57 protein-coding genes, 1 other RNA gene and 1 pseudogene (1 of these 59 only partly in view) are annotated in these 54,417 nt (G+C 69.9%); 33 read left to right on the forward strand and 26 right to left on the reverse strand.

Annotated elements, in window-relative coordinates:
- Positions 1–115: 115 nt before the first annotated feature.
- Complete coding sequence (locus MKK67_RS09905) at positions 116–1,285, reverse strand: SMP-30/gluconolactonase/LRE family protein (RefSeq protein ID WP_243963765.1); 1,170 nt, start codon at positions 1,283–1,285, stop codon at positions 116–118.
- 666 nt (positions 1,286–1,951) lie between these two features.
- On the opposite strand from MKK67_RS09905, the gene MKK67_RS09910 reads away from it, so the two are divergent.
- Positions 1,952–2,656: a ParA family protein gene (locus MKK67_RS09910; RefSeq protein ID WP_243963766.1), complete on the forward strand. Its 705-nt coding sequence runs from the start codon at positions 1,952–1,954 to the stop codon at positions 2,654–2,656.
- Here MKK67_RS09910 and MKK67_RS09915 read toward each other — a convergent pair.
- The gene (locus MKK67_RS09915; RefSeq protein WP_243963767.1) at positions 2,647–4,032 is read right to left on the reverse strand and encodes a M20/M25/M40 family metallo-hydrolase; all 1,386 of its coding nucleotides are present in this window, start codon (positions 4,030–4,032) and stop codon (positions 2,647–2,649) included. The two genes, MKK67_RS09910 and MKK67_RS09915, sit on opposite strands and share 10 nt — an antisense overlap.
- 233 nt (positions 4,033–4,265) lie before the next feature.
- On the opposite strand from MKK67_RS09915, the gene MKK67_RS09920 reads away from it, so the two are divergent.
- The 5 genes from MKK67_RS09920 to MKK67_RS09940 all read left to right on the forward strand — a co-directional run bounded on the left by MKK67_RS09920 (position 4,266) and on the right by MKK67_RS09940 (position 8,846).
- Positions 4,266–4,790, forward strand: coding sequence for a (2Fe-2S)-binding protein (locus MKK67_RS09920; protein ID WP_243963768.1), 525 nt, complete (start codon positions 4,266–4,268; stop codon positions 4,788–4,790).
- Positions 4,787–5,794, forward strand: a complete 1,008-nt coding sequence (locus tag MKK67_RS09925; RefSeq protein ID WP_243963769.1) for an FAD binding domain-containing protein — start codon at positions 4,787–4,789, stop codon at positions 5,792–5,794. The genes MKK67_RS09920 and MKK67_RS09925 overlap by 4 nt, the downstream gene beginning before the upstream one ends.
- A gap of 10 nt (positions 5,795–5,804) precedes the next feature.
- Positions 5,805–8,057, forward strand: a complete 2,253-nt coding sequence (locus MKK67_RS09930; protein ID WP_243963770.1) for a xanthine dehydrogenase family protein molybdopterin-binding subunit — start codon at positions 5,805–5,807, stop codon at positions 8,055–8,057.
- Between the two features lie 112 nt (positions 8,058–8,169).
- A complete protein-coding gene (locus tag MKK67_RS09935; RefSeq protein ID WP_243963771.1) occupies positions 8,170–8,607 on the forward strand; it encodes an EamA family transporter in 438 nt (145 codons plus the stop codon).
- 83 nt (positions 8,608–8,690) lie between these two features.
- Positions 8,691–8,846: a hypothetical protein gene (locus MKK67_RS09940; RefSeq protein WP_243963772.1), complete on the forward strand. Its 156-nt coding sequence runs from the start codon at positions 8,691–8,693 to the stop codon at positions 8,844–8,846.
- 379 nt (positions 8,847–9,225) lie between these two features.
- Here MKK67_RS09940 and MKK67_RS09945 read toward each other — a convergent pair whose 3' ends face one another.
- The 3 genes from MKK67_RS09945 to MKK67_RS09955 form a co-directional block, all read right to left on the reverse strand.
- Positions 9,226–9,906: a glutathione S-transferase family protein gene (locus tag MKK67_RS09945; RefSeq protein WP_243963773.1), complete on the reverse strand. Its 681-nt coding sequence runs from the start codon at positions 9,904–9,906 to the stop codon at positions 9,226–9,228.
- Positions 9,907–9,979: 73 nt separating this feature from the next.
- Positions 9,980–11,467, reverse strand: a complete 1,488-nt coding sequence (locus MKK67_RS09950; protein ID WP_243963774.1) for a M48 family metalloprotease — start codon at positions 11,465–11,467, stop codon at positions 9,980–9,982.
- Between the two features lie 5 nt (positions 11,468–11,472).
- The gene (locus MKK67_RS09955; protein ID WP_243963776.1) at positions 11,473–12,312 is read right to left on the reverse strand and encodes an OB-fold nucleic acid binding domain-containing protein; all 840 of its coding nucleotides are present in this window, start codon (positions 12,310–12,312) and stop codon (positions 11,473–11,475) included.
- A gap of 565 nt (positions 12,313–12,877) precedes the next feature.
- Here MKK67_RS09955 and MKK67_RS09960 point away from each other — a divergent pair.
- The 4 genes from MKK67_RS09960 to MKK67_RS09975 all read left to right on the forward strand — a co-directional run bounded on the left by MKK67_RS09960 (position 12,878) and on the right by MKK67_RS09975 (position 17,421).
- Positions 12,878–13,288, forward strand: a complete 411-nt coding sequence (locus tag MKK67_RS09960) for a helix-turn-helix domain-containing protein (RefSeq protein ID WP_243963868.1) — start codon at positions 12,878–12,880, stop codon at positions 13,286–13,288.
- A 168-nt stretch (positions 13,289–13,456) separates the two neighbouring features.
- Entirely contained in the window at positions 13,457–14,635 is a 1,179-nt protein-coding gene (gene metK, locus MKK67_RS09965; RefSeq protein ID WP_243963778.1) for a methionine adenosyltransferase, read from the forward strand.
- A gap of 193 nt (positions 14,636–14,828) precedes the next feature.
- On the forward strand, positions 14,829–15,563 hold the full coding sequence (locus MKK67_RS09970; protein ID WP_243963780.1) for a tRNA (guanine(46)-N(7))-methyltransferase TrmB: 735 nt from the start codon (positions 14,829–14,831) through the stop codon (positions 15,561–15,563).
- 142 nt (positions 15,564–15,705) lie between these two features.
- A complete protein-coding gene (locus MKK67_RS09975) occupies positions 15,706–17,421 on the forward strand; it encodes an HWE histidine kinase domain-containing protein (protein WP_243963782.1) in 1,716 nt (571 codons plus the stop codon).
- A gap of 13 nt (positions 17,422–17,434) precedes the next feature.
- On the opposite strand, the gene MKK67_RS09980 is transcribed toward MKK67_RS09975, so the two are convergent.
- Positions 17,435–18,280 (reverse strand): hypothetical protein, encoded by an 846-nt coding sequence (locus tag MKK67_RS09980; protein ID WP_243963783.1) that lies wholly within the window; start codon positions 18,278–18,280, stop codon positions 17,435–17,437.
- 390 nt (positions 18,281–18,670) lie between these two features.
- Between MKK67_RS09980 and MKK67_RS09985 the strand changes: the two genes are divergently transcribed.
- The 4 genes from MKK67_RS09985 (at position 18,671) to MKK67_RS10000 (ending at position 22,320) form a co-directional block, all read left to right on the forward strand.
- On the forward strand, positions 18,671–19,270 hold the full coding sequence (locus MKK67_RS09985) for a superoxide dismutase (RefSeq protein ID WP_243963784.1): 600 nt from the start codon (positions 18,671–18,673) through the stop codon (positions 19,268–19,270).
- A gap of 337 nt (positions 19,271–19,607) precedes the next feature.
- Positions 19,608–21,134, forward strand: a complete 1,527-nt coding sequence (gene murJ, locus MKK67_RS09990; RefSeq protein WP_243963785.1) for a murein biosynthesis integral membrane protein MurJ — start codon at positions 19,608–19,610, stop codon at positions 21,132–21,134.
- Positions 21,135–21,214: 80 nt separating this feature from the next.
- Positions 21,215–21,886, forward strand: coding sequence for a haloacid dehalogenase type II (locus tag MKK67_RS09995; protein ID WP_243963786.1), 672 nt, complete (start codon positions 21,215–21,217; stop codon positions 21,884–21,886).
- 77 nt (positions 21,887–21,963) lie between these two features.
- Positions 21,964–22,320, forward strand: coding sequence for a hypothetical protein (locus tag MKK67_RS10000; RefSeq protein ID WP_243963787.1), 357 nt, complete (start codon positions 21,964–21,966; stop codon positions 22,318–22,320).
- Positions 22,321–22,373: 53 nt separating this feature from the next.
- On the opposite strand, the gene MKK67_RS10005 is transcribed toward MKK67_RS10000, so the two are convergent.
- Entirely contained in the window at positions 22,374–24,131 is a 1,758-nt protein-coding gene (locus MKK67_RS10005; protein WP_243963788.1) for a carbamoyltransferase, read from the reverse strand.
- A gap of 46 nt (positions 24,132–24,177) precedes the next feature.
- Positions 24,178–25,383, reverse strand: a complete 1,206-nt coding sequence (nhaA, locus tag MKK67_RS10010; protein ID WP_243963790.1) for a Na+/H+ antiporter NhaA — start codon at positions 25,381–25,383, stop codon at positions 24,178–24,180.
- Between the two features lie 111 nt (positions 25,384–25,494).
- Between nhaA and MKK67_RS10015 the strand changes: the two genes are divergently transcribed.
- A complete protein-coding gene (locus MKK67_RS10015; protein ID WP_243963792.1) occupies positions 25,495–25,806 on the forward strand; it encodes a hypothetical protein in 312 nt (103 codons plus the stop codon).
- Positions 25,807–26,114: 308 nt separating this feature from the next.
- Here the strand turns inward: MKK67_RS10015 and tlpA are convergent, their stop codons facing one another.
- Positions 26,115–26,756 carry a thiol:disulfide interchange protein TlpA gene (tlpA, locus tag MKK67_RS10020; RefSeq protein WP_243963793.1) on the reverse strand — a complete coding sequence of 214 codons (642 nt, stop codon included), beginning with the start codon at positions 26,754–26,756 and terminating at the stop codon, positions 26,115–26,117.
- A gap of 42 nt (positions 26,757–26,798) precedes the next feature.
- On the opposite strand from tlpA, the gene argH reads away from it, so the two are divergent.
- Positions 26,799–28,178, forward strand: coding sequence for an argininosuccinate lyase (argH, locus tag MKK67_RS10025; protein ID WP_243963794.1), 1,380 nt, complete (start codon positions 26,799–26,801; stop codon positions 28,176–28,178).
- A gap of 168 nt (positions 28,179–28,346) precedes the next feature.
- On the opposite strand, the gene MKK67_RS10030 is transcribed toward argH, so the two are convergent.
- A complete protein-coding gene (locus MKK67_RS10030) occupies positions 28,347–28,574 on the reverse strand; it encodes a hypothetical protein (protein ID WP_243963795.1) in 228 nt (75 codons plus the stop codon).
- Positions 28,575–28,752: 178 nt separating this feature from the next.
- Complete coding sequence (locus MKK67_RS10035) at positions 28,753–29,646, reverse strand: hypothetical protein (protein ID WP_243963796.1); 894 nt, start codon at positions 29,644–29,646, stop codon at positions 28,753–28,755.
- 380 nt (positions 29,647–30,026) lie between these two features.
- On the opposite strand from MKK67_RS10035, the gene MKK67_RS10040 reads away from it, so the two are divergent.
- The 3 genes from MKK67_RS10040 to MKK67_RS10050 all read left to right on the forward strand — a co-directional run bounded on the left by MKK67_RS10040 (position 30,027) and on the right by MKK67_RS10050 (position 31,857).
- Positions 30,027–30,518: an AAA family ATPase gene (locus MKK67_RS10040; RefSeq protein ID WP_243963797.1), complete on the forward strand. Its 492-nt coding sequence runs from the start codon at positions 30,027–30,029 to the stop codon at positions 30,516–30,518.
- A gap of 210 nt (positions 30,519–30,728) precedes the next feature.
- Positions 30,729–31,013 carry a hypothetical protein gene (locus MKK67_RS10045; protein WP_243963798.1) on the forward strand — a complete coding sequence of 95 codons (285 nt, stop codon included), beginning with the start codon at positions 30,729–30,731 and terminating at the stop codon, positions 31,011–31,013.
- A gap of 124 nt (positions 31,014–31,137) precedes the next feature.
- Positions 31,138–31,857: an invasion associated locus b family protein gene (locus tag MKK67_RS10050; RefSeq protein ID WP_243963800.1), complete on the forward strand. Its 720-nt coding sequence runs from the start codon at positions 31,138–31,140 to the stop codon at positions 31,855–31,857.
- A gap of 7 nt (positions 31,858–31,864) precedes the next feature.
- Here MKK67_RS10050 and MKK67_RS10055 read toward each other — a convergent pair whose 3' ends face one another.
- On the reverse strand, positions 31,865–32,203 hold the full coding sequence (locus tag MKK67_RS10055) for a hypothetical protein (protein ID WP_243963802.1): 339 nt from the start codon (positions 32,201–32,203) through the stop codon (positions 31,865–31,867).
- A 568-nt stretch (positions 32,204–32,771) separates the two neighbouring features.
- On the reverse strand, positions 32,772–33,449 hold the full coding sequence (locus MKK67_RS10060) for an HAD family hydrolase (protein ID WP_243963804.1): 678 nt from the start codon (positions 33,447–33,449) through the stop codon (positions 32,772–32,774).
- Between the two features lie 151 nt (positions 33,450–33,600).
- Between MKK67_RS10060 and MKK67_RS10065 the strand changes: the two genes are divergently transcribed.
- Both MKK67_RS10065 and MKK67_RS10070 read left to right on the forward strand, forming a co-directional pair.
- On the forward strand, positions 33,601–33,921 hold the full coding sequence (locus MKK67_RS10065) for a PetM family of cytochrome b6f complex subunit 7 (RefSeq protein ID WP_243963806.1): 321 nt from the start codon (positions 33,601–33,603) through the stop codon (positions 33,919–33,921).
- Between the two features lie 147 nt (positions 33,922–34,068).
- A pseudogene (locus MKK67_RS10070) lies at positions 34,069–34,251 on the forward strand (peptide-methionine (S)-S-oxide reductase); the annotation flags it as partial.
- A 4-nt stretch (positions 34,252–34,255) separates the two neighbouring features.
- Here the strand turns inward: MKK67_RS10070 and MKK67_RS10075 are convergent.
- Genes MKK67_RS10075 through mepA form a run of 3 tightly spaced genes read right to left on the reverse strand, consistent with a single transcriptional unit; the run spans position 34,256 to position 35,768 of the window.
- Positions 34,256–34,417: a hypothetical protein gene (locus MKK67_RS10075; RefSeq protein WP_243963807.1), complete on the reverse strand. Its 162-nt coding sequence runs from the start codon at positions 34,415–34,417 to the stop codon at positions 34,256–34,258.
- A 39-nt stretch (positions 34,418–34,456) separates the two neighbouring features.
- Positions 34,457–34,813, reverse strand: coding sequence for a hypothetical protein (locus MKK67_RS10080; RefSeq protein WP_243963808.1), 357 nt, complete (start codon positions 34,811–34,813; stop codon positions 34,457–34,459).
- Between the two features lie 19 nt (positions 34,814–34,832).
- Complete coding sequence (gene mepA / locus MKK67_RS10085; RefSeq protein ID WP_243963809.1) at positions 34,833–35,768, reverse strand: penicillin-insensitive murein endopeptidase; 936 nt, start codon at positions 35,766–35,768, stop codon at positions 34,833–34,835.
- Positions 35,769–35,886: 118 nt separating this feature from the next.
- On the opposite strand from mepA, the gene MKK67_RS10090 reads away from it, so the two are divergent.
- Entirely contained in the window at positions 35,887–36,270 is a 384-nt protein-coding gene (locus MKK67_RS10090) for a PRC-barrel domain-containing protein (protein WP_243963810.1), read from the forward strand.
- 15 nt (positions 36,271–36,285) lie between these two features.
- Here the strand turns inward: MKK67_RS10090 and MKK67_RS10095 are convergent, their stop codons facing one another.
- From MKK67_RS10095 to fumC, 4 genes are all read right to left on the reverse strand, one after another.
- Positions 36,286–36,903 (reverse strand): ParB-like protein, encoded by a 618-nt coding sequence (locus MKK67_RS10095; protein WP_243963811.1) that lies wholly within the window; start codon positions 36,901–36,903, stop codon positions 36,286–36,288.
- A gap of 72 nt (positions 36,904–36,975) precedes the next feature.
- Positions 36,976–37,206: a ribbon-helix-helix domain-containing protein gene (locus tag MKK67_RS10100; RefSeq protein WP_243963812.1), complete on the reverse strand. Its 231-nt coding sequence runs from the start codon at positions 37,204–37,206 to the stop codon at positions 36,976–36,978.
- Positions 37,207–37,216: 10 nt separating this feature from the next.
- Positions 37,217–37,423 carry a DUF4169 family protein gene (locus tag MKK67_RS10105; RefSeq protein WP_243963814.1) on the reverse strand — a complete coding sequence of 69 codons (207 nt, stop codon included), beginning with the start codon at positions 37,421–37,423 and terminating at the stop codon, positions 37,217–37,219.
- 108 nt (positions 37,424–37,531) lie between these two features.
- Complete coding sequence (gene fumC, locus MKK67_RS10110; protein WP_243963816.1) at positions 37,532–38,947, reverse strand: class II fumarate hydratase; 1,416 nt, start codon at positions 38,945–38,947, stop codon at positions 37,532–37,534.
- A gap of 122 nt (positions 38,948–39,069) precedes the next feature.
- Between fumC and MKK67_RS10115 the strand changes: the two genes are divergently transcribed.
- Together MKK67_RS10115 and MKK67_RS10120 are read left to right on the forward strand one after the other, a co-directional pair.
- On the forward strand, positions 39,070–40,458 hold the full coding sequence (locus MKK67_RS10115; protein WP_243963818.1) for a cytochrome P450: 1,389 nt from the start codon (positions 39,070–39,072) through the stop codon (positions 40,456–40,458).
- A 61-nt stretch (positions 40,459–40,519) separates the two neighbouring features.
- Positions 40,520–40,777, forward strand: a complete 258-nt coding sequence (locus MKK67_RS10120; protein ID WP_243963820.1) for a hypothetical protein — start codon at positions 40,520–40,522, stop codon at positions 40,775–40,777.
- A 76-nt stretch (positions 40,778–40,853) separates the two neighbouring features.
- Here the strand turns inward: MKK67_RS10120 and MKK67_RS32580 are convergent, their stop codons facing one another.
- The 4 genes from MKK67_RS32580 to ssrA all read right to left on the reverse strand — a co-directional run bounded on the left by MKK67_RS32580 (position 40,854) and on the right by ssrA (position 42,369).
- Entirely contained in the window at positions 40,854–40,988 is a 135-nt protein-coding gene (locus tag MKK67_RS32580) for a hypothetical protein (RefSeq protein WP_279601543.1), read from the reverse strand.
- A gap of 4 nt (positions 40,989–40,992) precedes the next feature.
- Positions 40,993–41,253, reverse strand: a complete 261-nt coding sequence (locus tag MKK67_RS10125; RefSeq protein ID WP_243963821.1) for a hypothetical protein — start codon at positions 41,251–41,253, stop codon at positions 40,993–40,995.
- Positions 41,254–41,290: 37 nt separating this feature from the next.
- Entirely contained in the window at positions 41,291–41,920 is a 630-nt protein-coding gene (locus MKK67_RS10130; RefSeq protein WP_243963822.1) for an SspB family protein, read from the reverse strand.
- Positions 41,921–41,986: 66 nt separating this feature from the next.
- Positions 41,987–42,369: a transfer-messenger RNA gene (gene ssrA, locus MKK67_RS10135) on the reverse strand.
- Between ssrA and MKK67_RS10140 the strand changes: the two genes are divergently transcribed.
- From MKK67_RS10140 to MKK67_RS10170, 7 genes are all read left to right on the forward strand, one after another.
- Positions 42,361–43,218 (forward strand): CPBP family intramembrane glutamic endopeptidase, encoded by an 858-nt coding sequence (locus tag MKK67_RS10140; RefSeq protein WP_279601544.1) that lies wholly within the window; start codon positions 42,361–42,363, stop codon positions 43,216–43,218. The two genes, ssrA and MKK67_RS10140, sit on opposite strands and share 9 nt — an antisense overlap.
- 98 nt (positions 43,219–43,316) lie before the next feature.
- On the forward strand, positions 43,317–44,111 hold the full coding sequence (locus MKK67_RS10145; RefSeq protein ID WP_243963824.1) for a thymidylate synthase: 795 nt from the start codon (positions 43,317–43,319) through the stop codon (positions 44,109–44,111).
- On the forward strand, positions 44,108–44,599 hold the full coding sequence (locus tag MKK67_RS10150) for a dihydrofolate reductase (protein WP_243963825.1): 492 nt from the start codon (positions 44,108–44,110) through the stop codon (positions 44,597–44,599). The genes MKK67_RS10145 and MKK67_RS10150 overlap by 4 nt, the downstream gene beginning before the upstream one ends.
- 294 nt (positions 44,600–44,893) lie before the next feature.
- Positions 44,894–46,087 (forward strand): FtsH protease activity modulator HflK, encoded by a 1,194-nt coding sequence (hflK, locus tag MKK67_RS10155; protein WP_243963826.1) that lies wholly within the window; start codon positions 44,894–44,896, stop codon positions 46,085–46,087.
- A complete protein-coding gene (gene hflC / locus MKK67_RS10160) occupies positions 46,084–47,037 on the forward strand; it encodes a protease modulator HflC (protein WP_243963828.1) in 954 nt (317 codons plus the stop codon). The genes hflK and hflC overlap by 4 nt, the downstream gene beginning before the upstream one ends.
- A gap of 107 nt (positions 47,038–47,144) precedes the next feature.
- Complete coding sequence (locus MKK67_RS10165; RefSeq protein WP_243963830.1) at positions 47,145–48,692, forward strand: Do family serine endopeptidase; 1,548 nt, start codon at positions 47,145–47,147, stop codon at positions 48,690–48,692.
- Positions 48,693–49,002: 310 nt separating this feature from the next.
- Positions 49,003–49,410, forward strand: a complete 408-nt coding sequence (locus tag MKK67_RS10170) for a hypothetical protein (RefSeq protein WP_243963832.1) — start codon at positions 49,003–49,005, stop codon at positions 49,408–49,410.
- Between the two features lie 4 nt (positions 49,411–49,414).
- Here the strand turns inward: MKK67_RS10170 and serB are convergent, their stop codons facing one another.
- Entirely contained in the window at positions 49,415–50,308 is an 894-nt protein-coding gene (serB, locus tag MKK67_RS10175) for a phosphoserine phosphatase SerB (protein WP_243963834.1), read from the reverse strand.
- Positions 50,309–50,322: 14 nt separating this feature from the next.
- Here serB and miaA point away from each other — a divergent pair, with 14 nt between their 5' ends.
- Positions 50,323–51,237, forward strand: coding sequence for a tRNA (adenosine(37)-N6)-dimethylallyltransferase MiaA (gene miaA, locus MKK67_RS10180; RefSeq protein WP_243963836.1), 915 nt, complete (start codon positions 50,323–50,325; stop codon positions 51,235–51,237).
- 313 nt (positions 51,238–51,550) lie between these two features.
- On the opposite strand, the gene MKK67_RS10185 is transcribed toward miaA, so the two are convergent.
- Complete coding sequence (locus MKK67_RS10185) at positions 51,551–52,417, reverse strand: NAD(P)-dependent oxidoreductase (RefSeq protein WP_243963838.1); 867 nt, start codon at positions 52,415–52,417, stop codon at positions 51,551–51,553.
- Positions 52,418–52,703: 286 nt separating this feature from the next.
- Here MKK67_RS10185 and MKK67_RS10190 point away from each other — a divergent pair, with 286 nt between their 5' ends.
- On the forward strand, positions 52,704–54,417 hold the 5' portion of the coding sequence (locus MKK67_RS10190; protein ID WP_243963840.1) for a carbon starvation CstA family protein. Its footprint extends 347 nt past the window's final position; only the first 1,714 of its 2,061 coding nucleotides appear in the window; it begins with the start codon at positions 52,704–52,706; its stop codon lies off the right edge, out of view.

Below are 54,417 nucleotides of genomic sequence, written 5' to 3' on the forward strand. Positions count from 1 at the left end.
GACGGCGAAGAAGTCGGGGTCGTGCGAGAGGTCCATCACGGTGGTCCGGGATCGGCTGCGCAGGTGCGCAGCCCATAGCCGATTCCGGGCCGGTCACGCGGTGCCGAATCCCACCCTACAGCACCGGATCCGCGTCGATGCGCATCCGCAGGATCGCGTAGGGGCGCTGCTGCAGGTCCTGGCCGCGGTTGAATTCCGGCCGGCGGTTGACCTGGGCGCCCGAGATGTAGAGCCAGCGGTCCGGGGTGATCCAGAACGTGTCGGCCCAGACCAGGCGGTCGTCGGCGGCGAGCACCTCCACGGTGCCGTCCGGCCAGCGCCGGCCGACGGCGTTGTGCTCCTGCAGGCTGAGATAGATCCGGTCCTGCGAATCTGTTGTCAGGCCGCCGGTCATGCCCTTCTCGCCGAGATCCTGGACCTTGGCGGCCAGGGCCGCGTCCGACACGGTCGGGTCGAGCAGCGCCGCGGTCTCCACCGCGTAGAGGCGCCGGCTCATCAGCGGCGCGTAGTACAGGCGGCGCCCGTCCGGGCTGATCGCGATGCCGTTGGCGCCGCCCTTCGGGTGCTTGGCCGGCGTATCGCCCTTCTGCTCCATCACGGGCCGCAACTCCACGAACTTGACCAGGCCCTCCTCCGTGGCGGTGCTCGGATGGTCGGCGAGGCGGCGTGTCACCCGCCCGCTGGCGAGGTCCACCGCCAGGATCGCCCCCTGGCCGCCCTGGCCCTGGTCGGTGATGTAGGCGAGCGCCCGGTCGTCGCGCACGTCGACGCGGAGGTCGTTCAGGGAGGAATGCTCGACGACACCGGCATCGAGCGGGATCACCCGGCGGATCCGGTCCTGGGTGATGTCGATCTCCACGAGCTTGGCGCCCCCCGGCACCGGCTTGCCCTTGCCCTCGGGCAGGCCGGAATCGAGGATCCAGAACGTGTCATTGCGGTCGAACACGCCGTTGGGCACGTGGAACAGGGTCGCCTGCGGGTCCTTCGGGTCCGGCTTATTGGTCCGGGCGTCCGGGTAGGGCTTCACCGAACCGTCGGGCAGCACCTCGCCCAGCGTCACCGGTTCCGATCCGGTAAAGCGCGGCATCATCACGAACATCCGGCCGCCCCGGGCGATCGCCAAGCCGGTGGGCGTGGACGGGGCGTCGGCACCCATCGCCAGTTCCAGCACCCCGGCGGGGCGGCTGGTAGGGGGCTCGCGGTGGGGCGACGACGCGGCGCTCGCCGGTCCGGCCGCGAGGGCGACGAGACCCGATCCGATCAGGCGGCGGCGGTCGAGGGGCATGCAGATCCTGTGGCTTGGCGGTCGGGCCGGCGGCCCGCCTTCGCCGCTTCCGGCGGGTCGAGGGGCCTCCCCGGCCTGCAGGGTCGGGAATACCGGCCCAACGCGCGGCAGGGGCGGGCGATCCCGCCTCGGATCGCGGCGCAGGCGCGCGAACACGGATCCTCCGGTACTGATCAGATCTGTGATCCTGCGTATCGAACGGCAGACATCTTCGCTGCGTTTCATATTTGTGCACGTATCAATGTCGTAAGAAGTTTTTTACGAGCAAATATAAGACAATTATCGATTTAATATCTATATTTATGTATTGATAAAATTGTTGACATTCCTGTCTGTCCCGCGCTAAGGGCGGTTCAGTATCAGTAACGACATCGATCGGTTGCGGAGTATCCGGTCGCGCAGCAGAAGTTTTTTAACAGACCCGCGTGGAACCGCGGGCCGATTGCCGCCGGCAAGACCTTCGCGTCTTTCATGGGGTCGGGATCGGGTCCGGATATGCCGTGTTCCGGCCTCCGGTGTTCATGATCGCATCGTCATGGTACCTCGCTACGGTCGCCGGTGCGGCGGCCGCGCGGGGGGACTCACGCTCAACACGGGACTGGACAGCCGTCTTCCAGCGCTGCGACGCGCGCGGGGACAGGGCCGAGATCGACAGGTAGGAGACCCATGGATCCCCAAGGATCCGGACATGAGCCGGAGGCCGCGCCGCCACGGAGCGCCCAGCCGCGGGTCCTCGCGGTGGCGGTCCAGAAGGGCGGCACCGGCAAGACCACGCTGGCGGCCTCGCTCGCCGTCGCAGCCGCGGAGGCCGGCGAGCGTGTGACCGCCCTCGATCTCGACCCGCAGGGCTCCCTGGCCGGCTGGGGCGCGACGCGCGAGACCGACATCGTGGCGATCGACCGGCTCCAGCCTTGGGAGATCGGCCAGCTCCCGGAAATTCTGGACATCCTTGCCCAGCAGGGCACGACCCTCGTCGTCCTCGACACCGCCGGCAGCGCCAGCGGGCTGGCGCCCGCCTTGAAGGATGCGGATTTCGTGCTGATGCCGGTGCGGCCCTCGCGCCTCGACATCGTGGCGGCGCGCCCGACCCTCCAGGCCCTGATGACTCTCGGCCTGCGCGGCCGGTTCGCCCTGGTGCTGAACCAGTGCCCGCCGCCGCCCTCGCCGCGCACCAGCGCCTATGCTGCGCAATTGCGGGCGCTGGGCGTGCTGGCCGAGCCGGGCATCATCCACCGGGTCGATCACCAAGACGCCCTGGCGACCGGGCTCGGCGTCACGGAATACGCGCCCGCGAGCCCCGCCGCCGAGGAGATCCGGGCCCTGTGGGCCTGGATCGACGCGAAGATGCGGGCGTCTGACGCTCAGCCCTGAGCGAGCGCTGCGAGGATCCGCGCCCAGGAGCGCGTGCCCTTGTGGAAGCTCGTCAGGTCGTACTTCTCGTTGGGCGAGTGGATCCGGTCGTCGTCGAGGCCGAAGCCGATCAGCAGCGTGTCGCGGTCCAGGAGCCGCTTGAAGTCGCCGACGATCGGGATCGAGCCGCCGGCACCCACGGTCACGGCCGGCACGCCCCATTCCTCGGCGAGCGCCGTCTTGGCGGCCCCGAGCTGCGGCATGTCGAAGGGCAGGCTGATCGCCCGCGAGCCCTTGTAGGTGATGAATTCGACTTTGCAGTCCGCCGGCACCCGTTCGCGCACGAAGGCCTCGAACCGTTCGGCCAGAACCTTCGGGTCCTGGTCGTCCACGAGGCGGAACGAGATCTTGGCCGAGGCGGTGGAGGCGATCACCGTCTTGGTGCCCTCGCCGGTATAGCCGCCGATGATGCCGTTGGCGTCGCAGGACGGGCGCGACTGCACCAGCTCGATCGGCATCCGCCCGCGCTCGCCGGCCGGCTCCTTCAGGCCGATCGGCCCGAGCAGCGTCTCGGGCGTCAGGCCCAGGCCGCGCCACTGCTCCAGCACCTCGGGCGGGCGCTCGTGCACGCCGTCGTAGAAGCCCGGGATCGTCACCCGCCCGTCTTCATCGTGCAGGTCGGCGATGATCTTGGCGAGCACGTGGATCGGGTTGCGCGCGGCGCCGCCGAAGAAGCCCGAATGCAGGTCCCGGTCGGCGCAGGTGACCTTCACCTCGAAATACGCGAGCCCGCGCAGGGACGAGGTGATGGCGGGCGTGCGTCGGTCCCACATGCCGGTGTCGCACACGAGCACCACGTCGCAGCCCAGGCGGTCGCGGTTGGCCGCGACCCATTCCGGCAGGCCCTGCGAGCCGCTTTCCTCGGCGCCCTCGATCAGGATCGTGACGCCGCAGGGCAGCTCGCCGCTCATCGCGATATGGGCCCGGCACGCCTCCACGAAGGTCATGACCTGGCCCTTGTCGTCGGAGGCGCCGCGCCCGACGATCGTTTTGTGACCCTCCGCATCCGACGCGATGCGCGGCTCGAAGGGCGGCGTCGTCCACAGGTCGAGCGGGTCGACCGGCTGCACGTCGTAATGGCCGTAGAACAGCACGTGCGGCGCGCCGGGCTTCGGCTTGGTCGCGAGCACCACCGGGTGAAGGGACGTGTCCTCCACGGAGGTCTCGAAGCCGAGCGCCGTGAGGTCCTGGGCGAGCCACGCGGCGGCGGCCCGGCAATCGCCGGCATGGGCCGGCTCGGTCGAGATCGACGGGATCCGCAGGAAGGCGAACAGCCGCTCCAGGGCGTTCTCCAGGTCCGTGTCGATGTCGTTGAGGATCGCGTCGAGCGCGGCCATCGGGGGCTCCGGGATGCGGCAGGATTTTTCGAGACGACAGAGTTACCCGAGGCGAGGTGGGCGCGGCAACGCCCGAACGTCCAACCCTGAGACCGATCGTCCTCGGAACGGGAGCAGATTGGAATGGTTATCGACAGAACCGTCTGGCTGGCGCGCCCGTCGCTCCGTCGCCGCACCCAGACCGATCCGTTCCCCGCCCGGATTCGCGGCGGCTCCAGACCTTGGACCAGCCCATGCTTCTCGAAAAAAGTCCGCCGGTGCGGGCCGATGCCGGCCTCGCCATCACCCTGACGATCAACGGGCAGCGGCGCGAGCTCACGGTCACGCCCTGGACCACGCTGCTCGATCTCCTGCGTGAGAAGCTCGACCTCACCGGCACCAAGAAAGGCTGCGACCACGGCCAGTGCGGCGCCTGCACGGTGCTGGTCAACGGCACCCGGGTGAATGCCTGCCTGACGCTGGCGGTGATGAAGGACGGCGCCGAGATCACCACGGTCGAGGGCCTCGCTGGCCTCGGCGACCGGGGCGGCAGCAACGCGCTGCATCCGATCCAGGAGGCGTTCATCGAGCACGACGCCTTCCAGTGCGGCTACTGCACCCCGGGCCAGCTCTGCTCCTCGGTGGGACTGATGAACGAGGGCCACGCCCACAGCCGCGAGGAAATCCGGGAGGCGATGAGCGGCAACATCTGCCGCTGCGGCGCCTACACCAACATCGTCGATGCCATCGAGGACGTGATGCAGGGAGCGGCGCGATGAACCGGTTCGATTATGTCCGCGCCGGCACGGTGGCGGAGGCGGTCCAGGCTTACGGGGCGGGGGCGCGGTTCATCGCGGGCGGCACCAACCTGATCGACCTGATGAAGTACGAGGTCGAGAAGCCGGGCCGGCTGATCGACATCACCCGCCTGCCCCTCGACGGCATCGAGGCGCATGAAAGCGGCCTGCGGCTCGGGGCGCTCGCAACCAACGCCAAGGTGGCCTACGACGAGCGCGTCGCCGCGCAATACCCGCTGTTGCGCAACGCCATCCTGGCCGGTGCCTCGGCGCAGCTGCGCAACGCCGCCTCCACGGGCGGCAACCTGCTGCAGCGGACCCGCTGCTACTACTTTTACGACACGGCCACGCCCTGCAACAAGCGCGAGCCCGGCTCCGGCTGCCCGGCGATCGGCGGCGTCAACCGCATCCACGCGATCTTCGGGGCGAGCGAGAGCTGCATTGCCACCCACCCGTCCGACATGTGCGTCGCCCTGGCGGCGCTCGAGGCGACGGTCCGGGTGAGTGGGCCGCAGGGCGAGCGGACGATCCCGTTCGCGGATTTCCACCGCCTGCCGGGAGACAGCCCCGAGATCGACACCAACCTCGCCCCCGGCGAGATCGTCGTCTCGGTCGACCTCCCCGAGAGCAGGTTCCCGCAGCACTACACCTACCTGAAGCTGCGCGACCGGCTGTCCTACGCCTTCGCGCTGGTCTCGGTGGCGGCCGGCGTCGAGCTCGACGGCGACACGATCAAGACCGCCCGCCTGGCGCTCGGCGGCGTCGCCCACAAGCCCTGGCGCAACCGCGAGGCCGAGGCGCTGCTGGAGGGCAAGCCCGCCACCCGCGAGAGCTTCCAGCAGGCGGCCGACCTCATCGTCTCCGAGGCCAAGCCGCAATCGGCCAACGGCTTCAAGATCGACCTCGCCCGGCGGGCCATCGTGCGCGGCCTCGAACAGGCTGCTGCCGGCACGCCCCAGTCGCTCAGCGACAAGCGCATCCAGTAGGCATCCCGATATGACCCAGACCTTCAGCTCCACCGGCCACGACACCTTCGTCGGCAGCCCGCGCAGCCGCATCGACGGACCCGCCAAGGTCACCGGCTTGGCCAAATACGCGGGCGAGTTCGCCGCCCCGGACCTCGCCTACGGCTATGTGGTATCGAGCGCCATCGCCAAGGGCCGGATCGCGGCGATCGACTCCGCTGAAGCCGAGGCGGTGCCGGGCGTCCTCAAGGTGATTACCCACGAGAACCGGCCGCGCACCGCGTGGCGGGACAAGAACTTCCAGGACGCGGTGGCGCCCCCCGGCTCGCCGTTCCGCGCCCTCTATGACGACCTGATCGTCTATAGCGGCCAGCCGGTCGCCCTGGTGGTGGCCGAGGATTTCGAGACGGCGCGCTACGCCGCCTCGCTGATCCAGGTCCGCTACGAGGCCCAGGAGCCGACGACCGACCTCCGGGCCGTGCGCGGCGAGGCCTACGATCCGCCCGGCAAGCGCGAGGGCATCAAGCCGCCGCCGGAGCCGTGGGGTGACGCCGACCAGGCCTTCGGCAGCGCGCCGATCCGCGTGCAGGGCGCCTACACCCTGGCCAACGAGCACCACAACCCGATGGAGCCGCACGCCACCACGGTGGTGGTGGAGAAGGACGGGACCTACACGGTCTACGACAAGATCCAGGGCGTCTCGAACAGCCACCAGTATCTCGCCAACGTGTTCGGCCTGAAGCCCGATCAGGTGCGGGTGCTCAATCCCTATCTCGGCGGCGGCTTCGGCTCCGGCCTGCGCCCGCAATACCAGGCCTTCCTGGCGATGCTGGCCGCCCAGGAGCTGAAGCGCTCGGTCCGGGTGACCCTGACCCGCGACCAGATGTGGTCCTTCACCTACCGGGGCGAGGCGCTGCAGACCGTGTCCCTCGGTGCCGAGGCGGACGGGACCCTAACGGCGCTCCGGCACGATGCCGTGCAGGGCACCTCTCATTACGAGGATTACCAGGAGGTCATCGTCAACTGGTCGGGGGTGCTCTACCGCTGCGATAACGTCGCCCTGACCTACCGGATCGCCAAGCTCGACACCGCCACCCCGGGCGACATGCGTGCGCCCGGCGCCGTCACCGGCGTCTTCGCCATCGAGACCGCCATGGACGAGCTCGCCTACGCGACCGGGATGGATCCGATCGCGCTGCGGCTGAAGAACTACGCGGAGTCCGACGCCACCGCCGAGGGCAAGCCGTTCGGCTCCAAGGAGCTGAAGGCCTGCTTCACGCAGGGCGCCGAGCGCTTCGGCTGGTCCAAGCGCAGCCCCGAGCCCCGCTCCATGCGCGAGGGCCGCGAGCTGGTCGGCTGGGGCGTCGCCACCGGCGTCTGGGAATCGATGATGATGCAGTCGAGCGCCATCGCGACGCTCACCGCCGACGGCCGGCTGGTGGTGGGCAATTCCACCGGCGACATCGGCACCGGCACCTACACGATCCTGACCCAGATCGCCGCCGACACCCTCGGCCTGCCGATGGAATCGGTCACCACCAAGCTCGGCGACACGCGCCTGCCCGAGGCGCCGGTCGCCGGCGGATCCTGGACCGCGGCCTCTTCCGGCACCGCCGTGATGAAGGCCTGCCGCAATGTCGGCGAGCAGCTGTTCAAGCTGGCTCGCGGTCTCGAGAACTCGCCGCTCGCCAATGTCGACGTCGACCGCGCCGTCTTCGAGGACGGTCGCATCTCGGTGGCGGGTGATCCCAGCCGCAGCGTCTCGATGGTCGAGGTGATGCGGGCGGCCGGGGTCGACAAGGTCGAGGCGGTGGAGCAGGCCGGCCCGGACAAGGACTTCAACGACACCTACCAAGCCTACACCCACGGGGCGATCTTCGTGGAGGTGAAGGTCGATGAGGAGCTGGGCCAAGTCCGGCTCACCCGGGTGGTCTCGGCGATCGCCGCGGGCAAAATCCTGAACCCGAAGACCGCGCGCAGCCAGATTTTGGGCGGCGTGGTGATGGGGATCGGCTCGGCGCTCGAAGAGGAGTCGATGCTCGACCACCGCTTCGGCCGGTTCATGAACCACAATCTCGGCGAGTATCATGTGCCGGTTCACGCCGACATCTACGACATCGACGTGATCTTCGTGGACGAGGAGGACAAGGCCAATCCGCTGGGCGTGAAAGGCCTGGGCGAGATCGGCATCGTCGGTACCGCGGCGGCGATCACCAACGCGGTGTTCCACGCCACCGGCAAGCGGGTGCGCGACCTTCCGATCACGATCGACAAGCTGCTGTGACGGGTGAGCAGCCGATGTTTCCCGTGAAACATCGGCTGCTTCCGGGACTCACAAGTCGTTACAGAAAGACCGTCGTACAGAGTGTGCGGCGGTCTTCGTGCATGAGCCCTCCTTGAGCCACCTTCTGCAATCCTGGCGCTTCTGGGCGCTTGCCGCCGCCGGATTCGCAGCGCTGACCGCGATCCTCGCCAAGGTCGGGGTTGCGGGCGTGCAATCGGATGTCGCCACCTTCGTGCGCACCCTGGTGATCGTCGCCTTCGCGGGGGCGATCGTGGTCGGCTCCGGCCAGACCGGAGGACTCGCGCAGATCTCCGGCCGCAGCTTGGTCTTCCTGGTCCTGTCGGGGCTCGCGACCGGGGCGTCGTGGCTGTGCTACTTCCGGGCGCTGTCGCTGGGCGATGCCGCCCGGGTTGCGCCGCTGGACAAGCTCAGCGTCGTGCTGGTCGCGATCCTCGGCGCCGGCCTGCTCGGCGAGACATTGAGCTTCGCAGCGTGGGCAGGGGTCGGACTGATCGCCGCCGGGGCAGCCCTGGTCGCCTCGGGCTGGTGATCGTCTCACGGGATGAGCGCCAGCACACCGATCCGTTTACCGGTCGGGTGCATCCTGGCGGTCTCGTGCGAAGGAGACCTCCCATGCAAGCGGTCTATCGCGGCTTCGAGACCTCGCTGCTCGGTCTCGCTTTCTGCCTCGGCCTCGGCGCTTGCCTGACGCTCGGCACCCCGCCGGCGCCGGGCGACGGGTTCGCCGTCACCCTGCCGATGCTCTCCGTGACGCGCGCCGGGCCCTGAACCGGGGGCATTGGAGCGCGTGACGCCGAAGTGGATACCGGTCCGGCGGCAAGCGCGCTGAAATCAAGGATTTGGCGTCGTTCCCGATTGCAACGCCACGGTACACGACAGGGGCTCGCTTGGTCCTGCTCGGCGCTCCTCCCATCCAATCCCCTCATCCTGAGGCGGCGTAGCGCAGCGGAGGCCTCGAAGGAGCCCTCCAGCCAGCCGCGCGATCCCTGGAGACCTCCTTCGAGGCTCGCTGCGCTCGCACCTCAGGATGAGGGAGGGGGTTGGGATCAACCTATGGTGTCCGTCAGCCGGCACAGTCAATCGATCCGGCGCCCTTCGATGTCACGCTGTCGCGCACCGTATTGAAACGCGATCGGGACCGACTCGTCTAAGCGGCACTCCGGCCCGCGCGGAACATGAAGTTGCGCGCCTCGTCGTCCATCTCGGCCTTGAAGGTGTGGTGGCCCTTCAGAGCCTCGGTGGCCTGCGCGGCCGGGCGGGCGTTGATCGCGTCGAGGTGGCGCTTGACGTTCGGCAATCCCGCGAAGGCGTCCTCGCCCAGCACGAACGGCACCATCCGGGCCCAGCCCCACACCGCGATGTCGACGATCGTGTAGGTCTCGCCCAGCACGAACGGCCGGTCCGCGAGCCGCGTGTTCAGGATGTCCCAGTGGCGGCGCGCTTCGAAGGCGTAGCGCTCAGTGGCGTAGGCGCCGCCGTCGCGGGCGAAGTGGCGGAAATGGACGCATTGGCCGGAGAACGGCCCGATGCCGGTGGCCACGAACATCAGCCAGGACAGCATCTCGCCCCGCACCGCCTCGCCCTCGGGCAGGAACTGGCCGGTCTTGCCCGCGAGGTAGAGCAGGATCGCGTTCGAATCGAACACCGTCACGTCGTCGTCGACGATGGTCGGCACCTTCGCGTTCGGGTTGAGCGCCGTGTAGGCGGGATCGAACTGCTCGCCCATGCGCGGATCCACCGGCACCGGCTCGTAAGGCAGGCCCATCTCCTCCAGGCAGAGGGCGACCTTCATCGGGTTGGGGCTGAGATTGTAGAAGAATCGAATCACGGCGCTCTCCCTGAACGGCTGCGAACGGTTGTCCGCGGGCCGAGCCTGCGCAAGCCGCGCCGGTGCGGGGCGGCTATTCCACCACGATCTTGTAGCTGCGGCCCGGCACCAGGGCGGCGCCGCGCTCCAAGCCGTTGAGGACCAGGAACCGGTCGAGCGCCCGGTCCGGCACCGCCATGCGGTGGGCGAGTTCCTCGGCGCTGGTCGAGCCGGCCTGGACCACCTGCAGCCGCAGGGGCCGCAGCACCGCCTCCTCGGGGGTGATCGCCCGCAGGCTCGCGACCCAGGGGCGGAAGGCCGGCTCAGGGTCGGTTGCGCCCTGGGCGGCCATGATCATCCGGAAGGTCGCGTCGTCGACCCGGATCGCCGCGAGGCGGAAGGTCCAGTCCTTGCCGCGGGACAGCGCGAAGGCTGCCGGGTGGCCGCCGACCTCGCGGGTCTCGAACCCGGCCGGGTCGAGGGCGTCGTTCCAGCTGCCCTTCAGGGCCGCGTCGAGGGGCTGGCCGTCCTTGGCCTCGATCTGGTCGAACAGCAGCCGCCGGTTGCCGTCCGGGGTGGTGCCGAGCACGGCCGAGCGGGTGTTCTCCAAGACGAACCCGTCCGGCACGTCGAAGGCGATGCCCAGACCCGGATGGACGAAGCGGTGGCCGCGCACCGCGCCGTCGCGCGGATTGTCGCCGTAGGGCAGCCCGTCCACCGCCGCGAGATACTGCGCCCGGTCGTCGGCGCCGATGCCCGGCGCCCCGATCCGGCGCGCCGCCCGGGTGACCTGGGTGATGCGCTCGGCGGTGCCCGGATGGGTCGCCAGCATGTCGGGCTCGCCGGTGCCGCCGCTGCCAGCCTTCAGGTTGGTCGAGCGGTTGAGCGCAGTGAGGAAGCGGCCGGCCGCGAACGGATCGTAGCCGGCCTTGGCGAGGGTGCGCACCCCGGTGGCGTCCGCCTCCAGCTCCTGCTCGCGGGAGAACCGGGCCAGCGCGAAGCGCGACTGGTGCTGCAGCTGCGCGCCGGTATCGGGATCGTTCAGGACGTCGGCGACCACGCGGCTGACCAGGGCCGAGCGCAGCTCCAGCTCGCTCCGGGCGGTGGCGTGGTTGAGGGTGACGTGCGCCATCTCGTGGGCGAGCACGGCCGCCACCTCGGAGGTATCGCTCGCCAACGCCACCAGCCCGCGGGTGACGTAGAGCCGCCCGTTCGGCAGCGCGAAGGCATTGACCACGGGGGAATCGAGCAGCGTCACCGCGTAAGTCTGGTCCGGGCGCTCGCTGGCCTTCACCAGCCGGTCCGTCACCTCCGTGAGCATCCGCATCACGTTGGGCGCGCGCACCTCGCCCCCGAACGAGGCCACGAGCTTGAGATGGTCGGCATCGGCTGCGCGCTCGCGCCCGGTGGTGCGCGGCGCCTCGGCCGGCACCCGGACCACGGCCGGCGTCACAGGACCCGCGGCCTGGTCGGCCACGCAGGCGCCGAGGCTGGCCGCCAGGAGCATCGCCCCGGCGCAGGCCGGTGCCCGGCCGCGCAAGCGCCGCCCCACCTCCCAAAATCGCTCCGTGATCCCGCCCATCGCGATCAGCGCCGCAGCTCCCGTTCCCCCGTCGGCCCGGCCTCGCGCCGGTCCGGCTCGCCCAGGATCTCGACCCCGTCGGCGTTGGCCTCCAGGGTCGGGCCGCGCCAGACCTCCAGGATGCCGCGGACCCGCACGCGTCGCCCTTCGAGCGAGGCCGCACTCAAACCACGGGTACGCATCGTTCGCCAAGTGCGTTTCGATACCGTGACCGTGAGCCCGTCCTCGCCGCGGGCCACGAAATCGAGATAGGTCCGGGCGCTGCGCTCGCCGACATGGCGGATGCGGCCCTCCACGACGACGAAGCGTCCCTCCTGCGCCCGCAAGGCCGGGCCGTCGGTGGCCTGGAGCGTGGACTCGCGCCACAGGCCGAGTTTCTTGTCTCGGGCGGCATCTTCCACCGCGCGCAGGGCCGGACGGCAGAGCGAACCGCGTTCATTCGCGTCCGCAAAGGCAAGTCCTGCCCCGAGCAGGCCGCCGGCGAGATCGATATCGGTATCCGCCACCTGGATGTCGGCGTGCGCCCGGCCCCAGCGGTCGGGCGGTCCGCGCGGAACAACGACGAGGCCGTCGCCCCGCCGGGCATCGAGCCACGCACGCGCCGCCTCGGCCGCCCCCGGGGCGTCCGGCCAACGGACTGAGTCGAGCACGATCCGGGCGCCGGAGGCGAGGCGGATCTCGCCGCGCAGCCCGACCCCGTCGAAGATCTCGGTGCGGGCCGACTCCGGTCTGCACTCGGCGGCACCCGGAGCGGCGCGGGCCGGCGCGGCCGCGCCGAGGAGGGCCAGCACCAGGGTCACCCGGTACAGCGGCCATTCCGCCGGTTCGCCGTCTGTCCGGATCATCGAACGCATCCCGGGCCGATTCTGCCCCGGAACGCCACCCCGTGCACCGCGCGGTTGGCCTGCCCAGGCGTTGATGCTATGGGAATCGTGGTCGTCTCCGTAGCTCAGCTGGACAGAGCACAGGTTTCCTAAACGGTCACAATTGGGCGTCGCGCCGGGAAACCGCGCGGCGGATCCGCTCAAAGTCGGGGAAAGCTCCCGGCGCCGGTCTTCCGGCGTCCTGCCGATCCCGAGCCAAGCCTGCCCGGCGCCGATGCGTCGAACGGGAAGGTGTAGAGACTAGACGGGCGGCACCTAACGGCCGGGCGCAAGCACGGCCCAGGGTGAAGGGATAGTCCAGGCCACGAACGCGGCCCGCAAGGGACGCGGCGGCGAAAGCCGAAGTGGTATGAAACCTGGGGTCGCAGGTTCGAGCCCTGCCGGGGACACCAGAATTCAGGCCGCCGATGCGCAATCAGCACCGCGGCAAAACATTTACCGCGATGGTCACCCGCCGGTGACACGCACGCGCGATACGGTTAAGCTTCGCCGCCCGAAAATCGCGGCAGGAGTGGGCAAGTTCTTCATGGCGGGTCAGAAAACCGATCAGCGTGACGTGTATGTCGGTCAACGCATCGCCGAGCAGCGCCGGAAGGCGTCGCTGACGCAGCGTCGCGTCGCGCAGAGTTTCGGGATGTCGGCAGCGCAGTTGCAGAAGTACGAGAAGGGCACCAACCGGATCAGCGCCGTCCATCTCGACATCTTCTCCCGGATGACCGGGGTGCCGATGGATTATTTCTTCAAGGGCATGCCGCGCACCGACGACTTCACGGCGCCGGGCTTCTCCGAGCCGGAGCAGGCGCCCCTGACCGATGGCGGTGGCCTGCAGGGCCTGGCCGAGATCGTCGGCCGCCACATCACCGAGCATTTCTCCGAGGAAGCCCGTCGGGACGTCGCCGCCGCCATCCGGGCGCTCGACCATAAGCTGAACGGCTGAGTGCTGAGTCGCGCCGCAAACGGACGTTTTTTCATCCATTTCGTACGTTATAGCGGATCCGTCCGGCGTTTCGCCTTGACCGTGGCGCGACCCGGTGCGAGAACCCCGGCCCCATGAGGGGTCAAACGCCGCGATCGCGACGGCGTACCCGTAGCCGGGGTCCGTCCGATGCCGCGTTCCAACTACCTGTTCACCAGTGAGTCGGTCTCCGAGGGCCATCCCGACAAGGTCAGCGACCGGATCTCCGATACGGTGGTGGACGCCTATATCGCGGCGATGCCGGAGGCCCGGCTCGGGGTCGAGACCCTGACCACCACCAACCGCGTCGTGATCGCGGGTGAGGTGCGCGGTCCGGATTCCGTGACCTTCAAGGATCTCGAGGAGTTGACCCGCCAGGCCGTGAAGGAGATCGGCTACGAGCAGGACGGCTTCCACTGGAAGAACAACGAGGTCCAGATCTACCTGCACGCCCAGTCCGCCGACATCGCCCAGGGCGTCGACGCGGCCGGCAACAAGGACGAGGGCGCGGGCGACCAGGGCATCATGTTCGGCTACGCCGCCGACGAGACCCCGGAGCTGATGCCGGCGCCGCTGTTCTACGCCCACAAGATCCTCAAGGACCTCGCCGACGCCCGCAAGAAGGGCGAGGGCGATGCCGGCAAGCTCGGCCCCGACGCCAAGAGCCAGGTCACGGTCCGCTACGAGAACGGCCGCCCGGTCGAGGCGACCCAGATCGTGCTGTCCACCCAGCACCTCGACGAGTCGCTGGATTCGGCCGACGTGCGCGCCATCGTCGAGCCCTACATCCGGGCCGCCCTGCCGCAGGGCTGGGTCAACGAGGGCACCGTCTGGCACGTCAACCCGACCGGCAAGTTCGTGATCGGCGGTCCGGACGGCGATTGTGGTCTCACCGGCCGCAAGATCATCGTCGACACCTACGGCGGCGCGGCCCCGCACGGCGGCGGCGCCTTCTCGGGCAAGGATCCGACCAAGGTCGACCGCTCGGCGGCCTACGCGGCGCGCTACCTCGCCAAGAACGTGGTTGCGGCCGGCCTGGCGCATCGCGCCACGATCCAGCTCGCCTACGCGATCGGCGTCTCGAAGCCACTGTCGATCTACGTGGACCTGCACGGCACCGGCCAGGTCGACGAGGCCAAGCTCGAATCCATCCTGATGGACGCCATCGACCTGTCGCCGCGCGGCATCCGCACGGCGCTCGGCCTGAACAAGCCGATCTACGCGCGCACCGCGGCCTACGGCCATTTCGGCCGCGCCCCGGAGGCCGATGGCGGCTTCTCCTGGGAGCGCACCGACCTCGCTTCGAAGCTGAAGGCGGCCCTGTCGTAAGGCGGCCCGCGCTCCAGCGCTGAACGACCCGCCAGCGCGTCGTCCTCAAGTCGGGACGGCGCGCTGGCGTTTTTTTGGAGTCCCGGTTTCAAAAGGTCTTGGACCTTTTGCGGGTGCAGGGCAGAGCCCTGCTTCGGGGCCGTGAGCCCTCTGGAACCGTCCTGCCCGCGCGCGGACGACGTGTTGGTAGCTGATGCCTGACCTGAACGGACGACCCGGTCGCGAGGCCGAGGAGCCGGAGCGCGCCTTCTTCGGGCGGCGCAAGGGCAAGCGCCTGCGCGGGTTGCAGGAGCGGCGCCTCGCCGAACTGCTCCCGGCCCTGCGGGTCGCCCTGCCGCCGGGCGACGTGCCGCTCGATCCGCGCACGCTGTTCCCGGTGCTCGGCGGCGCGCCGGAGGAGGTCTGGCTGGAGATCGGCTTCGGCGGCGGCGAGCACCTCGCCGCCCAGGCCGAAGCTCATCCCCGGATCGGCATCATCGGCGCCGAACCCTTCGTCAACGGCGTGGTCAAGCTGCTCGCCGCGATCGAGGCGCGGGGTCTGCGCAACGTCCGCATCCGCGACGAGGACGTGACCGCCCTGCTGGCGCGCCTGCCGGATGCCTGCCTGGACCGGGTCTACCTGCTCTATCCCGACCCCTGGCCGAAGCGCCGCCAGTGCAAGCGCCGCTTCGTGTCGGATGCCTCGCTGGCCGAGATCGGCCGGGTCCTGAAGGATGGCGGCCTGTTCCGCTTCGCCAGCGACATCGACGATTACGCCGGCTGGACCCTGGTCCGGGCCGCCCGCTGCCCGGTCCTGACCTGGACGGCGACGCAGGCCCGCGACTGGACCGAGCCCTTCCCGGGCTGGCCCGGGACCCGCTACGAGGCGAAGGCGCTGGCGGCGGGCCGGCGCCCCACCTATCTGGAGTTCGTGCGCCGCCCGCGCTGAACGGACGGGTCGCCGCAGCCGGGCGGGACGCCTTGCAACGGTCACGCTCGGGCGCCATCCTGAGTTGCCTTCGCGGTCCGGGCCGCGGCAGGGGGGTATCTCGTGCGGGAACGCGCCACGGCGCGTTCGAGGAAGTTTCCGAGTGGGCGAGAGCGTGGGTCAAGACCCGGCGACGGACGACCCGTACCGCGCGGGCTTCGACGATGCCGCGATCGGCCTCGTCGTGCTGTCGGCGGATGAGGCGACGATCGTCGCCGCCAACCGGCTCCTGCACGATCTGCTCGGCTGGCCGCCGGGCCAGTTGACCGGACGCGCGACGGTGGAGTTTCTGGCCGACCGGCCCGAGGGCCTCGGCGACGGCATTCAGGCCTGGCGCCGGGCGGACGGGACCGTGCTCGACGTGCGGGTGCGGCGCTCCGGCCGGACCCTGGTGGTCGAGACCGTGGACGCGGACGCGGCCGCGCATTCCGAGGCGAACCGCGAGGCGCTGGAGAATGCCGGCCTCGGCGAGTGGCGCTGGGACCGGGCGAGCGGCCTGCTGACCCTGTCGCGCCGGGCGGCCCGGATCCTGGGGCGGCAGCCCGGGCGGTCCGTGCCGTGGGACGAGCTCAAGACCGGCCTGTCCGATCCGGAACTCGCGCGCCTCGGCGCAACCGTCGCCGAGGCGCGTCGGTCCGGCAAGCCCTACCATTTCGATACCCCGGTGACGGTGGCCGGGCGCACCGTGATCCTGCGGGTGCGCGGCCAGGCCGTGCCGGGCCGCGACGGCGAACTCGCCGGCATGGTCGGCGTCGTCCAGGACATCACCACCCGGGTCGAGGCAAGGGACGAGATCCTGTCGCGCGATCAGCGCCTGCGGGTGGCGACCACGATCGCCAAGCTCGGCATCTTCGAGTGGCACATGCTCGAGGATCAGGCGATCTGGGAAAACGAGCACATGTACGAGATCTTCGGGCATGCGCCCGAGGACGGCACCATCGGCAAGAACGAGTTTCTGAACGACATCCTCCACCCGGACGACCGCGCCGCGGTCCGGCACGCGATCTCGAAGGCGCTGCGGGAGGACGGGATCCTGCAGATCGGCGGCCGGATTCGGCGGAGGTCCGACGGGGCGTGGCGCACCATCGACATGGCCGGCCGGTTCGAGCGCGATGCGCCCGGCCGCCTGCCCCGGCGCCTGATCGGCGTGGTCGCCGACGTGACCGACCGGCGGATCGCCGAGGAACGGCAGAGCCTGCTGATCCGGGAGCTGCACCACCGGGTCAAGAACACGCTGGCCACCGTGCAGGCGATCGTGGGCTCCACGGCGCGCACCGCCTCCAGCATCGAGGATTTCTACGAGGCGTTCGTGGGGCGGATCAAATCGCTCGCCCACACCCACGCGGTGCTCACCGAGGATACCTGGCAGACCGCCTCGCTGGCGAACCTGCTGCTCAGCGAGCTGAAGCCCTACGCGGAGGTCGCGGCCGATGGCGGGGCCGAGGGGCGGATCAGCCTCGACGGTCCGGCGATCGACCTGCCCTCCGAGATCGCGGTGCCGATCGGCATGGCGATCCACGAGCTCACCACCAACGCGGCTAAATACGGGGCGCTCTCCAACCGCACCGGGCGGGTCGCGGTGACCTGGTCCCTGGAGCCCGGGGGAGCGGCCGGGATCCTGCGCTTCCACTGGCGCGAATCGGGCGGGCCGCCGGTCCGGCCGCCGAGCCGCCAGGGCTTCGGCTCGCGCCTGCTGCAGCGGGTGCTGATCACCCAGGTCCAGGCCGAGGTCGAGACCGATTACGATCCCGAAGGGTTTTCCCTGACCATGCGGGCGCCGATCCCGCCGCGCAACGACAGCCTCAACCCGCTGGTCTGACCGGAGGGTCCCGTCAGGCGGCGCCGCGCGCCCCGGATTCGCCGCCGCCGTCCACGAAGGCCTTCAGCTCGTCCAGGGACGCGAAGGTGAAGCGGCCCTGCGGCGTCTCCGCCTCGATCGAGCCGTCCTCGAACATCACGTAGGTGTTGCCGCCGGAGGCGTAGCGCCCGACCACGGTGCGGGTGTCCGGCTTCGCCTCGGGCTCGGGGTCCGGCGCTGCGTCGAGGCTCGGACGCAGGGCAGGGGGGGCTTGAGCGGGCTCCGGGGTGGGATCCGGATGGATCTCGGGCTTGGCGGGCGCTTCGGGCGCGGCGAACAGGTCGTCCTCCGGGCTGCGCTCGGCCGCGGGATCGGGGACCACCTCCGGGACGTGCCGGCGGGGCGGCTCCTGCTGCGGGACCGGGGTCGACGGGAAGGCGTGGATCGGGAAATCCGATTCCAACGCGGCAGGCTTCTGCGGCTCGGCGGCCTTCGGGGCCTCGTCCGGCCGATCCTCCACGAGGCTCAGATGGGGCTCGATCCGCGGTCGCTCGGGATCGAAGGCCGGCTCGACGATCGGCGGCACGATGAAGGCCGGAGCGGCCGGCAGCACCGGCGGCAGCCGCGGCTGGTTCTCGGCGACGGACCCGGCCTCGGAGGACGCGAGCGCCGGGCCGTGCCCGACCGCCCGCTCGACCCGGCGGAACGTGAGGGCGAGCACGCCGATCCCGAACAGCACGGCGCCCGACGAGGCCGCGACGGAACCCGCGATCACCATCGCGAGGCCGCTCTCCAGACGCACATAGGGAAAGCCCTGGATCACGGCGGCGCAGCCCCCGATGGCCATGGCGGCGGCGAGCGCGAACAGCGCAGCGATCATGTTACTCTCTGAAACGGGCCGGCTAACCGCCGACGCTTACGGCGTGCCGCACAGTAAGGCCTTGCGGTCATATTGCAAAACCCGGCGGCGAGATTGTTCGGGATACCGGTTCTCACGTATCGTCGGGCCGGATCTCCGCGGCGGCGGTGCCCGCATCCGCCGGAACTTCGCGCCAAGCCTGGCCGCAGCGGCGTTGCCGTTGCGCGGGCACCGACTTACCTAGCTGATCGTGACCCGGAAGCCCCCGCCGGGGACGAGGCCGCCCAAGGCTGGCGCGGGCCGCTGTTTCTCGCGAAGCACGGCAGGCTCCAGCCCATTGTTATCGCACGATGATCTCGGAAGGCCGGGCTCCGGTTTGTCCGCATCGTGCTCCAAGCGGAGACAGAGCCAATGACCTTCACGCTGCCGGAACTGCCCTACGCCTACGACGCGCTCGGGCCGTACATGTCGAAGGAAACCCTCGAGTTCCACCACGACAAGCACCACAAGGCCTATGTCGATACCGGCAACAAGCTGCTCGAGGGCACGGATCTCCAGGGCAAGAGCGTCGAGGAGATCGTCAAGGCCGCCTACAACACGAATCAGCCGCTCTTCAACAATGCCGGCCAGCACTTCAACCACCTCCACTTCTGGAACTGGATGAAGCCCAACGGCGGCGGCGCGATTCCCGGCACGATCGCCAAGAAGATCGACGAGGATCTCGGCGGCGCGGAGAAGTTCAAGGCGGACTTCATCCAGGCGGGAATCGGCCAGTTCGGCTCGGGCTGGGCCTGGCTCGCCGTCAAGGACGGCAAGCTCGCGATCCTCAAGACCCCGAACGGCGAGAACCCCCTGGTCCACGGCGCCAAGCCGATCCTGGGCGTCGACGTGTGGGAGCACTCCTACTACATCGATTACCGCAACCGCCGGCCCGACTACCTCAAGGCGTTCATCGAGAACCTGGTGAACTGGGAGTACGTCGAGAAGCTGTACGGCGAAGCGACCGCCTGAGGCATCGACGAACCGGCGGGCGCTGCGCGCGCCTGCCGGCCCTTGAGAGACGGGCCGAAACCGGCTCTTGATGCAACGAGCCGGGCCGACCCGGTGCAAAGGGTCCGGTCATTTCCGTTCGTTCGATACCCGCGACGTTTCCCCGGGACTTCCTCCCCCCTCTGCGGGGGAGGGTGGCCCTCGCGTCAGCGAGGGTCGGGAGAGGGGAACCCGGCTTCCGGAGAAATCGCGACGGGCTTCAGATCCTGAACCGTCGCGCTGCCCCTCTCCCCCCCTGCTGCGCAGGGTACCCTCCCCCGCAGAGGGGGGAGGGGAGCCGCGGAGAGCGGGTGGATCCATGATCCGCTCGATCCTCTCGGTGGGCGGTTGGACCCTGGTCTCGCGCGTCACCGGCTTCGCCCGGGACGTGGTGATGGCCGCCGTGATGGGCGCGGGGCCCATGGCCGACGCCTTCGTGGTCGCGTTCCGGCTGCCGAACCACTTCCGCGCGATCTTCGGCGAGGGCGCGTTCAACACCGCCTTCGTGCCGGCCTATGCCGGGCTCGCCGAGGCGGGCGCCTCCGGGGCGGCGCATCACTTCGCCGACCGCGTCTTCACCCTGATGCTGATCGTGCAGCTGGTGCTGCTGAACCTCGCCCTGCCGGCGATGCCCTGGGTGGTCCACGCCCTGGCGCCGGGCTTTGCCGAGGATGGCGAGCGCTTCCAGCTCGCGGTGGCGCTGACCCGGATCACCTTCCCGTACCTGCTGTTCATGACCCTGGTGACGCTGCTGTCGGGCATCCTCAACGCCCACCGGCACTTCGCCGTGGCGGCCGGGGCGCCGGTGCTGCTCAACCTCGCCATGCTGGCGGCCCTGTCGCTGAGCTTCCTGTTCCCCAACGCCGCCTACGCGGCCGCCTGGGGCGTCGCGGTCTCGGGGGTGCTGCAATTCGGCCTGCTGTGGTGGGGCTGCCGCCGCGCCCGGGTGATGCCCGACCTCGCCGTGCCGCGCCCCGACCCGGCGCTGAAGCGGTTCTTCGTCGTGCTCGGGCCCGCGGTGATCGGGGCGGCCGGGTTCCAGATCGCCACCTTCGCCGACACGATCATCGCCAGCTGGCTGCCCACCGGGGCGGTCTCGGCCCTGTACTATGCCGACCGGCTCTACCAGCTGCCGTTCGGGGTGATCGCCATCGCGGCCGGCACGGTGCTCCTGCCGGAGATGAGCCGGCGGCTCGCCTCCGGCGACGTCGCCGGCGCGCATGCGGCGCAGAACCGGGCGGCGGGGTTCTCCCTGGCCCTGTCGGCGCCGTTCACGGTGGCGTTCCTGACCATCCCGGGCCTGATCATGGCGGCCCTGTTCCAGCGCGGCGCCTTCAGCGCCGAGGACGCGTCCCGGGCCGCCTCGGTTCTGGCCGCCTACGGGCTCGCCCTGCCGGCCGTGGTGCTGGTGCGCAGCGCGGTGGCGAGCTTCTACGCCCGCCAGGACACCAAGACCCCGCTCTGGGCGTCGCTGACGGCGATTCTCGTCAATGTCGCGCTGAAGCTCTGGCTCACCGGGCCCTACGGCGTCACCGGCCTGGCGCTGGCGACGGCGGTCAGCCAGTGGGTGAACCTGCTGATCCTCGTCGTCCTGGCCAAGCGCCGCGGCTGGACGGCGCCGGGCCGCACCTTGGGCCTCACGGTCCTGGGCGTCGGCCTCGCCTGCCTCGCGCTGGCGGGCGTGGCCGTCTACGGCCAGGGCCTCGCTGAGGCGCTGGTACCGGCCCTGTTGCACGGACGCGAGATCGCCGTGCTGGCGGTGCTGGGGCTGGCCGGAGCGGCGATCTATGGCGGCCTGCTGGCCGGCCTGCTGCACCTGTTCGGCCTGCGTCTGCGCCGGGCCTGAGAGAGCCCGTCCCATCGAGCCGGGCTCGCCGCCGCGCCTGCGAGTCCCACATCGTCCCCGAGCGCCCAGTGAGGAACGCCATGACCAAGGACCTGCTCGCAGGCGTGAAGGCCGTCGTGTTCGACGCCTACGGTACGCTGTTCGACGTGAACGCCGCGGTCCAGCGCTACGCCGAGCTGGTCGGGCCGGATGCCGATCACCTCTCCGAAGTCTGGCGCAACAAGCAGCTGGAATACAGCTGGACCCTGTCGCTGATGGGCCGCTACGCCGCCTTCTGGGACCTCACGGTGCGCGCCCTCGATCACGCCCTGGCGCTGCATCCGGGCGTGGATCCCGGCCTGCGTGAGAAGCTGCTCGACGCCTATCGCGACCTCGACGCCTACCCGGAGGTGCCGAATGTGCTGGCGGTGCTGCAGAAGCGAGGCTTGCGCACGGCGGTGCTGACCAACGGCAACGCCGCCATGGTCGACCGCGCCGTGGCCTCGGCGGGCCTCGCCGACCATCTCGACGCGGTGCTCTCGGTGGACGACGCGCAGGTGTTCAAGACCCACCCCGACGCCTACCGGACCGCGCTCACCCGGCTCGCGGTCGGGGAGGCGGACGTGCTGTTCTGCTCCTCGAATCGCTGGGACGTGGCCGGTGCCTGCGCCTTCGGGTTCCGGACCGCCTGGGTGAACCGCAGGGGGCTGCCGGACGAATACGCCGACCTCGCTCCCACAAGCGTGATCGGTTCGCTCGACGGGTTGCTCTGAACCCGCGCCAGCGCGAGGCGCCGCTTCGGAGATTTTTAATCGTCCCGGTGTTGGATCGTCCTCAACACGAACGGGAGATGTTGCGCGTGTCCACGAACGGTTCCTTCACGACGATCCGCGCCGGGGCCGCCGCCCTCGCCGCGACCCTGGTGCTCGGGGCCGTCGCCCCGGCTACCGCCCGCGACCAGACCGGTGCGATCGTCGGCGGCCTTGCGGCCGGCGTGGTCGGCGGCGTGGTCGGGAGCGCCCTGATCAACGGCGCCAACCAGCCGCCGCCCCCGCCGCCGGAGTATCGCCCGCGCCGCGTCCTGGTCGAGGAGCCCGAGACCGTGGTGGTGCGCGAGCGCCGCGGCCCGATCTGCCACTACGAGCGCCGCAAGGAGTGGCTCGGCGACGGCGAGTTCACCTACCGCCGCGTCGAAGTCTGCGAGTAAATTTTTTACGATCGTCTCGTCGGCGCCGCGTCCCCCCGGGGGCGCGGCGTTCGTCATTTCACCACCAGCCAATCCTCGACCACGAGGGCGTCGAGTCCGGTGGTGTAGAACATCAGGATCGCGTCCTCCGCGCTGTGGAGGATCGGCTTGCCCATCACGTTGAAGCTGGTGTTGAGCAGGATCGGCACCCCGGTGATGTTCGCGAAGGCGCGGATCAGGGCCGCGAAGGCCGGGTTGCGCGCGGGCGTGACGCTCTGGAGCCGGCCGGTACCGTCCTGGTGGACCACCGCCGGGACCTTGCCGCGCACCTCTGCACGCCAGACGAGCGTGCGCTCCATGTACGGGCTGTCGGCGTAAGCCTCGAACCAGTCCGGCCCGGCCTCGGCCAGGATCGCGGGCGCGAACGGCCGGAACGCCTCGCGGTATTTCACCTTGGCGTTGAGTGCGTCCTTGGCGCCCTGCGGCCGCGGATCGGCCAGGATCGAGCGGTTGCCGAGCGCCCGGGGACCGAACTCGGCCCTTCCCTGCACCCAGCCGACCAACCCGCCCGCGGCCAGGATTTTTGCCGCAGCCCGGGTCGCCTCTGCATGCCCGACGCATTTGGCCCGCGGCTCCTGCTCGGCCAAGCGCTCCATCGCGGTGGTCGAGACCCGGGAGCCGAGATAGGGCGTCAGCGGGCGCTGCTCGGGGGGCGGACCGGGCCAGCCCGGATTGTCCTCCGCGTAGGCCAGCCAGGCGGCGCCGACCGCGTTGCCGTCGTCGGCCGGCGCCGAGGGCACGTGCAGCCGGGTGAATCCGGAGCGGCCGAGCACCCGGCCGTTATAGGAGGAGTTGAGCCCGCACCCGCCGGCGATCACGAGGTTGTCGGAGGGGCCGAGGGCGGCGGCCTCCGCCACCAGCACGTCCATCAAAGTCCCAAAAAAATCCTGGCCGCAGCGGGCGAGGTCGGCCCAGCCGGTGTCCAGGGCGTCCGCCGGGCGGCGCGCCTGGATCTCGGCGGCGACCGCCTGGATCGTCGCGGCCTCGGCGAAGCGCAGCCGTCCGGCCTCGATGGTGCAGAGCTGGGCCAGGAGGGCGGCCAGCTCCGGGTCGGGGCGTCCGTAGGGGGCGAGCCCCATGATCTTCCATTCCTCGCCCTTTATCTGGTCGAAGCCGGCGAGATCGGTGATCAGCCCGTACAGGAAGCCGAGCGAGCCGCGCCCGCGGTGGCGGCGCAGCTCCGTGATCCGGCCGCCCTCCAGCCGGTAGAGCGCCGCCGCGCCGGTCTCGCCCATGCCGTCGACCACCAGGGCGGTGGCCGCGTCGAAGGGGCTGCCCCAGAGCCCGTAGGCGGCGTGGCAGAGATGGTGCGGGTAGCGCCGCTGCGCCGCGACGATCGCACGCGGCGCAGCGCCGGTGGCCCGGCCCTCCTGGAGGAGCGCCAGCAGCGTGCCGTGGCCGGCCCGAGCCTGGGCGGCGTGCAGGTCGGCGATGAACACCCGCTCCGCCTGCTCGGGTACGAATGAGCGGTTGAGTGCCGTGGTGTGGGCGGCCAGCGCCATCAGGTCGAAGGTGCCGGCCTGCGCCTGCCCGCGCAGGAAATCGGTGAATTGCTGCCCCCAGGACGAGGCGACGACGAGCTCCGAGCCGGGCGGCACGTAGGTCTGCAGCAGCGCGGTCACCTGGGCCGGGTTGTCCGGCTCGCAATTCGGGGCACGCTTGACTTGGAGGAACCGCTCCGCGGCCTCGGCGAACAGCAGGGTGCCGTCCGGCCCGACGAGGGCGAGCGCCGGGTCGTGGAAGGTGGTGGCGAGGCCGAGATAGAAGCGCATGGAGAGGCAGGTAGCGCATTTTCCTGCGCGACGGAGCCCGACGGGGCTACCGGATTGCCCCGGGGCGCGGAGCCAGCAGGAGAATCGCCGCCCCCGCGAGACCCGAGAGGGCCGAGCCCGCGAGCACGCCGAGCTTCACCGCGGTCTCGTGCTGCGGATCCGCGAAGGCGAGACCGCCGATGAACAGGCTCATGGTGAAGCCGATCCCGCACAGGACCGCGACGCCGTAGACCTGGCCCCAGCCGGCCCCGGCCGGACGCTGCGCCCATCCGAGCGCGACGGCGAGCCGTAGGCTGGCGAAGACGCCGGCCTGCTTGCCCAGGAACAACCCCGCGGCGATGCCGAGGGTCACCGGCTGGAGCAGGGCGTCGCGCGTCAGGCCGGTCAGATCGACGCCAGCATTGGCGAAGCCGAAGACCGGGACCACCAGATAGGTGATCCAGGGCGCCAGGGCGTGCTCCAGCCGATGCAGCGGCGACTCCACGTCTTCCGGCCGGCCGGGGCTGACCCGGATCGGGATCGTGAAGGCCAGCAGCACCCCCGCCACCGTGGCGTGGATCCCGGAGCGCAGCACCAGCACCCACAGCACGAGGCCGAGCAGGAGATAGGCCGACAGCCAGGTCACGCCGGCCCGGTTGAGGCCGTAGAGGCTAGTGAGCACGAGGGCGGCCAGTCCCAGCATCCCGACATCGAGGCCGGAGCCGTAGAACAGCGCGATCACCACCACGGCACCGAGATCGTCGACGATGGCCACGGCGCTCAGGAAGATTTTTAGGGAGACCGGCACCCGCTTGCCGAGCAGCGCCAGGACGCCGAGCGCGAAGGCGATGTCGGTGGCCGCCGGGATCGCCCAGCCGCGCAGGGTCCCGGCGCCGAGATTGGCCGCCGCGTAGACCAGGGCCGGCACCGCCATGCCGCCGAACGCCGCGATGCCCGGCAGCACCCGGTCCGGCCAGGTCCGCAGCCGCCCATCCAGGGCCTCGCGCTTGATCTCCAACCCGACCAGCAGGAAGAAGCCGGCCATCAGGCCGTCGTTGATCCAGTGCTGCACGCTCATCGGCCCGACCGGTGCGTGGAGCCCGTGTGCGTAGGCCTCGGCGAAGGGCCCGTTGGCGACCACGAGCGCCAGCGCCGCCGCGGCCATCAGGATCAGCCCGCCCGCCGCCTCGCTCGCGAGCATCGTGCGGATGGCCGAGAGCGGGCGCCGGCCCCGGGCCTGCGGGGCGCGGCCGGGAGTCGAAGGCGGCTTCATCGCGGGCAGGCTTGGCGTGGTTTGGGGGCGGGGGCAAGGGGCGGGGAGCCATCTGTCCGCGTATGTCGCCTTGCGCTATCCTGCCGGCATTCGAAAGTCGGAGGTGCAGGGATGGCTGTACCGAAAACCACATCCGCGCAACGGAAGCGGGCGCCGCGACCGGCCGCACGAATCCAGGCCGCTGTGCTGGAGGAAGCGCGGCGAGCGGGGCTGCTCGACGGAGACACGTCCGAGCATGTGAGCTTCCGTGTGCCGCCCGCCCTGGTGGACGCTGCCAAGCGCGAGGCGGGCATCACGTCGACGACCGAGCTCGGCATGGTCGCCCTGGCGCTCCTGGCGCAATCCGATCCGGTCGCGGATTTCCTCGGCCGCACGGCGGGACGGCTCGGACCGGACCACGATCTCGATACCGGCTCTTGTTGAAGCCATCACGAGGATCCCGATCTGATGCAGCAATGAGCGCTTGAGAGGCGGCTCTTCTGAGAGGCTGTCTGACTTCGCGATCTCGGTCGGAAGGCGGTCCCGAGCGACGGATATCCCAATCTTTCCCCTCATCCTGAGGTGCCGGAGCGCAGCGGAGGCCTCGAAGGAGCCCTCCAGAACCCGCGCGATCCCTGGAGGGCTCCTTCGAGGCCGAACGATCTTCGATCGCCCGGCGCCTCAGGATGAGGGCGAGGGTCGGATAAACCGGTCAAACAGGCTCTGTAGGGTGCAACTGAGGCGCCGTCCCCTCACGACACCTTTCCCAAAACCGCGCGGATCAACCCCAACCCGTCCGGGCTCGACCAGGCGGCCGGGCCCTTCATCACGCCGATCGTGCAGCCCTGCGGGTCGATCAGCAGCGTGGTCGGCAGGCCGGGGGATTGGGTGTCCCGCTGGATCGCGGGCAGCACCCGCCCACCCGGATCGGCGTAGAAGGCGAGGGCGTGGATGCCGGCTTGCTTGAGCCAGTCCGGCGGCTTGTCGAGGTTGCGGGTGTCGACATTGATCGCCACGACGGCGAAATCCGGCCCGCCGAGTTCCGCCTGAAGGCGGTCGAGCGCCGGCATCTCGGCCTTGCAGGGCGCGCACCAGGTCGCCCAGAGATTGACCAGCAGCAGCCGGCCCTTGAGGTCGGAGAGCCCGGTCTCGGCGCCGTCCGGCCCCTTGAAGCGGATCTCGGGCGCGGGCCGCGCCTGCTTCAGGGCCTGCATGCCCGCGACCTCGCCCTTGGCGGCGGCGTCGAGCCGGGCCAGCGCCGGGGTGGCACCCGCGCAGGGCTGGGACGCCGCGCCCGTGTTGCCGGGCAGGAGACCGCTCCCGTATAGGGCGGTTCCGAGGACGGCGAGCGCGGCGAAGCCAGCGCCGGCCATCAGAGTGGTGCGGCCGGGCATCAGGCTTGCCTGCCGGGACGTTCAGGGCGCGGAAGGATCGACATGAGCAACCGGATGTGGGGCGGCCGCTTTGCCAGCGGCCCGGCGGAGATCATGGAGGAGATCAACGCCTCCATCGGATTCGACAAGCGCCTCGCGCCCCAGGATATCCGCGGCTCGCTGGCGCATGTGGCGATGCTCGGCGCAGCTGGCATCCTTCCGGCACAGGATGTGGCCGCGATCGAGGCCGGGCTCAAGTCCGTGCGCGACGAGATCGAGGCCGGGCGCTTCGTGTTCAAGCGCGAACTCGAGGACATCCACATGTCGGTAGAGAGCCGGCTTACCGAGATCGTCGGGCCGGCGGCCGGGCGCCTGCACACGGCGCGCTCGCGCAACGACCAGGTCGCCACCGACATGAAGCTGTGGGTGCGCGACACCCTCGACTCCCTCGACCAGCAGGCCGCCGACCTGCAGCGCGCCCTGGCCGAGACTGCGCTGAAGCATGCCGGCACGGTGATGCCGGGCTTCACCCATCTCCAGTCGGCCCAGCCAGTGACCTTCGGCCACCATTGCCTGGCCTATGTCGAGATGCTGGCCCGGGACCGCGGCCGGTTCCGCGACGCGCGGGCCCGGCTCAACGAGTGCCCCCTCGGCGCCGCGGCGCTCGCCGGCACCTCCTTCCCGATCGACCGGCACGCCACTGCGGCGGCCCTGGGTTTCGACCGGCCGACCGCGAATTCCCTCGATTCGGTGGCCGACCGGGACTTCGCCCTGGAATCGCTCGCCGCCGCCTCGATCTGCGCCGTGCATCTCTCGCGCTTCGCCGAGGAGCTGGTGGTCTGGACCTCGGCGCAGTTCAACTTCGTCAAGCTGTCGGACGGCTACACCACCGGCTCGTCGATCATGCCGCAGAAGCGCAACCCCGACGCGGCCGAGCTGGTGCGGGCCAAGTCCGGCCGGATCATCGGCGCGCTGACCGGCCTGCTCGTGGTGATGAAGGGGCTGCCGCTCGCCTATTCCAAGGACATGCAGGAGGACAAGGAGGGCACGTTCGACGCCCTCCAGGCCCTGTCCCTGTGTCTGGCCGCCATGACCGGCATGGTGAAGGACCTGGAGCCCAACGCCGCGGTGCTCAGCCAAGCCGCCGGCTCCGGCTACGCCACCGCCACCGACCTCGCCGACTGGCTGGTGCGCGAGCTCGGCCTGCCATTCCGCCAGGCCCACCACGTCACCGGCCGTCTGGTCGGCGCCGCCTCGGCCAAGGGCGTCGGGCTGGAGGAGCTGCCGCTCTCCGAGATGCAGGAGGCCGAGCCGCGCATCACCGACGCGGTCTATGCCGTGCTCGGGGTCGCGAACTCGGTGGCCAGCCGCACCAGCTACGGCGGCACCGCGCCGGACAACGTCCGGGCACAGGCGCAGAGCTGGATCGAGCGGCTCGGCTGAGCGCATTGGCGGCGGACAATCCTGGTTTCAAAAGGTCTTCGACCTTTTGCGGGTCCAGGGCGGAGCCCTGGCTCCTCTTAGGCTCCACCGCCCAACCCCACTGGCGCATCGTCCTGAATACCGGAATCAAGACGGCGCGCTGGGACTTTGATTTTGCAGCCTCTTTTTCTAGCTGTGCGTCGAACGCAGCGAGGCCTGAAATTTCAGGTGTGCCTGCGACGGCCGGCTATCGATCACCTTTTTGGTTTGCGCGTCGCGCTCCAGTTTGGCTTCGACGACCTTGTTCTCAGTCGCCTGCCGGCTGGTCTTGTCGGGCCCGTTGGATTTATCCGCGCGGCTCGCCCTGGACGCGTGATGCGCGGAGGAATGGGCCGTCGTCGCACTGATCTTGTCCACGATACAATACCCTGCGGTTTCCTGAGATCTCGATCGTGCATCATCCCGGACGTCGGACGCGACCTTTCGGGATGATGCTTTAAGTCCTTGACGGGATGCGCTCGCCGACACCGAACCGGAACCCGCTTCGGCGGCAAACGCTCTGGCACCGCCGAACTGATCCGCCTTGCGTCGCCCTTCAGGCCCGGACGCGACCCTGCGCGGTCGGCCGGGTGACCAGCGTGGCGAGGCCGGTCTGGAGGGCCGATCTGGTCTCGATCACCGGACTGGTGGCGTCCGGCAAGACCGGCTGGCCGTGCAGGACCCGCTCCATCGCCCGCTTCGACGCCGCGGCCTCGTCCAGCAGCCTGCGCACGTCCGCCTCGAAGGTGTCGTCGCCCTGACCGCCCGATCCTTGCCGGAGCCGGGTGCCGGGATAGGCCTCGTCCTCCGGCAAGGATCGGGGCTGCTCAGCGTCATCGGTGGTCGGATGCGGTGACGCCGCGCTCGGATCGTCCGCCGTCGCGTGGCTCTGTGCTGCCACCGCGTCCGGATCGTTTGCGGGCGCGCTCGATGCGGCCTGTGGCGTCTCCGAACTGGTCGCGTCCTGTCCAGGGGCTGCACCCATATCGATCGCCGCCGTCACCTCGGCGAGGCTGGCCGCCGTGACGCCTGGCTCACCGCCTGCAGCGGCGTAGTCCCGGGCGATATCGGCGACCTCCCGGGCCACCTTGGCCAAGTCCTGGGCGATGAGCGCTGCCGCCTTCCTGTCACCGGAGACGACGGCCGCGAGGGCTTCGGCCTTGAGCCGCCGGAGCTTCCGCTCGGCTTCCTGGAGCGCGAAGGCTGCGACGTCCCGCTGGCTGGTCCGCGCCGAGGCCAGGGTGATCAGCACGCTGCTGATCTGGGAAAGCTTGGCGTAGCCCAGCCGGTCCGGAGGCGCCAACCGCGCATCCTCATCCGGCTCCGCGCCGGCCTTGCCCTCCTGTGCCGTCCCGTGCGCGTCGGCCGCGACCTCCGGGCTCGCGGGCTTGTGCGCGGCCGGGCGCTGAGGCCCCTCGATCGCCGCCACCCGGTTCACAGATCCAACCATGGCCACCTGCCGCGCGGAACTGTCGAGCGCCGATGGAATCAGACCAGATCGGCAAGAAATACATACGCTGTGCTAAAGCTTTTCGCAAATTCAACTCTCGGTTTATGATGGTGAGCGCAGAAATCTGCCCTCGCCCAGCGCAAGTCATTTCGCTCACCGGGCGGCTTCGATATCTTTCCGCATCGCGCTCCGCCATCACGATGGGTCGCCTCTAGCCTCGGCGGATGAAAGCTGGCATCGATTCTCCATGACCTTGTCGATTCACCGCGCGGGCGCTGCGATGCGCAGCCGAATTAACGACCCGGCCTGATCCGTCAGGCCGGGTCTGCCCGCTCGTGAACGTTTTGGCGCCCGGTGCGCCGTCCCCAAGGTCGAAGCTCATGCCTGCCCAGGAACCGGTGCTGCATCTCGTATGCGGCAAGATCGCTGCCGGAAAATCGACGCTGACCGCCGGCCTCGGCGCCCATCCCGGCACCATCGTGGTGGCGGAGGATCGCTGGCTCGCCCGGCTCTATCCCGACGCGCAGACCGGCCTGGCCGATTATGTGCGCCATTCGGCCCGCCTGCGGAGCGTGATGGGTCCGCACGTGGTCGACCTGCTCCGGGCCGGGCTCTCGGTGGTGCTGGATTTCCCCGCGAACACGCTGGCCAGCCGGGCGTGGATGCGCACCCTGTTCGAGGAAGCGGGCGTCGCCCATCGGCTCCACTCTCTCGACGTCTCCGATGACGTCTGCAAAGCGCGCCTGCGGGCGCGGAACGCCTCGGGCACGCACGATTTCACGGTGACGGACGCGGAGTTCGAGCTGTTTACCCAATATTTCGTGGCGCCGACTCCGGAGGAGGGGTTCAACGTGATCCTTCATCGCCCATAAAGGCACTGCCGGCATCGGCCCGTATGGCCACGGATCACGCCATCTGCGGCTTCAGGAATTGTGTCCGTGGTCTCTGCCAGGGCACGGCTACCCACACCCGCCCACAGGCCGAGCCGAAATTTGTGCATCGCAACCATCCGGGGGCCTGCGCGTTCACCGTCTGGCTAAGTCTGGTCCGTTAGAAGCTCGGCTGTGTGGATCGGAGATCGCATGATGCCTGTCGAGAGTTGGCTGAAGCCGGAAGACGTGCCCGAACTCGCGGCACGGGCAACGGCCATGATCGATGCCGCCCTGACAGGTTCGGGCTTGACCCGGGAGACCTACTGGTCGGCCGTCCGCAAGGGCTACAACACCCCCTACAACGACCCGCCCCGCAAGCGTCCGCTGCCGGCGCAGCCGAACGTGGTCGCGCCCGCCGTGACGGCGCCAGACCCCGTGGCAGCAGTCCCCGCGGCGGTGATCGCAGCCCTGGCTGCCGAGGTACGGGCGGTCTGAACCGCTGCGCACTGTTGGCCGCCTTCGAGCTTGGCTGCCATCTTGCCGACTTTTTGCGCGGGCTTCACTCCTCCAGATCCCCGGTCCGGCCCCAGATGGGGCCGCCCGTCGTCAGGAAGTGAAGATGGTCCGCGTCCCCCGCCTGCTCCCGGTCGGAGCCCTCGCCCTGCTCGCATCCGGTCTCGTCACGGGCCTCGTTGGGGCCATGGTCGGCGGAACGGTTCTGTCGGCGACGGTCGCCCAGGCCCAGGATTTGGAGCCGGACGGTGTTTCGGACGCCGCCCCGAGCAAGCGCGGTCGCCGGCCGCGCCGCGAGCGGACGCCGCGGGCCGAGAAGAAGGCCGCGACCCCCCCGGGGATGCAGCAGGCGACGCCGGTGGCGATCTTCGGCGACTGGAACGTGTTCGTGAACGGCGATGGTCGCGCCAAGCTGTGCTACGCCATCGCCCAGCCGCAGGCGCGCTCGCCCAAGACCCTGAAGCGGGACACCGCCTACCTGTTCGTGAGCGTGCGCAAGGGCGAGAACGTCCAGAACGAGGTGGCGGTGATGCTGGGCTTCCCGTCGAAGCCCGCCGCCTCGCAGATCAAGCCGGGCTCGGCGGCTGCACCCACCGACCCGAGCCTCAATCTCGGCACCGGCCGCTACGGCCTGGTCGTGAAGGACGGCAACGCCTGGCTGCAGAACCCCGCCGAGGAGGCCCGGGTCGTTTCCGAGATGAGCGCACGCAACCCGAAGCTCATCATCAAGACCACCTCGCTGCGCGGCAACCCGACGAGCGACGAATATGCGCTCGCCGGGTTCGCGGAGGCGATGAAGCGCACACGGGACGAGTGCGCCAAGTAGCGGCTCTTTAGGCCCGACGCCGGCGCAGCTCGGCGACCGGATCGCGATGGGCAGCCGAGCGGGCGCGGGCCGCAACCCGCTCGCGGGCGGCGCGGGCCGCCTGTTCGGTATTGCGGAACACGGTGCCGTCGAGGCCGTCGAAGTCCCGCGACGACGAGAAGAACCGCACGCCGCGGCCCTCCGGCACGGCGATGCCGGCGGTGACCTCGCCGATCTCGATCACCCGGGGCGGCTCAGCCCGGTCCGCCGCGGCGCGGTCGGAGAGCGTGACGTCGTCGGGCGTGAGGTCTTCGGTGAAGGGGTCGGGACGGTCTGTCGGCGGAAGCGCGACATCGAGACTGTGCATGGGACGGAATCCTGCCTTGGCCGGCGCCAGGGCCGTGCCGGAATGCGGGGATAGGTTCTGAGGGTCGGTGCGGCTCAAGCCTCGCCGATCACGTCGATCGTGCGGTCTCTAGGCCCCTGATGTGACGAACGCGCTATGGCCGGTCGGCGTCGCGCTCGCAGCGATCCTGCCTCGGCGAGCCGGTCAGGCTTTGGATCGGATCCAGGGTTTCCACGTGAAAACCGCTTCGCGACCCGCGCGGCATCGACAGAGCCGCCGATGGATCGGCACAGCTTGCGCATGACGGAGTGGGTGACGAAAGGAGCCGGTTCGGGTCGACATCCATGTCCTCCAGAGTGAAGGACCACGCGGCGCGGGCGCCGTCGCAGTGCTTTAGCGTTTGATGACGCGGCGCAAGCTACGCTTCTCAAATCACCGCGGCCGAGGAAGCGGGCCAGGAGGTCCGTCCCGTTCGGCGAGGACAAAGATGGGCCCGGGCCGCCAGCCCGTCAACGGAACGGGCTTCCGATTTTCGCGCCCAGCTTGGCAGGAAGCCGGTCCCGGCGGCCCGTCCGGGAGACGCGATGGCTCAAGCCCCGGCGATCACCCCGGCGAGATCGGAAAAATCCGAGAAGATCCGGCCGGCGCCGGCACGCAGGAGGTCGGCCCCCGCGGGGTCGTGGCCCCAGTGGCCGCCGCCGGTGAAGCCGGCCACCCGCATGCCGGCGCTCCTGGCCGCGGTGACGCCGGGCACGCTGTCCTCGATCACCAGGCAGGCTTCCGGCGCAGCGCCCATGCGCTCCGCGGCGAACAGGAACAGGTCGGGGAAGGGCTTGCCCCGGGCGACCTGGGCCGAGGAGAAGACGCGCTCGCCGAACAGCGGCAGCAGCCCGGTCAGGCTCAGGGAGTGGCGCAGCCGCACCGGGTCGCTGCTCGACGCGACGCAGGCCGGCAGGCTCAAAGCCGCGACGGCCTCCGCGACGCCGCGCATCGCGCGCAGTTCGGCATCGAACAGGGCCAGCGTCTCGGCCTTGACCGCCTCGACGAAGCCCGGGGGTGCGGTGACCCCGTAATCGCGCGCGACGTGATCCATGATCGACACCATGGAGGTGCCGGTGAAGCGCGACCGGACGGTCTCGAGATCGATGGGGACGCCGATCCGGTTGAGGCCGGCGGTGAGGCAGGCGAGGCTCAGGGGCTCGCTGTCGACGAGGACGCCGTCGCAATCGAAGATCACCAGGCCGAGTTTTCGGGCGTGCGCGTCCAAGGTCAATCGTCCTCGACGGCCCCGTGCCGCCGGGCGTTCCTGTCGCATGGGCTCGCCCGGAGCGGCAACAGCTTGCACCCGGCGGCCCGGCCCCATACTCCCGGGGCGGGCGCCTCCCGGGGCGCGCAGGCATGGCTCAGAAGACCCCGCGATGTTCCGTTTCCTGGCCCGCGTCCTGGGCTTCCTGCTGATGGCCGGCGGCTTCGTCGCGCTGGTCTATGACGGCGCCCGCTCGATCGCCAACAATGGCTTGCGGGTGACGCCGCTCTCGGACGTGATCGCCACGCTGTTCAAGGACAGGGCCGGCACCCTGCAGGGCAGCCTCGAAGGGGCGGCGCCCTGGCTCTGGCATCTGCTCGGCCTGCCGCTGACCCTCGCCCCGGCCTCGCTGATCGGCCTGGGGCTCGGCGCAGTCCTGCTCTGGCTCGGCCAGCCCAGCCGGGAGCCGATCGGGTTCCTGACGAAGCCCTGACGGGCGGCCAGCCGGGCCTGGGCTGCGGCGAGCTCGTCCTTCAGCCGCGCGACCTCGGCGGTCAGCGCGGAGTGCTCGATGACGTCGATCTGCGAGGCGAAGACGTAGACCACCGCGCCCGCGGCGTCCCGCACCGGCCCGATATACACGGCCTATGCCGGGGCCCTGCGGGCGCGCAACTTTCCCGACATCACCACCGAGATCGTTCCGCTGGAGACCTTCTCTGCGGAAGGCGGCCACAAGCAATACCCCGCCAAGAATCCGGCGGGCTATTGCGGCTTCGGCGGCACCGGAATGCGCTGCTCGGTGGGGACCGGGATCGCGGCCTGATTTTTTAAGGGTTGCCGGCCGGACGCGGCACCGGTGCCGCGGGGGCGGTGACGGCCCCCGCTTCGGGCTGCGGGGTGCTCCTCGGGCTGCGCAGGACGATGAGCACCCCGCCGAAGACCGACAGGGCGAGGGCGGTGACGAGGATGAGGAAAAGCCAGCGGGGCATCCGCTGGCCCTAGCACGGCGCGCCCGGTTCGGCGAACGCTCAGCGCGGGACGAATACGCCCGGCACGACCTTCCCGGTCCGGCCGAACAGCTCCTCCGCCCGGGTGCAGCTGGCCGGCACATCCTTCTCGTAGACGGCGAGGTAGGATCGGGCCTGCAACAGCAGGGTATCGCGTTCGAGGTCGGCCGGATCGACGCCCATCGCCTGGACCACGCTCTTGAAGCGGTCGCCGTCGGTCCGCAGCGTTTGGCAATGGACGTTCACGAAACCAGCGAGGCCGGCGAGCTTGGCCGCCTTGAGGGCGTTGGCCGGCGGCTCCGCCGGCGCCTGGCCGAAGGCCGGCGCCGCGATGACGGCCAGGACGAGGGTCGTCGGCAACAGGCTGCGGATTCGCATGCGCGGATACTCCATCGGGCTAAGGCGCCTTCAACACCGCCCGGCAGGCGGAGGGCAGGGCCGCCATGGTCATGGCGGGCTTCGGCTTCGGCGGCACCTTCGGCGGCTTCGGGTGCAGCACCGCGTCGGAGAACCAGTAGCTCAGGTCGTCGCAGCCATCCCCGGCGACGGGCGCGCCCTGGGGCTGGCAATCGTCCTGGCCGGCCGGGCAGGCGAGCCGGATATGGTAATGGTAATTGTGCCCGTACATCGGGCGCACCTTGGACATCCAGCTCCGGCCCGAGGCCTCCCGGCACAGGGCCTTCTTGATCGCCGCGTTGACGAAGATGCGCTCCACCTCCGGCTGCTCGGCGGTGAGCTTGATCAATTGCAGATGGGTCGGCGTCCAGACCTCCGGGTCGATGTCGAGGCGGTCCGGGCGGACCATGTCGGTGGCCGAGGTCTCCTCGCGCTCCGCCCGGCTCATGCGGTGGTCGGGCATCGGCGTCAGCCAGATATCGGCGTCGATGCCGATCTGGTGCGAGGCGTGACCGGTGATCATCGGGCCGCCGCGGGGCTGGGCCATGTCACCGACGAGCAGGCCCGGCCAACCGACCCGGGCAGCCTTCTGCGACAGGCGCTCGACGAAATCGATCAGGACCGGCGTGCCCCACATCCGGTTTCGGGACGGGCGCATGACCTGCCAGTTCGGCCCATCCATCGGCAGCGCCTCGCCCCCGGCGAAGCAGCCCTTGGCGTAGAACCCGTAGATGTGGGCCGGCCCGGAAGAGGCGCGGGTGACCCGGCCGAACAGGGCCTTGGCCGGGGTCGAGGGCGCGTCCGGGTGCTCCAGCGGCGGCAGCGGCTTCGGGTTGACGCTGCCGCGGTCCTGGGCCTGCGCCCCCGCGGCGGACAGGAGAAGGGCGGCGAGGGCAACGCCCGCGACGGGGCTCGGGGTGAGGCGCGGAATCGGCATGCGGGGAGCTGTTCGTCCGTCTGAGGGGGCGGGCGCAGGCCCGGACCGGAACGTGAGGCATCGCCGGGGCGTTTTTCAGGCAGCGCGCGAAACACGACGCACGACCCGGGAGGCGAGTATGGCGGCCAATCCTCAACCCGCACCGCGGCAGCCGCGCAGCCTGATCGCCAGCGATCGGGTGATCGGCACGGATGTCCGCCGGCCGGACGGCGGCAAGGTCGGCCGGATCGAGCGCCTGATGCTCGACAAGGTCTCCGGCCGGGTCGCCTATGCGGTGATGAGTTTTGGCGGCTTCCTGGGGCTCGGCGAGGATTTCTATACGCTGCCGTGGTCGGTGCTGCGGTTCGAGCCGGGGCAGGACGCCTACGTGCTCGACCTCACCGAGGAGCAGCTGCGCGCCGCCCCCGCCCGCACCCCGGAGGGCACCGACCCGGCGCAGGACGGCGCCTGGGAGGAGCAGATTCATCGGTATTACGACGCCGCGCCCTATTGGGGGATCTGACCCGGCGCCGGTCCGTCAGCCCTCCGAGGGACCGCACCAGCCCGGCAGGTAGCCGGCGTCCTTGGACTTGGCGAGCGCCATCGCCTTCTCCAGCGCGTCGGAAAAGTCGTTCTCGACGCGCTTCTCCTTGACGTTGCGGCGTAAGAAGTCCGCCCACAGGAACTCGCTGAACGGCGTCGTGTCCTTGGCGAAGCCGCCGGCCCGTCGCAACTCGCCCGCGAGGCTGCGGTACGGGTCGTCGGCGAGGTCGGCGATCGCCTTCGGGATGTCCTTGAAATCCCGCCGCACGCCCTCGGCATCGTAAGAGTAGACCCAGGATTTGTGGTCGCAGACCGTCCAGAACGCATCCTTCTCCAGGTGGTGCAGGTCGGCCACCACCGTGACCAGCACGCTCTCGACGCCCTCTTCCTGAAGTGCCCGGGCGAGATGGTGGTGATCGATCACGTAATGGCGCTTCTTCGGCCCGAGCACGGTCGGGATCATGTGTGCCCCGAGAAACGCCTTCTTCTTCTCGCCGTCATACTGCCGCCAGCGGCGACGCTTCTCGGCGACCTCCCGGTAACCCACCGTCATCTGCGTCGGGCGCAGCTCGGTGATCGGGATCGGCTTGAGCAGCGGTTCGCGGTTGGCCATTCGGTCGAGTCTCCTGCGTGGTTCTGTCACGCCCTTCCCATAACGGGTCGCAGACGGGAAGGCCGGAGGCGCTCACGTTTCGCGGATCGGCCCGGCGCGCACCGCGTCCAGCACGAACACCCGGATCGCCGAGGACAGGTTCTGGCCGCCGCGCCCGGCATCGATCGCGCCGATCAGCGCCTGGACCGATTGGCCGCGCGCCTCCGCGACCTCCCGGAGCGCCGTCCAGAACGGATCCTCCAGGGACACGCTGGTGCGATGGCCCGCGATCACCACCGAGCGCTTGCTGACGCCCGCGCTCACGATGCGCGCGTCATGATGGGGATGAATCGGAATCCGGCTCGCCGCGCTCGAGCCGGTGGCCCTCGTGGCGGTCGATCTCCAGGGCCTTGCGCCGCTGCTGCAGCGTCTTGGCCTTCTTCGGACGCCCGAAAGCGATCCGATTCTCCTCGGCCTTGGCATCCTCGGCCGCGCGGGCCTTGGCCTTGCGGACCTGGCGCAGGTTGATGATCTCGGCCACGGATCGCCTCCCGGCTCACGGTTGGGGGCGGAGCCCCCCAGAGACCAGGGCTCCGCCCTGGACCCGCACAAGGTCCCGGACCTTGTGAAGCCGGGACTTGCGCGCAAATCAATCGGCGCTGGGGGCCAGCATGGTCTCCGGCCGGACCACGCGCTCGAACTCCGCCTCGGTGACGTAGCCGAGGCGCAGCGCCTCCTCCTTGAGGGTGGTGCCGTTCTTGTGGGCGGTCTTGGCGATCTCGGCGGCCTTGTCGTAGCCGATCGAGGGGGCGAGCGCGGTCACCAGCATCAGCGAGCGGCTCATCAGCTCGGCGATCTTGTCCTCGTTGGCCTTGATGCCGACCACGCAATTGTCGGTGAAGCTCACCGCGGCGTCGGCGAGCAGCCGGATCGATTGCAGCACCGCGTTGGCGATCACCGGCTTGAACACGTTCAGCTCGAAATTACCCTGCGAGCCGGCGAAGCTCACCGTGGTGCCGTTGCCGACCACCTGGGTGCAGACCATGGTCAGCGCCTCGCACTGGGTCGGGTTGACCTTGCCGGGCATGATCGAGGAGCCGGGCTCGTTCTCCGGCAGCGACAGCTCGCCGAGGCCCGAGCGCGGGCCGGAGCCGAGCAGGCGGATGTCCTGGGCGATCTTGAACAGGCCGGCGGCCAGCGCCGAGAGCGCGCCCTGCGTGAACACCAGCGCGTCGTGGGTGGCGAGCGCCTCGAACTTGTTGGCGGCGCTGGTGAATTCCAGCCCGGTCAGCTCCGCGACCTTGGCGGCGAACTTGTCCGCAAATTCGGGATGCGCGTTGAGGCCGGTGCCGACGGCGGTGCCGCCCTGGGCGAGCGCCAGCACGCCGGGCAGCGTCGCGGCGACGCGCGAGCCGCCGAGCGCCACCTGGGCGGCGTAGCCGGAGAATTCCTGGCCGAGCGAGACCGGAGTCGCGTCCTGCAGATGGGTCCGGCCGATCTTGACGATCGATTCGAACGCCTTGGCCTTGGCGTCGAGCGCCGTGTGCAGATGGGTCAGCGCCGGCATCAGCCGCTCGCTGATCTCCCTTGCCACCGCGATATGCATCGCGGTCGGGAAGGTGTCGTTCGAGGATTGGCCGCGGTTGACGTGGTCATTCGGGTGGATCGGCGTCTTGCCGCCGCGCTTGCCGCCCAGGGCCTCGTTGGCGAGGCTGGCGATCACCTCGTTGGCGTTCATGTTCGACTGCGTGCCGGAGCCGGTCTGCCAGACCACCAGCGGGAATTCCTCGTCGTACTTCCCGGCCACGACCTCGGCGGCGGCAGCCGCGATGGCATCGGCGAGCTTGGGCTCCAGCGCGCCGAGATCCTTGTTCACCAGGGCGGCGGCCTGCTTCACCAAGCCCAGCGCGTGGACCAGCGGGGCCGGCATGCGCTCGGTGCCGATCTTGAAGTTCTGGAGCGACCGCTGGGTCTGCGCCCCCCAATACCGGTGGGCCGGGACCTCGATCGGCCCGAAGGTATCGGACTCGGTGCGGGTGGCGGTTCCGGTCTCGGTGGGCGACATCGTGGCCTCTACGTTTGGTGCAGTGCGGTGCCTACTTAAATGAGGCGCCGGTGAATCGCGATGCCGGTTTTTCCCCGGCGCCGGACAAGAGCGGGGCTCTGTTCCCGCCGGATAAGGAGCCGATGAGCGCGACGATCGACCTGACCGAGCCCGCGACCCGGTTTCGCCCTCCGGTGCCGCGCCCGCTGCGCGAGCCGCTGGGCCTGTTCGACTTCCTCCGGGCTGCCCGGAAGAACCCGATCACCACCTGGATGGACGTGCACTTCAAGGAGCCGGTGGTGGCCGCCGAGGGCGCCATGGGCCGGATCACCGTGGTCAACGACCCGGCGCTGATTCGCTATCTCCTGGTCGAGAATGTCGAGGGTTACCGCAAGGACGACCTCCAGCGCCGGGTGCTGGCGCCGGGCCTGGGCAACGGCCTGCTCAGCGCCGAGGGCGACGAGTGGCGGCTCCAGCGCCGGACCCTCGCGCCGATCTTCAACGCCCGCACCGTCCAGGGTTTTTCCGACGCGATGAACGCGGCCGGCGCCAAGCTCGGGCGCCGCCTCGCCCGCCGGGGCGGCAAGCCCGTCGATGTCGCCCTGGAGATGACCCGCGTCACCCTCGACGTGCTGGAGCGGACGATTTTTACCCAGGGCCTGCCCGGCGATCCCGACGCGCTGGGCCGCGCCATCACCCGGTTTCTCGAGGCGGTGGGGCCGATCGACCCGCTCGACGTCTTCGGCGTGCCCGATTTCGTGCCGCGGATTGGCCGCCTGCGGGCGCGGCCGGCCGGGCGTTTCTTCGCCGAGGTGGTCGATGAACTCATCGCCCGGCGCAAGGCGGCGATGGAGCGGGGCGAGGCGCCGCGCGACCTGCTGACCCTGCTGCTCGCCGCGCAGGATCCCGAGACCGGCAACGGGCTCTCGGACCTCGCCGTGAAGGCCAACATCGTCACCTTCATCGCGGCCGGGCACGAGACCACGGCCAATTCCCTGACCTGGTCGCTCTACTGCCTGTCGCAGGATCCCGCCGCGCAGGCGCGGGTCGAGGCCGAGGTCGACGCCGCGGGCGAGGGCGATTTCGCCGTCGAGCAGCTGCCCTACACGCGGGCGGTGATCGAGGAGGCGATGCGCCTGTTCCCGCCGGTGCCGTTCCTCAGCCGGCAGGCGACGCGGGACGACCGGCTCGGTCGGATCAAGATCCCGCGCGGCTCGCTGGTGATGGTGGCGCCCTGGGTGCTCCACCGCCATCAGACGCTGTGGGAGGACCCGGAGGCGTTCATGCCGGAACGCTTCCTGCCCGAGAACCGGGACGCGATCCCGCGCTTCGCCTACCTGCCATTTGGTGCCGGCCCGCGGGTCTGCATCGGCCAGAGTTTTTCGATCCAGGAGGCGGTGATCGTGCTGGCCCACGTGGTCCGGGCGGTGCGCTTCCATCTGCCGGCCGATCACCCGCCGGTCACGCCCCTCCACCGGGTCACGCTCCGGCCGGAGCACGGCTTGCGGATGGAGGCGGAGTTGCGGGGCTGAACAGCTTGACGGGGTCCCTGCCGGTTCGCACCTTGTGGACCGGGTTGAGGGAGATTCCCCGATGTCCGATACCGCAGCGCCCCCCATGCTCGACTACGCCGAGCAGGTCGCCCGCGTTTTGCGGTCCAACGCGGAGACGGAAAAGTTCGTCGCTGAGCAGCGCAAGCTGATCGCGGAGCAATCCAAGCTTCAGGCCGAGACCTTGAAGGTCGGCCGAGATCGCGTGCTCGCCCCGCTTTCGATCGGCTTCGCCGGCATGGCCGCCGCGGCCGCGTTCTTCGGGGCGGGTGCCGCCTTCGTCAAACTGCTCGGCCCGTGACGGGTGTTCGCAGGAAAAGGCGATGCGATAAGCTGCACCTGCGTTTCCAGGCGGCGGTCATGTGGGTAAGGTCAGCTCATTTGCTGCGCGGCCCATCGAGCTGCCGGGTCTTGCGGTCGTAAAGGCGGCTCGCGATCCAAGTACCGATGAAGATCGTCGCCGACAGTCCGAAGGCCATGCCGAGGATCTGGTTTGCGTAGGCCTGGGTCATCCGATCAATCCTCCTGACGCAGGAATCGGATTATGATCTGAGCCATCACATGTAGGACGACGGCAGCGATCAGCAAAGTCCAGCCGCCATCGGCGAGCAGATCAAGATGCCGTTGTGCGATCGGATTGATGACCGCGATACCGATGGTCGCGATGGCTGACGAGTTCAGCAGTGTCGCGGCCAGCTTAAGGCCTTCATTGAATCGTTTCGCGCGATGCTTGCGCTCCGCCGCCGACAAGATCGGCTGCGCGACAGTCTCGTCCACCGATGAATCCCCGGGCCGTCGATTCGGCCCGGAGAGTTCAGCTCTTCTTCCGGAACGCGTCCAGGCTCACGACCTCGGCGCTGCCCTCCTCACCGTCCTTCTTGGCGGCGGGGCGGGGGGCCTTCTCCTCTGGCTTGGCGCCGGGCGGCTTGTCGCCCTGAGCGGCGGGGGCCGGAAGCACCTTCGGGGCGGCCGAGCCGATCGTGGCGAGCCCAGCCCCCTTCGGCCGGACTTCGCTCGGCTCGGACCCTGCCCCGCGGGGGCCGGCCTTGGCCGGGGCGGCGTTGGCCTCCTCGGGCACCTCGCCAGCCTCGGTGAGGTCGAACTTCAGGCCGAACTGCACGGAGGGGTCGAAAAAGCCCGACAGGGCGTCGAACGGCACCAGCAGCCGCTCCGGCACGCCCGAGAAGGACAGGCCGACCTCGAAGGTGTGCTCGTGGACGCTAAGGTCCCAGAACTGGTGCTGCAGGACGATGGTCATGTCCTGCGGGTACTTCTCGCGCAGGGCCTGCGACATCCGCACGCCGGGCGCCTCCGTCCGGAACGAGACGTAGAAGTGATGGTCGCCCATCAGCCCGTCCCGGGCGGCGTCGGTCAGCACCTTGCGGACGACGCCGCGGAGGGCGTCCTGCACCAGGAGATCGTAGCGAATCAGGTCGTCTGCCATCTGCGGTCGCGCTCTAGCCCGGTCTGCGCCCGGCGCCCCGCCGCGGATGGCCGGACCGAGGAAATGAGTGAAGGCTTCTGGTGCCAGGCGCCTTCATGCCCCGCCTAGACGATGCGAACCGCTAGGACTTGAGACCGATCTTGGAGACCGCTTACGCGGCCACCGCCACCGAAGCAAAGTTGTCGTTGGCAACTGTTGCAGAGGCCCGATAACGGCGGAACCATGCCGAGCGAAAGATCAACCTTTACGCCTTCGTCGATCCTAGCTTCGCCCCCGCCTGAGACCAGTCCATCTCCGACCGCCTTGCGGCCATCGGTCCTGGGCTCAGGTGGAGGCGCCGGGTACCGCCCCCGGGTCCGATAGGTTTATTCCGAAGACCGTTTATCGCCATAGCCGGCCTCGCGACCGGCTCCCAAGATATAGAGGGGATCGGTCCGGTTTTGAAGCCCGATCGTGTCGCGCCACTGTCTCAGGGCGAACCTCTTGACGCGGCTGTTGCCGGAAATGCGCAGTCGCGCGGTTCCGCGCCCGACGGGCCACGCCGACGCGACCGGATCTGGGGCGCTGTCTGGCGCCTGGGTGTCCTGGTCGCCCTCGTGCTCGTCTATCTCGGCGCCGCGAGTCTGCTCTCCCTCGCCAGCGTCCGCGTCGGCTTCGACCTGTGGGCCGGGATCGACCCGTTCCTGCCGCCCGAGCGGCGCCCGTTCCTCGGCGCCGTGGACCTCGCCCACCGCGCCTTCGCGGTCGACGCCCTGCGCCAGGTCTACCTCGCCGCCCTGGTGCTCGGAGGGGCGTGGTGGCGCGATCGGGCCGGCTGGCGCCGGCGCCTGGCGCTCGATCGTGAGCGCCCGAACGGGATTCGCCCGGTGGCGCTGCTGGCGCTTCTCCTGGTCTGGCCGGTGCTGCACATCGCCTGGGTCACCGGCACGGCCGAGCTGTTCGGCGCGAGCTTCGGCCGGCGGGTGACGCTGTCGCCGTTCATGAGCCAGAGCGCGGTCGTGGCCTGGCTGCTCTACCTTGCGGTGCTGGCCCCCGTGGCCGAGGAACTGCTGCTGCGCGGCGAGGCCTTCGCCCGCGCCCGGGAGGCCTTGGGGCCCGTCGGCGCCGTGCTGGTCACCGCCGTGATCTTCGCCGCTGCCCACGTCTCGTCCTGGGGGCTCGCCCGGCCGGTCTCGCTGCTGCCCCTGGCGCTGGTGCTCGGCTGGCTGCGCTGGCGCACCGGCCGGCTTTGGCCCGGCATCGCCCTGCACGGTTGGTCGAACCTCGCCTTGGTGACCTACGTGCTTTGGCCGACTTGAGCGCGGGACGACGCTTAGGCCTCTTCGTCACCGGTGATGATGGTGGATAGACTGGTCGTGCGCTTGCCCGCGGCCCCTCTCACGCGCAGGACTATCCGATGGACGCCTATCACAGCCTGCTGCGGCGCATCCTCGACGAGGGCGTGGCCAAGGACGACCGGACCGGGACCGGGACGATCTCGGTGTTCGGCCACCAGATGCGCTTCGATCTCGCCGCGGGCTTCCCGCTGGTCACCACGAAGCGCCTGCACCTGCGCTCGATCATCCACGAGCTACTGTGGTTCCTGGCGGGCGACACCAACGTCGCCGCCCTGCGGGCCAACGGCGTGACGATCTGGGACGAGTGGGCCGACGCGCATGGCGATCTCGGCCCGGTCTACGGCCGGCAATGGCGCTCCTGGGCCAAGCCCGACGGCGGCAGCGTCGATCAGATCGCCTGGCTGCTCGACGAGATCCGGCGCAATCCCGATTCTCGCCGCCTGATCGTCTCCGCGTGGAACCCGGCCGACGTCGACCGGATGGCCTTGGCCCCCTGCCACTGCCTGTTCCAGTTCTACGTGAGCGAGGGGCGGCTCTCCTGCCAGCTCTACCAGCGCTCGGCCGACGCGTTCCTGGGGGTGCCGTTCAACATCGCGAGCTACGCGCTCCTGACCCACATGATCGCCCAGGTGACCGGGCTCGGGGTCGGCGACTTCGTGCACACGTTCGGCGACGCGCATCTCTACCGCAACCACCTGGAGCAGACCCGGACCCTGCTGGACCGGGCGCCGCGCCCGCTGCCGCGGCTCGCGCTCAACCCGGAAATCCGCGACCTTTTCGCCTTCCGGTACGAGGACATCACCATCGCGGGCTACGACCCGCACCCGGCCATCTCGGCCCCGGTGGCCGTATGAGCACCATTGTCTCGCTGGTCGCCGCGATCGCCCGCAACGGCGTGATCGGCCGCGACAATGGGCTCGCCTGGCATCTCTCCAGTGACCTGAAGCGGTTCAAGGCACTGACCATGGGCAAGCCGATGCTGATGGGCCGGCGGACCTGGGCCTCGATCGGCCGGCCGCTGCCGGGCCGCCGCACGCTCGTGCTCACCCGCGACCGCGGCTTCCGCGCCGAGGGCGCCGAGACCGTCCACGACTGGGACGCGGCGCTCGCGGCCGCGGCCGGGCCGGAGCTGATGGTGGTGGGCGGAGCTGAGATCTACGCGCTGGCCCTGCCGCATGCCGACCGGCTCCACCTTACCGAGGTCGAGGCCGAGCCCGAGGGCGACGTGCGCTTTCCCGCCTTCGACCGCGCCGCGTTCCGGGAGACGTTCCGCGAGGCGCACCCGGCCGGCCCGCGCGATGAGCACGCCTTCGCGTTCGTCGATTGGGTACGCATCCGCTGAGGCGCGCCGCCGCGGTTGTGTTCCGGCCTGTGCGTGCCCACCTGCCAGCCTTGACAGCATGGGGCGCACACCCGCAGGTGCCTGTCGGGTATGCGTTCTCATGGGGTCCCAAGCCTCGCGAGAAGAGACGCCCACGCAGGTGTTTAGCCGCCAAACGAGCCTGTTCGCGACGCGAGCGGTTCAATTCAGGCGGGACTAGGCGGGCGAGCGTGGCCGTTCAGGCAGGGAGACGCAGTCCGGGGAGCACGTTTCGCGTGCGGACCGGGCGCGGGCAGGCAGGAGACGACGGCTAGGATGCTTTGGAGCAATCAGAGCGGCGGTGGCGGCGGCGGCCCGTGGGGTCGGCCCGGCGGCAACGGCGGCGGCCCATGGGGTAATGGCGGCGGCGGCAAGACCCCGCCCAACCTTGAGGACCTGCTCCGGCGCGGGCAGGACCGCCTGCGCGGTCTGATCCCCGGCGGCGGCAACACCGGCGGCGGCTATGGCGGCGGTGGCCCCAGCGGCATCGGCGGTGGTCGTAGCGCCGCGGTGATCGGGGCGCTCGCGGTCGCGGTCTGGCTCGCCACCGGCTTCTACACCGTCTACCCGCGCCAGGTCGGCATCGAGACGATCTTCGGCCGCTACGTCGGCACCAAGGGCGAGGGCCTGCGCTACAACTTCCCCTATCCGATCGGCGGCGTGGTCAAGCCGGATGTCGGCTCGCAGAACTCCATCCAGATCGGGTTCCGCTCCGGTCCCGGCGCCCAGGGCCGCAACCGCGACGTACCGGACGAGAGCCTGATCCTCACCGGCGACGAGAACATCGTCGATCTCGACTTCGAGGTGCAGTGGCGGATCAACCCGCTCAAGGCCTCGGACTTCGTGTTCAACCTCCAGAATCCGGAGGGCACCATCAAAGCGATCTCCGAGAGCGCGATGCGCGAGGTGATCGGCCGCCGCAACATCCAGGCGATCCTGACCAACGAGCAGTCGAGCATCGCCCAGGAGGTGAAGGAGATGGTCCAGAAGGCGCTGGACGAGTACGGCGCCGGCGTGCGCATCGAGGTGGTGCAGCTCGTCTCGGTCAACCCGCCGCCGGAAGTCCGGCCGGCCTTCATCGACGTGAACGCCGCCCAGCAGGACGCCGACACGGCGCAGAACGAGGCCAAGACCTACGCCAGCCGCGAAGTGCCGCAGGCCAGGGGCCGGGCGTCGCAGATCTTCCAGCAGGCCGAAGCCTACCGGACGAAGGCGACGGCCGACGCCACCGGCCAGGCCGCGCGCTTCAGCGAGGTCTACGCCTCCTACAAGGCCGCCCCGGCCATCAGCCGCGAGCGGCTCTTCCTCGAGACGATGGAGAAGGTCCTGGGCTCCGTGAACAAGGTGATCATCGACCAGAACGGCGCGCAGCCGGGCTCGGGCACCGCCGCCGGTGTCCTGCCGGTGCTGCCGCTCACCGAGTTCGGCGCCCGCGCCCCGTCCCCGACCGCGACGGGAGCCGCCCGATGAAACAGGCTCTCCGCACCGGCCTGATCGCGGTCGCCGCGATCGTCGCGATCGGGCTCTACGCCTCGATCTTCACCGTCGGCCAGATGCAGCAGGCCCTCGTCCTGCAATTCGGCCGCGTCCGCGCCGTGCTCAACGCCACCGGCGAGGAGAAGCCCGGCCTCTACTTCAAGGTGCCGTTCGTCGAGAACGTCGTGATCTTCGACAAGCGCGTGCTCGATCTCGACCTGCCGGTGCAGACGGTGCTCACCGCCGACCGGCAGAACCTGGAGGTGGACGCCTTCGCGCGCTACCGCATCCTCGATCCGCTGCGCTTCTACCAGGCGGTGGGCAATATCGGGCTCGCCAACCAGCGGCTCGCCAGCTTCACCAATTCCGGCCTGCGCAACGTGCTCGCCCGCTCGACTCGTGACGCCATCGTCAAGACCGACCGCGGCCAGCTGATGCACCAGATCCAGGAGGACGTGAACCGGCAGGCCAAGGCGCTGGGCATTGAGATCGTGGATCTGCGCATGACCCGTGTCGACCTGCCGGCGCAGAACTCGGCCGCCGTCTACAAGCGGATGAAGACCGAGCGCGAGCGTGAGGCCGCCGACATCCGCGCCAACGGCGACCAGAGCGCCGCCACGATCCGCGCCAAGGCCGACCGCGAGGTGACGGTGATCCTCGCCGAGGCGACCCAGAAGTCCGAACAGCTGCGCGGTCAGGGCGACGCCGACAAGAACCGGATCCTCGCCGAGGCGTTCGGCAAGGACCCGGACTTCTTCAGCTTCTACCGCTCGATGCAGGCTTACGAGACCGGGCTGAAGGGCTCCGACACGCGGCTGGTGATCAGCCCCAGCTCGGACTTCTTCCGCTACTTCAGCGACCCGCAGGGCCGGGCGACGGCCTCGGCGCCGCGCGCGCCCCGCGGGCCCGCGGACCCGACCGCCTCCACCGGCGCGACGCGCTGACCGCTGGCGCCCCGGCGCCAGCGGACTACGATGCAGGACCATCCGCGGGCGGCCGATCCCGGTCGGCGGCCCGCGAAACCGGAACCGCGTTCTTGAAGAGGTCGACCATGCACCCCGTCGCGAGCGCCCCCCGGGCGTCCTTCGGCCGCGCGCAGGCGCAGCCCCGTTCCCGCACCCGCGCGTTCATGGCGGCGATCCTGGTCGGCGCCTCCTTCGCGACCGCCGCCCTGCCGGTCCCGGCCTTCGCCAAGGGCCCGGCTTCGCTGGCCGACCTCGCTGATCAGGTCACCGACGCGGTGGTGAACATCTCCGCCTCCACCACGGTCGAGGCGCGCAGCAGCCGCGCCGGGCCGCAGCTGCCCCCGGGCACGCCCTTCGAGGACCTGTTCGAGGAGTTCTTCAACCGCCGCGGCGGCAAGGGCGGCAATGGCGGGGAGCGCGGCGACAACGACACGCCGCGCCAGCAGCGCAAGTCGAACTCCCTGGGCTCCGGCTTCATCATCGACGCCTCCGGGATCGTGGTGACCAACAACCACGTCATCGGCGACGCCAACGACATCCAGGTGATCCTGCACGACGGCACCAAGCTGAAGGCCGAGATCATCGGCAAGGATTCGAAGATCGACCTGGCGGTGCTGCGGGTGAAGCCTACCGCCGAGCGCCCCCTGAAAGCGGTTCCGTTCGGAAATTCCGAGACCATGCGCCCGGGCGATTGGGTGATCGCCATCGGCAACCCGTTTGGCCTCGGCGGCTCGGTCTCGGCCGGCATCGTCTCGGCGCGTGGCCGGAACATCGAGTCCGGACCCTACGACAACTACATCCAGACGGATGCCGCCATCAACAAGGGCAATTCCGGCGGCCCGCTGTTCAACATGGACGGCGAGGTGATCGGCATCAACACGGCGATCCTGTCGCCGACCGGCGGCTCGGTGGGCATTGGCTTCGCGGTGCCCTCGGACACGGCCAAGCCCGTGATCGACCAGCTGCGCGACTTCGGCGAGGTCCGCCGCGGCTGGCTCGGCGTGCGCATCCAGAACGTCGACGACGCCACCGCAGAGGCGCTCAACCTCAAGGGCGGCGCGCGGGGCGCCCTGGTGGCCGGCGTCGACGAGAAGGGCCCGGCCAAGACCGCCGGGATCGATGTCGGCGACGTCATCGTGAAGTTCAACGGTGCCCCCGTGAAGGCGTCGGGCGACCTACCCCGGATCGTCGCCTCGACCCCCGTCGGCCAGAAGGTCGACGTGGTTGTGGTCCGCAAGGGTGAGGAGCTGACCAAGCCCGTCACCCTCGGCCGGCTCGAGGACACCGACAAGCCGCAGCTCGCCAACCTGCGCCAGCCCGAGCCCGAGAGCGCGACCCGTCAGGCGCTGGGTCTCAACCTCTCCGGCATCACCGACGAGCTGCGCAAGAAGTTCGGGATCAAGGACACCGTGAAGGGCGTAGTCGTCACCCGGGTCGACCCGAACTCGACCGCCGCCGACAAGCGGATCCAGCCCGGCGAGGTGATCGTCGAGGTCGGCCAGGAGGCGGTGAACACGCCGGCCGAGGTGACCAAGCGGGTCGAGGCCCTGAAGAAGGAGGGGCGCAAGTCGGTCCTTCTGCTGGTGGCGAGCGCCACCGGCGACGTGCGCTTCGTGGCGATCGGGCTCGACTGAGCCGGTTCCATATCGAGAGATTGAGGGCCGTCGCTCCGAAAGGATGCGGCGGCCTTCGCGTTTTTGGGACAGGGCTGGGCGCCTCCAGGGAGAGCCGCTTCACGGCACGTCTTGCGCTGGGTCCCGGGTCGCATTCCGCTGGCGTTGCACGCGCCCGGGAAAGGGTCTGGCGTTTCATCCTGCCCCGCCCCTTTCCCGGACGGGTGGAGCGAAGCGGCTCGACAGTGGCTGGGGAGGGTACATTGACGCGGCGGATCCGTGCAGCACACTGGCGTCGCGAGTCGATGCGGCTCGGACGCTCTCGAACCCCATGACGGCCGTCGCCTTCGACACCCTGAAATTCGCCCGCGTCCTGCGCGAGAAGGCGAAGCTGTCACCCGAGCAGGCGGAAGGGTTCGCCGATGCGCTGGTTGATGTCCTCAGCGGAACTCTTGCCACCAAGGGCGACATCCGCGACGTGCAAGCCGACATCAAAGGCGTTCGGGGTGAGATCGAAGCCCTGAAGATCCGGACCCGCGCCGATATCGACGCGCCGCGGCTCGCGGCTAGGACGCGCATCGAAACCCAAAGCCCCTTTACCAGGTTCGGTATCGAGCGGGTCAGGACAACCAGCGCCTCCGCCGACATAGACGTCCGGTACTGGATCGTCGGCGCAATCGGTCTTCAGACCCTCGTCTACCTGTACGCGCTCGTGGTCTTCGCCCAGGCCCTTCGCTGATCCCTCACGCCACGAACTCCGCCGCCGCATAGCCCTGCAAGTACAGCAGCGCGGTGAGGTCGCCGTGCTCGATCCGGACCCGGGCGGCGGCCGCGACCGCGGGCTTGGCCCGGAAGGCGACGCCGAGGCCGGCTTCCGCCAGCATGTCGAGGTCGTTGGCGCCGTCGCCGACCGCCAGGGTCTCGGCGGGGCCGAGCCCAAGGGCGTCGCGCAGCTCGATCAGCGTGGCGCGCTTCTCGGCCTTGCCGACGATCGGGTCCGCCACCGTGCCGGTGAGCCGCCCGTCCGCGACGCCGAGCACGTTGGCCCGGTGCTCCTCGAACCCGATCATCCCGGCGATCGGGCCGGTGAACAAGGTGAAGCCCCCCGAGACCAGGCAGGTCCGGGCGCCGTGCGCCCGCATCGTCCGCACCAGCGTCGGGCCGCCCGGGGTGAGGCTGAGCTGATCGGCGATCAGCCCGTCCACCGCCTCCACGGGAATATCTTTAAGAAGCGCCACGCGTTCGCGGAGCGCCGGCTCGAACGCGATCTCGCCGCGCATCGCCCGCTCGGTGATCGCCGCAACATGGTCCTTGAGGCCCAGCGTTCCGGCGAGCTCGTCGATGCATTCCTGTTCGATCATGGTCGAATCCATGTCGGCCAGGAACAGGCGCTTGCGGCGGTGCGAATCGGCCGGCAGTACGGCGAGGTCGATCGGCTCGCCCGAGAGCGCGCTCCGCAGCCGTTCCGTGAGAGCGCTCGCGTCAACGGGATCGCCCGGCACCAGCACCTCGGCGGCGACCTCTCCGTGCAGGATCCGCGGTGGGTGCTCCGTCCGTAGCACCGCGCGCGCCTCGGCCAGCACCGCGTCGGTGATGGACGGCCGAGCCGGGTTTGCTATCAGGACCGCGACCAGCATCGTGGAGTTTCGCCTTGCCAGACCGGGAGGAGACCGGGGGGCGCCCGGCGGCGATCCTCATCGCAGGGCCCACCGCCTCGGGCAAGTCGGCGCTCGCCGCCCGGCTGGCGCTGCGCCACGGCGGCGTGGTGATCAACACCGATTCCATGCAGGTCTATCGCGACCTGCGCCGCCTCACCGCCCGGCCCGACCCGGACGAGGAGGCGCGGGTGCCCCACCGGCTCTACGGCCATGTCGACGGGGCGGTGAACTATTCCGTGGGGCATTTCTCCCGGGATGCCACCGCCCTCCTGGCGGATCTCGGCGGACGGCTGCCGATCTTCGTCGGCGGCACCGGCCTGTATGTCCGGGCCCTGGAGCAGGGATTTTCGGAATTGCCGCCAGTCCCCGACGCGGTCCGCGCGCAGGTGCGGGAGGAGGCCGAGGGCCGTCCGACCGAGGCGCTGCATGCCGACCTCGCCCGGCACGACCCCGATGGCGCCGCTCGCCTGCGCCCGAGCGACCGCATGCGGGTCATGCGCGCCCTGGAGATTTTTCTGGCCACCGGCCGGCCGATCGCGAGTTTTTACGGCGATCCCGTGCCGGGACCCCTGGCCGGTAAAAACCTCCAAAAACTCTTCCTGGCGCCCGACCGTGCGGTGCTGCGAACCCGCATCGACGCCCGTTTCCGCACGATGATCGCCGAAGGCGCCCTGGACGAGGTTTTTCGCCTGCGCGCGCGGAATCTCGATCCGATGCTGCCGGTGATGCGTGCCCACGGCGTGCCGGGCCTGATCGCCCATCTCGACGGGACGCTTTCGCTGGAAGAGGCGATCGCCCGCGGCCAGGCCGATACGAGGGCCTATGCCAAGCGCCAGTTCACGTGGTTCCGCCACCAGATGGGGACGGATTGGCGCTGGCTCGATCCAGACGAGGCGGCTGGGTTGTGAGACCGACCTTTCAAGAAGAGCTGCGATCGCACGGCTCTCAGGACAACGCCCGGGTCCCCCGTCCCCGCACCCCTGAAGACTACACAGGTTGGAAAATTCATTCCCCGAGGAATCGATACGGGATCCGTTAAGCCCGCGCCGTCATTCCGGGGCGCCGCAGGCGAGCCCGGAATCCAGAACCACCGGCGGTGCAAGAGCTTGGCGCCTCGGCGGCTCTGGATCCCGGGCTCCGCTACGCGGCCCCGGGATGACGGCGCGAGGTGGCAGCGATCACGGCCTCTGCTTGAAGAAGACTGCGCCTTGCGCCCAGGCCTCAGCGCTCCAGGCGCGCCACCAGGCTCGACGTGTCCCAGCGGTTGCCGCCCATGGACTGCACCTCGGCGTAGAACTGGTCGACCAGGGCCGAGACCGGGAGCTTGGCGCCGTTGCGGCGGGCCTCGTCCAGCAGGATGCCGAGATCCTTGCGCATCCAGTCGACCGCGAAGCCGAAATCGAACTTGCCCTGGTTCATGGTCTTGCCGCGATTCTCCATCTGCCAGGAGCCGGCGGCGCCCTTGGAGATCACGTCGAGCACCGCCTCCACGTCGAGGCCGGCACGCTTGGCGAAGTGGACGCCCTCGGACAGGCCCTGGACCAGCCCGGCGATGCAGATCTGGTTGACCATCTTGGTGAGCTGGCCGGAGCCCACCGGGCCCATCAGCCGGCAGGCCCGGGCGAAGGAGCCGATCGCCGCCTCGACCTTGGCGTAGGTCTCCGGCGCGCCGCCGCACATCACGGTGAGCACGCCGTTCTCGGCGCCGGCCTGGCCCCCGGAGACCGGCGCGTCGATGAAGCCGAGCCCCTTGGCCTCGGCGGCCGCCGCGAGTTCCCGGGCGACCTCGGCCGACGCGGTGGTGTGATCGACGAACACCGAACCGGCCGTCATGCCGGCGAGCGCCCCGTCATCGCCGAGCACGACGCTGCGCAGGTCGTCGTCGTTGCCGACGCAGGCGAACACGATCTCGGCGCCCGCGACCGCCTCCCGGGGCGTCGCCGCGAAGGCGCCGCCATGGGCCTTCACCCAGGCCTCCGCCTTGGGGGTGGTCCGGTTGTAGACGGTGACGTCATGGCCCTTCTTGGCCAGGTGTCCGGCCATCGGGCCGCCCATCACGCCGAGACCCAGGAATGCGACCTTCGCCATTGTTGTCCGCTCCTCCCAGGGCCGAATCGCGCCCGCACCGGGCCTGCGCGCGAGGCGCAGGCGGCGACGGGTTCCGGGGCCGACCGCGACGACGGCCGGGGCCGTGGCGATGGCCCGATGTAACAGATCGGGCGTCGTGCCGCCCGCGAAGCTGCATCACAGCTCGGATCGCTTGCGTCAACGGCGGACGAATAGGATAAACCCACGGTGTAGCCCGGGACCTGCGAGTCCCAGCCGGAGGTCCCAGCGGCCCCGAGCATGAGGCGTTCGGTAGGGAGCGGGACGGATGGGTACGGCGATCGGCAGGCATGGGCCCTGGGCCCTCGTGGGAGCGCTCGGCGCCGCGGCTTTGGCGATCGTGGCCACCCAGCGCGGCGAGACGATCAACGCGCTCTGGATCGTGGTCGCGGCGGTCTGCGTCTACATGATCGCCTATCGCTACTACTCGAAATTCATCGCCGAGAAGGTGATGCGCCTCGATCCGAAGCGTCAGACGCCGGCCGTGCGGCACAATGACGGGCTCGACTATGTGCCCACCAACCGCAGCGTGCTGTTCGGCCACCATTTCGCGGCGATTGCGGGGGCGGGCCCGCTGGTCGGCCCGGTGCTGGCCGCGCAGATGGGCTACCTGCCCGGCATGCTGTGGATCCTGGCCGGCGTGGTGCTGGCCGGGGCGGTGCAGGACTTCATGGTCCTGTTCGTATCGATGCGCCGGGACGGCCGGTCGCTCGGCGAGCTGATCCGGGCCGAGCTCGGCACCGTGCCGGGCATCATCGCGCTGTTCGGCACCTTCCTGATCATGGTGATCCTGCTGGCCGTACTGGCGCTGATCGTGGTCAAGGCGCTCGCCGAGAGCCCGTGGGGCACCTTCACGGTGATGTCGACGATCCCGATTGCCATGCTGATGGGCGTGTATTCGCGCTACATCCGCCCGGGCCGGATCGGCGAGGTCTCGATCCTCGGCTTCGTCCTGCTGATGCTGGCGATCGTCGGCGGCGGCTCGGTCGCCGCGAGCCCGGTCTGGGGCCCGGCCTTCACCTTCACGGGCCCGCAGCTGTGCTGGATGCTGATCGGTTACGGCTTCGTGGCCTCGATCCTGCCGGTCTGGCTGTTGCTGGCGCCGCGGGACTACCTCTCGACCTTCCTCAAGATCGGCACCATCGTCGGCCTGGCCCTGGGCATCGCGGTCGTCGCGCCGCACATGCAGATGCCCGCGACGACCAAGTTCATCGACGGCACCGGGCCGGTCTGGGCCGGCAGCCTGTTCCCGTTCCTGTTCATCACCATCGCCTGCGGCGCCGTCTCGGGCTTCCACGCCCTGATCTCGTCGGGCACCACCCCGAAGCTGATCGCCAGCGAGTCCGATGCCCGCTTCATCGGCTACGGCGGCATGCTGATGGAATCGTTCGTGGCAATCATGGCGCTGGTCTCGGCCTGCGTGATCGACCCGGGCGTCTACTTCACCATGAACTCGCCCGCGGCGCTGCTCGGCACCACGCCCGAGACCGCCGCGGCCGCCGTGACCAAGCTCGGCTTCGCCACCACCCCGGAAGTGATCACCCAGACCGCCGCGGATGTCGGCGAGCGCACGATCATCTCCCGCGCCGGCGGCGCGCCGACCCTGGCGGTGGGCATGGCCCACATCATCTCCTCGGCCATTGGCGGCAAGGCGATGATGGCCTTCTGGTACCATTTCGCGATCCTGTTCGAGGCTTTGTTCATCCTCACGGCCGTGGATGCGGGCACCCGCGCCTGCCGGTTCATGGTGCAGGATCTCGTGGCGCTGGCGGTGCCGTCGTTCAAGAACACCACCTCCTGGGGGCCGAGCATCGCGGCGACCGCGATCGCGGTCGGCGCCTGGGGCTACTTCCTGTACCAGGGCGTGACCGACCCGCTCGGCGGCATCAACACCCTGTGGCCGCTGTTCGGCATCTCCAACCAGATGCTGGCCGCGGTGGCGCTGACGCTCTGCACGGTGGTGATCTTCAAGATGAAGCGCG

It is taken from the genome of Methylobacterium sp. J-072 (assembly GCF_022829425.1).
Taxonomy (GTDB): Bacteria; Pseudomonadota; Alphaproteobacteria; order Rhizobiales; family Beijerinckiaceae; genus Methylobacterium.

Coding starts and splice junctions, on each gene's coding strand:
- MKK67_RS09905 (WP_243963765.1), bottom strand. CDS start 1,285: ATGCCCCTCGACCGCCGCCGCCTGATCGGATCGGGTCTCGTCGCCCTC.
- MKK67_RS09910 (WP_243963766.1), top strand. CDS start 1,952: ATGGATCCCCAAGGATCCGGACATGAGCCGGAGGCCGCGCCGCCACGG.
- MKK67_RS09915 (WP_243963767.1), bottom strand. CDS start 4,032: ATGGCCGCGCTCGACGCGATCCTCAACGACATCGACACGGACCTGGAG.
- MKK67_RS09920 (WP_243963768.1), top strand. CDS start 4,266: ATGCTTCTCGAAAAAAGTCCGCCGGTGCGGGCCGATGCCGGCCTCGCC.
- MKK67_RS09925 (WP_243963769.1), top strand. CDS start 4,787: ATGAACCGGTTCGATTATGTCCGCGCCGGCACGGTGGCGGAGGCGGTC.
- MKK67_RS09930 (WP_243963770.1), top strand. CDS start 5,805: ATGACCCAGACCTTCAGCTCCACCGGCCACGACACCTTCGTCGGCAGC.
- MKK67_RS09940 (WP_243963772.1), top strand. CDS start 8,691: ATGCAAGCGGTCTATCGCGGCTTCGAGACCTCGCTGCTCGGTCTCGCT.
- MKK67_RS09950 (WP_243963774.1), bottom strand. CDS start 11,467: ATGGGCGGGATCACGGAGCGATTTTGGGAGGTGGGGCGGCGCTTGCGC.
- MKK67_RS09955 (WP_243963776.1), bottom strand. CDS start 12,312: ATGATCCGGACAGACGGCGAACCGGCGGAATGGCCGCTGTACCGGGTG.
- MKK67_RS09960 (WP_243963868.1), top strand. CDS start 12,878: ATGGCGGGTCAGAAAACCGATCAGCGTGACGTGTATGTCGGTCAACGC.
- metK (WP_243963778.1), top strand. CDS start 13,457: ATGCCGCGTTCCAACTACCTGTTCACCAGTGAGTCGGTCTCCGAGGGC.
- MKK67_RS09970 (WP_243963780.1), top strand. CDS start 14,829: ATGCCTGACCTGAACGGACGACCCGGTCGCGAGGCCGAGGAGCCGGAG.
- MKK67_RS09980 (WP_243963783.1), bottom strand. CDS start 18,280: ATGATCGCTGCGCTGTTCGCGCTCGCCGCCGCCATGGCCATCGGGGGC.
- MKK67_RS09985 (WP_243963784.1), top strand. CDS start 18,671: ATGACCTTCACGCTGCCGGAACTGCCCTACGCCTACGACGCGCTCGGG.
- murJ (WP_243963785.1), top strand. CDS start 19,608: ATGATCCGCTCGATCCTCTCGGTGGGCGGTTGGACCCTGGTCTCGCGC.
- MKK67_RS09995 (WP_243963786.1), top strand. CDS start 21,215: ATGACCAAGGACCTGCTCGCAGGCGTGAAGGCCGTCGTGTTCGACGCC.
- MKK67_RS10000 (WP_243963787.1), top strand. CDS start 21,964: ATGTTGCGCGTGTCCACGAACGGTTCCTTCACGACGATCCGCGCCGGG.
- MKK67_RS10005 (WP_243963788.1), bottom strand. CDS start 24,131: ATGCGCTTCTATCTCGGCCTCGCCACCACCTTCCACGACCCGGCGCTC.
- nhaA (WP_243963790.1), bottom strand. CDS start 25,383: ATGAAGCCGCCTTCGACTCCCGGCCGCGCCCCGCAGGCCCGGGGCCGG.
- MKK67_RS10015 (WP_243963792.1), top strand. CDS start 25,495: ATGGCTGTACCGAAAACCACATCCGCGCAACGGAAGCGGGCGCCGCGA.
- tlpA (WP_243963793.1), bottom strand. CDS start 26,756: ATGCCCGGCCGCACCACTCTGATGGCCGGCGCTGGCTTCGCCGCGCTC.
- argH (WP_243963794.1), top strand. CDS start 26,799: ATGAGCAACCGGATGTGGGGCGGCCGCTTTGCCAGCGGCCCGGCGGAG.
- MKK67_RS10035 (WP_243963796.1), bottom strand. CDS start 29,646: ATGGTTGGATCTGTGAACCGGGTGGCGGCGATCGAGGGGCCTCAGCGC.
- MKK67_RS10040 (WP_243963797.1), top strand. CDS start 30,027: ATGCCTGCCCAGGAACCGGTGCTGCATCTCGTATGCGGCAAGATCGCT.
- MKK67_RS10045 (WP_243963798.1), top strand. CDS start 30,729: ATGATGCCTGTCGAGAGTTGGCTGAAGCCGGAAGACGTGCCCGAACTC.
- MKK67_RS10050 (WP_243963800.1), top strand. CDS start 31,138: ATGGTCCGCGTCCCCCGCCTGCTCCCGGTCGGAGCCCTCGCCCTGCTC.
- MKK67_RS10055 (WP_243963802.1), bottom strand. CDS start 32,203: ATGCACAGTCTCGATGTCGCGCTTCCGCCGACAGACCGTCCCGACCCC.
- MKK67_RS10065 (WP_243963806.1), top strand. CDS start 33,601: ATGTTCCGTTTCCTGGCCCGCGTCCTGGGCTTCCTGCTGATGGCCGGC.
- MKK67_RS10075 (WP_243963807.1), bottom strand. CDS start 34,417: ATGCCCCGCTGGCTTTTCCTCATCCTCGTCACCGCCCTCGCCCTGTCG.
- MKK67_RS10080 (WP_243963808.1), bottom strand. CDS start 34,813: ATGCGAATCCGCAGCCTGTTGCCGACGACCCTCGTCCTGGCCGTCATC.
- mepA (WP_243963809.1), bottom strand. CDS start 35,768: ATGCCGATTCCGCGCCTCACCCCGAGCCCCGTCGCGGGCGTTGCCCTC.
- MKK67_RS10090 (WP_243963810.1), top strand. CDS start 35,887: ATGGCGGCCAATCCTCAACCCGCACCGCGGCAGCCGCGCAGCCTGATC.
- MKK67_RS10095 (WP_243963811.1), bottom strand. CDS start 36,903: ATGGCCAACCGCGAACCGCTGCTCAAGCCGATCCCGATCACCGAGCTG.
- fumC (WP_243963816.1), bottom strand. CDS start 38,947: ATGTCGCCCACCGAGACCGGAACCGCCACCCGCACCGAGTCCGATACC.
- MKK67_RS10115 (WP_243963818.1), top strand. CDS start 39,070: ATGAGCGCGACGATCGACCTGACCGAGCCCGCGACCCGGTTTCGCCCT.
- MKK67_RS10120 (WP_243963820.1), top strand. CDS start 40,520: ATGTCCGATACCGCAGCGCCCCCCATGCTCGACTACGCCGAGCAGGTC.
- MKK67_RS32580 (WP_279601543.1), bottom strand. CDS start 40,988: ATGACCCAGGCCTACGCAAACCAGATCCTCGGCATGGCCTTCGGACTG.
- MKK67_RS10130 (WP_243963822.1), bottom strand. CDS start 41,920: ATGGCAGACGACCTGATTCGCTACGATCTCCTGGTGCAGGACGCCCTC.
- MKK67_RS10145 (WP_243963824.1), top strand. CDS start 43,317: ATGGACGCCTATCACAGCCTGCTGCGGCGCATCCTCGACGAGGGCGTG.
- MKK67_RS10150 (WP_243963825.1), top strand. CDS start 44,108: ATGAGCACCATTGTCTCGCTGGTCGCCGCGATCGCCCGCAACGGCGTG.
- hflK (WP_243963826.1), top strand. CDS start 44,894: ATGCTTTGGAGCAATCAGAGCGGCGGTGGCGGCGGCGGCCCGTGGGGT.
- hflC (WP_243963828.1), top strand. CDS start 46,084: ATGAAACAGGCTCTCCGCACCGGCCTGATCGCGGTCGCCGCGATCGTC.
- MKK67_RS10165 (WP_243963830.1), top strand. CDS start 47,145: ATGCACCCCGTCGCGAGCGCCCCCCGGGCGTCCTTCGGCCGCGCGCAG.
- MKK67_RS10170 (WP_243963832.1), top strand. CDS start 49,003: ATGACGGCCGTCGCCTTCGACACCCTGAAATTCGCCCGCGTCCTGCGC.
- serB (WP_243963834.1), bottom strand. CDS start 50,308: ATGCTGGTCGCGGTCCTGATAGCAAACCCGGCTCGGCCGTCCATCACC.
- MKK67_RS10185 (WP_243963838.1), bottom strand. CDS start 52,417: ATGGCGAAGGTCGCATTCCTGGGTCTCGGCGTGATGGGCGGCCCGATG.